At 57.1% G+C, this 57,671-nt stretch carries 47 protein-coding genes and 2 pseudogenes (1 of these 49 running past the window's edge); 46 read left to right on the top strand and 3 right to left on the bottom strand.

Going from position 1 to position 57,671, the window contains the following annotated elements; translation table 11 throughout:
* From DW943_RS02855 to DW943_RS02765, 18 genes and pseudogenes are all read left to right on the top strand, one after another.
* Positions 1–132: the 3' portion of a nucleotide sugar dehydrogenase gene (locus DW943_RS02855; protein ID WP_117862123.1), read on the top strand. The gene continues 1,128 nt to the left of window position 1, outside the view; only the last 132 of its 1,260 coding nucleotides appear in the window; its start codon lies beyond the left edge, outside the window; the stop codon is at positions 130–132.
* 9 nt (positions 133–141) lie between these two features.
* Positions 142–1,188, top strand: a complete 1,047-nt coding sequence (locus tag DW943_RS02850; protein WP_117862122.1) for an NAD-dependent epimerase/dehydratase family protein — start codon at positions 142–144, stop codon at positions 1,186–1,188.
* Between the two features lie 6 nt (positions 1,189–1,194).
* On the top strand, positions 1,195–1,662 hold the full coding sequence (gene pssD / locus DW943_RS02845; protein ID WP_199572747.1) for a PssD/Cps14F family polysaccharide biosynthesis glycosyltransferase: 468 nt from the start codon (positions 1,195–1,197) through the stop codon (positions 1,660–1,662).
* Positions 1,663–1,673: 11 nt separating this feature from the next.
* A complete protein-coding gene (locus DW943_RS02840; RefSeq protein ID WP_117779309.1) occupies positions 1,674–2,159 on the top strand; it encodes a glycosyltransferase in 486 nt (161 codons plus the stop codon).
* Between the two features lie 4 nt (positions 2,160–2,163).
* The gene (locus tag DW943_RS02835; protein WP_117779308.1) at positions 2,164–3,294 is read left to right on the top strand and encodes a polysaccharide pyruvyl transferase family protein; all 1,131 of its coding nucleotides are present in this window, start codon (positions 2,164–2,166) and stop codon (positions 3,292–3,294) included.
* Positions 3,279–5,039: a 2-succinyl-5-enolpyruvyl-6-hydroxy-3-cyclohexene-1-carboxylic-acid synthase gene (gene menD, locus DW943_RS02830; RefSeq protein ID WP_117862120.1), complete on the top strand. Its 1,761-nt coding sequence runs from the start codon at positions 3,279–3,281 to the stop codon at positions 5,037–5,039. Before DW943_RS02835 ends, menD begins: the two co-directional genes overlap by 16 nt.
* A gap of 4 nt (positions 5,040–5,043) precedes the next feature.
* Positions 5,044–5,910, top strand: a complete 867-nt coding sequence (locus DW943_RS02825; protein WP_117779306.1) for an SDR family NAD(P)-dependent oxidoreductase — start codon at positions 5,044–5,046, stop codon at positions 5,908–5,910.
* A 10-nt stretch (positions 5,911–5,920) separates the two neighbouring features.
* Positions 5,921–7,009, top strand: coding sequence for a glycosyltransferase family 1 protein (locus DW943_RS02820; protein WP_158566071.1), 1,089 nt, complete (start codon positions 5,921–5,923; stop codon positions 7,007–7,009).
* Between the two features lie 561 nt (positions 7,010–7,570).
* The gene (locus DW943_RS02810; protein ID WP_117779303.1) at positions 7,571–8,257 is read left to right on the top strand and encodes a DUF1919 domain-containing protein; all 687 of its coding nucleotides are present in this window, start codon (positions 7,571–7,573) and stop codon (positions 8,255–8,257) included.
* Between the two features lie 16 nt (positions 8,258–8,273).
* Positions 8,274–9,347, top strand: coding sequence for a glycosyltransferase (locus DW943_RS02805; protein ID WP_117779302.1), 1,074 nt, complete (start codon positions 8,274–8,276; stop codon positions 9,345–9,347).
* Entirely contained in the window at positions 9,334–10,584 is a 1,251-nt protein-coding gene (locus DW943_RS02800; protein ID WP_117862118.1) for a hypothetical protein, read from the top strand. The genes DW943_RS02805 and DW943_RS02800 overlap by 14 nt, the downstream gene beginning before the upstream one ends.
* Entirely contained in the window at positions 10,577–11,740 is a 1,164-nt protein-coding gene (locus DW943_RS02795; RefSeq protein WP_255413127.1) for a glycosyltransferase, read from the top strand. Before DW943_RS02800 ends, DW943_RS02795 begins: the two co-directional genes overlap by 8 nt.
* 3 nt (positions 11,741–11,743) lie before the next feature.
* Positions 11,744–12,691, top strand: coding sequence for a deacetylase (locus tag DW943_RS02790; RefSeq protein WP_117862117.1), 948 nt, complete (start codon positions 11,744–11,746; stop codon positions 12,689–12,691).
* Positions 12,688–14,019 (top strand): lipopolysaccharide biosynthesis protein, encoded by a 1,332-nt coding sequence (locus DW943_RS02785; protein WP_117779298.1) that lies wholly within the window; start codon positions 12,688–12,690, stop codon positions 14,017–14,019. The genes DW943_RS02790 and DW943_RS02785 overlap by 4 nt, the downstream gene beginning before the upstream one ends.
* A 279-nt stretch (positions 14,020–14,298) precedes the next feature.
* A pseudogene (locus DW943_RS10800) lies at positions 14,299–14,442 on the top strand (DapH/DapD/GlmU-related protein); the annotation flags it as partial.
* 113 nt (positions 14,443–14,555) lie between these two features.
* Positions 14,556–15,146 carry a serine O-acetyltransferase gene (locus tag DW943_RS10795; RefSeq protein WP_117779297.1) on the top strand — a complete coding sequence of 197 codons (591 nt, stop codon included), beginning with the start codon at positions 14,556–14,558 and terminating at the stop codon, positions 15,144–15,146.
* Positions 15,147–15,155: 9 nt separating this feature from the next.
* Positions 15,156–16,313, top strand: a complete 1,158-nt coding sequence (locus DW943_RS02770; protein ID WP_117862116.1) for an ATP-grasp domain-containing protein — start codon at positions 15,156–15,158, stop codon at positions 16,311–16,313.
* Positions 16,314–16,326: 13 nt separating this feature from the next.
* Positions 16,327–17,400: a hypothetical protein gene (locus tag DW943_RS02765; RefSeq protein WP_199413495.1), complete on the top strand. Its 1,074-nt coding sequence runs from the start codon at positions 16,327–16,329 to the stop codon at positions 17,398–17,400.
* Positions 17,401–17,698: 298 nt separating this feature from the next.
* Here DW943_RS02765 and DW943_RS02760 read toward each other — a convergent pair whose 3' ends face one another.
* Together DW943_RS02760 and DW943_RS02755 are read right to left on the bottom strand one after the other, a co-directional pair.
* On the bottom strand, positions 17,699–18,982 hold the full coding sequence (locus DW943_RS02760; RefSeq protein ID WP_117862115.1) for a transglutaminase domain-containing protein: 1,284 nt from the start codon (positions 18,980–18,982) through the stop codon (positions 17,699–17,701).
* Between the two features lie 191 nt (positions 18,983–19,173).
* Positions 19,174–19,389 (bottom strand): annotated as a pseudogene (locus DW943_RS02755) (transposase); the annotation flags it as partial.
* A gap of 551 nt (positions 19,390–19,940) precedes the next feature.
* On the opposite strand from DW943_RS02755, the gene DW943_RS02750 reads away from it, so the two are divergent.
* The 17 genes from DW943_RS02750 to DW943_RS02670 all read left to right on the top strand — a co-directional run bounded on the left by DW943_RS02750 (position 19,941) and on the right by DW943_RS02670 (position 40,349).
* The gene (locus DW943_RS02750) at positions 19,941–20,921 is read left to right on the top strand and encodes a hypothetical protein (protein WP_117862114.1); all 981 of its coding nucleotides are present in this window, start codon (positions 19,941–19,943) and stop codon (positions 20,919–20,921) included.
* Between the two features lie 330 nt (positions 20,922–21,251).
* The gene (locus tag DW943_RS10790) at positions 21,252–21,677 is read left to right on the top strand and encodes an ASCH domain-containing protein (RefSeq protein WP_117862113.1); all 426 of its coding nucleotides are present in this window, start codon (positions 21,252–21,254) and stop codon (positions 21,675–21,677) included.
* Positions 21,678–21,680: 3 nt separating this feature from the next.
* A complete protein-coding gene (locus DW943_RS02740) occupies positions 21,681–22,754 on the top strand; it encodes a hypothetical protein (RefSeq protein WP_117862112.1) in 1,074 nt (357 codons plus the stop codon).
* Between the two features lie 13 nt (positions 22,755–22,767).
* A complete protein-coding gene (locus tag DW943_RS02735; RefSeq protein WP_117862111.1) occupies positions 22,768–23,244 on the top strand; it encodes an N-acetyltransferase in 477 nt (158 codons plus the stop codon).
* A 133-nt stretch (positions 23,245–23,377) separates the two neighbouring features.
* A complete protein-coding gene (locus DW943_RS02730) occupies positions 23,378–23,989 on the top strand; it encodes a 3'-5' exonuclease (RefSeq protein ID WP_117862110.1) in 612 nt (203 codons plus the stop codon).
* Between the two features lie 303 nt (positions 23,990–24,292).
* A complete protein-coding gene (locus DW943_RS02725; RefSeq protein WP_158566069.1) occupies positions 24,293–25,840 on the top strand; it encodes an AAA family ATPase in 1,548 nt (515 codons plus the stop codon).
* 153 nt (positions 25,841–25,993) lie between these two features.
* Positions 25,994–27,211 carry an ATP/GTP-binding protein gene (locus DW943_RS02720; RefSeq protein WP_158548969.1) on the top strand — a complete coding sequence of 406 codons (1,218 nt, stop codon included), beginning with the start codon at positions 25,994–25,996 and terminating at the stop codon, positions 27,209–27,211.
* Position 27,212: 1 nt separating this feature from the next.
* Positions 27,213–27,881: an RloB family protein gene (locus DW943_RS02715; RefSeq protein ID WP_117818377.1), complete on the top strand. Its 669-nt coding sequence runs from the start codon at positions 27,213–27,215 to the stop codon at positions 27,879–27,881.
* A 346-nt stretch (positions 27,882–28,227) separates the two neighbouring features.
* Positions 28,228–30,366 (top strand): DUF4118 domain-containing protein, encoded by a 2,139-nt coding sequence (locus DW943_RS02710; RefSeq protein WP_117862107.1) that lies wholly within the window; start codon positions 28,228–28,230, stop codon positions 30,364–30,366.
* Positions 30,363–31,268, top strand: a complete 906-nt coding sequence (locus DW943_RS02705) for a hypothetical protein (protein ID WP_117862106.1) — start codon at positions 30,363–30,365, stop codon at positions 31,266–31,268. The genes DW943_RS02710 and DW943_RS02705 overlap by 4 nt, the downstream gene beginning before the upstream one ends.
* The gene (locus DW943_RS02700) at positions 31,265–33,145 is read left to right on the top strand and encodes a DUF2194 domain-containing protein (RefSeq protein ID WP_117862105.1); all 1,881 of its coding nucleotides are present in this window, start codon (positions 31,265–31,267) and stop codon (positions 33,143–33,145) included. The genes DW943_RS02705 and DW943_RS02700 overlap by 4 nt, the downstream gene beginning before the upstream one ends.
* Positions 33,142–34,569, top strand: a complete 1,428-nt coding sequence (gene pelF / locus DW943_RS02695; RefSeq protein ID WP_117774276.1) for a GT4 family glycosyltransferase PelF — start codon at positions 33,142–33,144, stop codon at positions 34,567–34,569. Before DW943_RS02700 ends, pelF begins: the two co-directional genes overlap by 4 nt.
* 3 nt (positions 34,570–34,572) lie before the next feature.
* Positions 34,573–36,117, top strand: coding sequence for an exopolysaccharide Pel transporter PelG (pelG, locus tag DW943_RS02690; RefSeq protein WP_117862104.1), 1,545 nt, complete (start codon positions 34,573–34,575; stop codon positions 36,115–36,117).
* Entirely contained in the window at positions 36,107–37,876 is a 1,770-nt protein-coding gene (locus tag DW943_RS02685) for a CotH kinase family protein (protein WP_117862103.1), read from the top strand. Before pelG ends, DW943_RS02685 begins: the two co-directional genes overlap by 11 nt.
* Positions 37,863–38,654: a polyphosphate polymerase domain-containing protein gene (locus tag DW943_RS02680; RefSeq protein WP_117862102.1), complete on the top strand. Its 792-nt coding sequence runs from the start codon at positions 37,863–37,865 to the stop codon at positions 38,652–38,654. Before DW943_RS02685 ends, DW943_RS02680 begins: the two co-directional genes overlap by 14 nt.
* 3 nt (positions 38,655–38,657) lie before the next feature.
* On the top strand, positions 38,658–39,323 hold the full coding sequence (locus DW943_RS02675) for a DUF4956 domain-containing protein (RefSeq protein WP_089571688.1): 666 nt from the start codon (positions 38,658–38,660) through the stop codon (positions 39,321–39,323).
* Between the two features lie 39 nt (positions 39,324–39,362).
* A complete protein-coding gene (locus DW943_RS02670) occupies positions 39,363–40,349 on the top strand; it encodes a PLP-dependent transferase (RefSeq protein WP_233543589.1) in 987 nt (328 codons plus the stop codon).
* Positions 40,350–40,638: 289 nt separating this feature from the next.
* Here the strand turns inward: DW943_RS02670 and DW943_RS02665 are convergent, their stop codons facing one another.
* The gene (locus DW943_RS02665) at positions 40,639–40,986 is read right to left on the bottom strand and encodes a winged helix-turn-helix domain-containing protein (protein WP_117862100.1); all 348 of its coding nucleotides are present in this window, start codon (positions 40,984–40,986) and stop codon (positions 40,639–40,641) included.
* A gap of 193 nt (positions 40,987–41,179) precedes the next feature.
* Here DW943_RS02665 and DW943_RS02660 point away from each other — a divergent pair, with 193 nt between their 5' ends.
* From DW943_RS02660 to rpoD, 11 genes are all read left to right on the top strand, one after another.
* Complete coding sequence (locus DW943_RS02660; protein WP_117862099.1) at positions 41,180–42,691, top strand: IMP dehydrogenase; 1,512 nt, start codon at positions 41,180–41,182, stop codon at positions 42,689–42,691.
* A 370-nt stretch (positions 42,692–43,061) separates the two neighbouring features.
* Positions 43,062–45,638: a leucine--tRNA ligase gene (gene leuS, locus DW943_RS02655; RefSeq protein WP_117862098.1), complete on the top strand. Its 2,577-nt coding sequence runs from the start codon at positions 43,062–43,064 to the stop codon at positions 45,636–45,638.
* A 257-nt stretch (positions 45,639–45,895) separates the two neighbouring features.
* A complete protein-coding gene (gene rimP / locus DW943_RS02650; RefSeq protein WP_117564814.1) occupies positions 45,896–46,390 on the top strand; it encodes a ribosome maturation factor RimP in 495 nt (164 codons plus the stop codon).
* A gap of 1 nt (position 46,391) precedes the next feature.
* Positions 46,392–47,639: a transcription termination factor NusA gene (gene nusA, locus DW943_RS02645; RefSeq protein ID WP_006234042.1), complete on the top strand. Its 1,248-nt coding sequence runs from the start codon at positions 46,392–46,394 to the stop codon at positions 47,637–47,639.
* 91 nt (positions 47,640–47,730) lie between these two features.
* Complete coding sequence (gene infB / locus DW943_RS02640) at positions 47,731–50,445, top strand: translation initiation factor IF-2 (protein WP_089571695.1); 2,715 nt, start codon at positions 47,731–47,733, stop codon at positions 50,443–50,445.
* Positions 50,446–50,456: 11 nt separating this feature from the next.
* Positions 50,457–50,867 (top strand): 30S ribosome-binding factor RbfA, encoded by a 411-nt coding sequence (gene rbfA / locus DW943_RS02635; RefSeq protein ID WP_006234038.1) that lies wholly within the window; start codon positions 50,457–50,459, stop codon positions 50,865–50,867.
* Complete coding sequence (locus tag DW943_RS02630) at positions 50,860–51,903, top strand: bifunctional oligoribonuclease/PAP phosphatase NrnA (RefSeq protein WP_117862097.1); 1,044 nt, start codon at positions 50,860–50,862, stop codon at positions 51,901–51,903. Before rbfA ends, DW943_RS02630 begins: the two co-directional genes overlap by 8 nt.
* Positions 51,904–51,918: 15 nt before the next feature.
* On the top strand, positions 51,919–52,851 hold the full coding sequence (truB, locus tag DW943_RS02625; RefSeq protein WP_089571697.1) for a tRNA pseudouridine(55) synthase TruB: 933 nt from the start codon (positions 51,919–51,921) through the stop codon (positions 52,849–52,851).
* Positions 52,851–53,855, top strand: a complete 1,005-nt coding sequence (ribF, locus tag DW943_RS02620) for a riboflavin biosynthesis protein RibF (protein ID WP_117757607.1) — start codon at positions 52,851–52,853, stop codon at positions 53,853–53,855. The genes truB and ribF overlap by 1 nt, the downstream gene beginning before the upstream one ends.
* On the top strand, positions 53,848–55,956 hold the full coding sequence (dnaG, locus tag DW943_RS02615; RefSeq protein WP_117862096.1) for a DNA primase: 2,109 nt from the start codon (positions 53,848–53,850) through the stop codon (positions 55,954–55,956). The genes ribF and dnaG overlap by 8 nt, the downstream gene beginning before the upstream one ends.
* Positions 55,957–56,066: 110 nt before the next feature.
* Positions 56,067–57,416, top strand: coding sequence for an RNA polymerase sigma factor RpoD (rpoD, locus tag DW943_RS02610; RefSeq protein WP_055286388.1), 1,350 nt, complete (start codon positions 56,067–56,069; stop codon positions 57,414–57,416).
* Positions 57,417–57,671: the final 255 nt, after the last annotated feature.

The raw sequence follows: 57,671 nt of genomic DNA, 5'->3' as shown, positions 1-57,671 counted from the left end.
GGCTCCGAGGTGACCCACGACCTGGAGGCCTTCAAGGCCGGCTGCGACGTGATCGTCGCCAACCGCTGGAGCGACGAGCTCGCGGACGTGGCGGACAAGGTCTATACACGCGACCTGTTTAAACGAGACTAGGTGGTATGAATGGCAAATAGAAAAGTCCTCGTCACCGGAGCCGCCGGCTTTATTGGTGCGTTCCTCGTCAAGAAGCTGCTCGAGGAAACCGATGACGTGATCGTCGGCCTCGACAACCTCAACAGCTACTACGACCCCGGCATCAAGGAAGCGCGCCTGCGCATGCTGGCCGAGGTAGACACCGACGGCCACTTCGCCTTCGTTCGCGGCGACCTGTGCGACGCCGCCCTCATCGAGCGCCTGTTCGCGGAGAACGGCTTCGACGTCGTGGTGAACCTCGCCGCCCAGGCGGGCGTCCGCTACTCCATCGAGAACCCGCGCGCCTACCTTGAGAGCAACCTCGTGGGCTTCTTCAACGTGCTCGAGGCCTGCCGCCACCACCCGGTGAAGCACCTGGTCTACGCCAGCTCCAGTTCGGTCTACGGCGGCAACAAGAAGGTTCCGTTCTCCGAGGAGGACCGCGTCGACTCGCCGGTCTCGCTCTACGCCGCCACCAAGAAGTCCAACGAGCTCATGGCGGCCGCCTACTCAAAGCTCTATTCCATCCCGGCCACCGGCCTGCGCTTCTTCACGGTGTACGGCCCCATGGGCAGGCCCGACATGGCCTACTTCGGCTTCACCGAGAAGCTGCGCCGAGGCGACACCATCAAGATCTTCAACATGGGCGACTGCCGCCGCGACTTTACCTACGTCGACGACATCGTCGAGGGCGTCAGGCGCGTCATGGACGCCGCCCCCGAGATGAAGATGGGCGAGGACGGGCTGCCGCTCGCCGCGCACCGCGTCTACAACATTGGCAACTCGCACCCCGAGAACCTTCTCGACTTCGTCGACACGCTGCAGCGCGTGCTGGTGGAGGAGGGTGTGCTCCCGGCCGACTACGACTTCGAGTCGCATAAGCAACTCGTGCCGATGCAGCCCGGCGACGTGCCCGTCACCTACGCCGACACCACAGCACTCCAGCGGGACCTGGGCTACAAGCCCGCGACCCCGCTCGAGGACGGCCTGAGGGTTTTCGCCAAGTGGTATCGCGAGTACTACGGAATCGGAGAGTAGCTCATCGTGGACCTTTCTAAGGCAAAGATCTGCATTCCCAGCTCAAGTGGTGGGCATCTTACGCATATGTGGCTCCTGAGACCTGTATGGGAACGTGCGGCTGATCGATTCTGGGTGACCTTCGACAAGGAGGACGCGAACTCTCTTCTGGAAGGGGAGCGTGTCTACCATTGCCACTATCCGACGAACCGCAACATACCGAACCTGCTGAAGAACACGGTTCTCGCCTGGAAGGTGCTCCGCAAGGAGCGTCCCGATCTGATCATCAGCTCCGGTGCCGCGGTTGCTGTGCCGTTCTTCCTGATCGGAAAGATTCTCGGGTCCAAATGCGTCTACGTGGAGGTCTTCGACCGCGTGGACAAGTCCACGATGACCGGTCGCATACTCAACGGAGTGGCCGACCTCTTTGTGGTTCAGTGGCCCGAGCAACTCGGGGTCTACAAGAACGCCGTTGACCTCGGCTCTATCTTCTAGGAGGGACGCGCATGGTATTCGTGACCGTGGGCACCCACGAGCAGCAGTTCGACCGCCTGGTTAAGGCGGTTGACGATCTCAAGGAGGACGGCACGCTCGATGAGCCCGTCTATATCCAGACGGGTTACTCGACGTACGAGCCCGTCCACTGCGACCACTCGCAGTTCGTGCCGTTCCAACAGATGAAGAGCTACATGGAGGGTGCCGATGTGGTGATCACGCACGGCGGCCCCTCAAGCTTCATCGAGGCCATGGCTGCAGGCAAGGTACCCGTCGTTGTGCCTCGCAGGGGCGACCTTGACGAGCACGTGAACAACCATCAGGCCGACTTCGTGCGCATCGTCGCCGAGCGCCAAGGCGGGATCGTGCCCGTCTACGACGTGATGGACCTTTCCGCCGCCATCGAGCGCGCCCGCGAGCTCTCGCGCGGCGTCACTTTTAAGAGCCACAACGCCGAGTTCTGCCGAGAGCTCGAGAGACTAATAGAAGGAATTTAATCGCATGACTAAACCCCGCGCCGGCATACTCAGTATGCAGAGGATCTACAACTACGGGTCCTTCCTGCAGGCTTTCGGCCTGAAGTCCATCCTGGAGTCCCTTGGCTGCGATGTGCAGTTCGTTGACTACGAGCCTGGCAAGTGCCTGGTCACGTCCCCGTCATCGAAGAAGGGCGTCGCCCGCAAGGCGGAGAAGGTCCTTGAGGTATTCCGCTACGACGCTCCGCTCAGGGACAAGCTCGCCTTCATCCGCTACAAGCGCACATACGCTCAGCGCTTCTACCCGATACTCGGCCTCACCGAGGAGCCCAATCTTGACCCCGACATCGACCTCCTGGTCATCGGCAGCGACGAGGTGTTCAACTGCGTTCAGGATAACGCTAATGTCGGCTTCACGCCCGCGCTTTTCGGTACCGGGTTGCGCGCCGGACGCAAGGTGACCTACGCCGCTTCCTTCGGTAACACCACGCTCGACAAGCTTGACCGTTACGGCAAGCGCGAAGAGGTCGCGGGCTACTTAAAGCGTCTCGACGCCGTCTCGGCTCGCGATGCCAACACGGGCGCCATTGTCGAGTCACTTACGGGGGAAGTACCGACCTTCAGCTTGGACCCGGTGCTCGCCTACGACTATTTTGGCGAGTGCGGGCTGATTCCCACCGAGGTCGACGAGGACCGCTACATGATCGCATACGGATACTCGGGTCGCCTCACGGCCGAGGAGTGCGTCGCCGTGCGCGCCTACGCCGATCAGCGCGGTCTCAAGGTGCTCAACATCGGCGGGGTTCAGGGCGTCTGTGATCGCTTCGTGGATTGCTCGCCCTTTGAGGTGCTTTCCTATTTCAAGCATGCTGAGGCCGTGGTGACCGACACCTTCCACGGCACCATCTTCTCGACCATCGCACACACGCCCTTCGTCTCCTTCGTGAGGAGCTCGGGCTACGGTAACTCCGAGAAGCTCACCGATCTGTTGAGCCGTCTGGGCCTGACTTCCCGTGCTGCAGCTGGGTCGGGCGAGCTCGCCGCCGCCCTTGATGCGCCCGTAGACTGGGCCGCCACCGACGCCGTCATTCACACGAGCCGCGAGGCTGCACGCGCCTATCTTAAGAAGGAGGTCTCCGCATGTATACGGAGCTAAAGTCCTACCAGATCATCATCGCCCTGCTCAAGGAGTACGGTATCCGCCATCTAGTGCTCTCTGCCGGCAGCCGCAACGTCCCCTTCGTGCACTCCGTCGAGGAGGACCCGTATTTCACCTGCTATTCCGTCGTCGATGAACGTAGTGCCGGCTACTTCGCGCTTGGGCTTGCTCAGGAGCTCGGCGAGCCCGTCGTGATTTCATGCACCTCCTCCACGGCGACCTGCAACTACTGGCCGCCCGTCGCGGAGGCCTTCTACCAGGACGTGCCCCTCGTCGTGCTCACGTCCGACCGCAATCCCGCGATGCTCGGGCAGTGGGAGGACCAGATGATCGACCAGGTGGGCATGTACGACCGTCACGTGCGCAAGTCCGTCAACCTGCCCATCATCAACGACGCCGAAGACGCGCACTTCTGCGAGCGTCTCGTCAACGAGGCCCTGCTCGAGCTCGATCACCACGGCACGGGCCCCGTCCACATCAACGTGCCGATGAAGGCGTACAACAACTCGTTCAACGTCAAGGAGCTACCGAAGGTCACTAGGATCCGCAGGGTCGAAGCCGACCAGGCCGTTGAGTGGGCCGCATGCGCGGATCGACTCTCTCGAGCCAAGCGCGTGCTCGTGGTCGCCGGCCAGCAGTCTTCCTGCGCCGCCGAGCTCGCGTGCGCCCTTGAGAGCTTTGCAGCCAGCTACGAGGTGGCCATTGCGGCCGAGTACATGGCGAACATCCCTCGCGAACACGCCTTCAACCCGACGCTGTGCATGGAGTACCGCTACATCACGCCCAAGAAGTTCTCCGAGTTCATGCCCGACGTGGTCATCACCTTCGGTGGCAACATGACTGCGGGCCTCAAGGATATGCTGCGTAAATTCGCAGGGTCCTATGAGCACTGGTCTATCAGCGAGGACGGTTCTGTCTGCGATATGTTCAGGAGCCTAACGAGGGTGTTCGAGTGCACACCTGCTGAGTTCTTCTCGCGCATGGCCGATGCCTCCTCGTGCAAGCCCGGCGGGAGCTACCTCGCCGCCCTTAAGGCCTATGAGGCCTCCGCGACGGTGCCGGAGCTTCCCTACTCGAACATGGCCGCCATCCGCAAGGTTGTCGAGCGCGTGCCAACGGGCTCCATCCTGCACCTCGCGATCAACAACGCAATCCGTCTCACAAATTTCTTCAAGCTTCAGTCGGGTGTCAAGGTCTACGCGAACATCGGCACGCACGGCATCGACGGCTGTCTCTCGTCCCTCCTGGGCCAGGCCGCGGCGAGCGGCAGGCCCAGCTATCTCGTGATCGGCGACCTTGCTTTCTTCTATGACATGAACGCGCTTCGCATTCGCCACGTCACCGACAAGGTGCGCATCCTCCTCCTCAACAACGAGGGGGGCGAGGAGTTCTACTTCAACCAGATGTGGAAGGACGAGGCCTCGGACCTCCACACCTGCGCTCGTCACCACACCAAGGCTGAGGGCTGGGTGCGCGAATGCGGATTCCGTTACCTGAGCGCGCATAACCCCGAGGAGCTCGACGCGGCAGTCGAGGAGTTCTTCGATGACGACGCTGAGGGCCCCGTCCTGCTCGAGGTTTTTTCCGAGATGAGCGCGGATTCCAAGCTTGTCTACGACGTTTTCGACATGACCCGTCCCCGCGACGCGCAGTCGGAAGCGATCCGCAAGTCCAAGGAGCTCATCAAGGCGACCATCGGGCAGGAGAAGGCCCAGAAAATCGCCGGGATTTTCAAGAGGTAGTCGCATGGGATTCAAAAGAGTTATTCGTAAAGCTGCAAAGCTTGTCCTGGCGTCGTCTCCAGAGAAGTTCGTGAATGTCGAAGTCGCGCAGGTGAGCGCGGGCAACGTGCTTAAGGGAAAGACTGTCGTCATCACTGGCGGCGGGCGCGGGCTCGGGCTCGCCATGGCAGAAAAGTTCATTTCGGAGGGTGCCAAGGTCGTCATCTCTGGCCGCAAGGAAGCCACTCTCAAAGCTGCCTGCGAGAAACTTGGCTCCTGTGTTACCTATGTGGTCGCCGATGTCTCCGAGGCGGAGCGCGCCGGCGAGTTTCTGGACGCATGCGAGGCCAAACTCGGCGGGCGCATCGACTGCCTGGTGAGCAACGCCGGCGTGAGTCTTCACGAGAATCGTTTCGACAACGTGACCATCGAAGGTTTCGATAAGCAGTTCGCCATTAACATGCGCGGGGCGTATTTCCTTTGTCGCGAGTTTCTTTGCCGTAAAGGGCGTGAGAAGGAGCCCTCGGGTGAGCTCCTCGTTATCACGAGCGAGACGGGCGAGCAGGCCTATGATATCCCCTACGGCATGACCAAGGCCGCCATGGACAGCTTCGTGCGTGCTGCTTCTAGGCGTATGTATCCGCTTGGGGTTCGCGTGAACGCCGTGGCACCTGGCGTTACACTTTCGGACATGACGCGCGACTACGCTGAGGCTTCCGACGGCAATATGTACCGCGAGTGTGCCTCGGGCCGTATATTCAGGCCCGAGGAGGTCGCCGAGGTCGCGTGCTTCCTTTTAAGTGATGCCTCTAAGTGTGTGTCCGGCGAGGTCATCCATACCAATGGGGGAAACCACATCAAAGCTTTTTGGGACGTGAGCTGCGATGGATAGGAGGGTTCTCGTGGTCCCGACTGGCGGGCTGCGCCGCGAGGGAATTACGTCCTCCATACTGAGCTTCATGCGCTCCATGGATCGCGACGGACTTGATGTCCGCGTGGCGGCCGTATATAACAATGAGTCAGACGTTCTTGACGAGTTGAGATTGCTCGGATGCGATGTCGTGGAGACGCCCGACAGACGCTCCGACACTTTTGGGTATGTGCGCTTTCTCATCTCGTATATGAGGCGAGAGCGTATCGACGTGGTGCACGTTCACGGGAGCAGCTCGGTTATGGCCATCGAGCTTCGGTGTGCGCAGCTCGCGGGAGTGCGCGAGCGGATTGCGCACTCGCACAACACCAGGAGCGATGATCCTCGACGGGACAAGATGCTTCGCCCCTTCTTCCGTGGTAGTTGGACGCGGGCACTCGCGTGCGGCGAGGACGCTGGCAGGTGGCTCTTTGAAGATAGCCCCTTCGAGGTCCTCCACAACGGATTTGCCCTTGAGAAGTATGCCTTCGATGCCGTGCGGCGCGACGAGGTGCGCTTACGCCTCGGATTTGGGGATGAACCTGCCGTCGCTTTCGTCGGCAACATCAACTACGTGAAGAATCAATCGTTCCTCATCGATGTGTTCGAGCTACTGTCTCGCGATGTTCCGGGTGCTAGGCTCTTCATCGTTGGCGAGGGCCCCGACCGCTCGAAGATTGAGGGATTAATTGCCGAGAAGGGACTCGCGGACTGCGTGACGATTACCGGGCGCGTTTCAAATGTTGATGAGTTCCTCCAGGCATTCGATCTTATGGTGCTCCCCTCGCTCTTCGAGGGGTTGCCCAGCGTTGTACTCGAATGGCAGGCGGCTGGACTTCCCTGTCTGGTCTCCGATGTCGTGACGGGGGAGTGCGCCGTTACCCCTCTCGTTCGATTCCTCTCACTTAGGGATGGTGCCGCCGCGTGGGCCGCTTGCGCGCGGGATGCCCTTGCGGCGGCTGGCGGCGCCGACGCGCGCCTCGATGCGAGCCGGCGCGCGCTTCCCGCGCTGCGCGAGCACGGTTTTGATATAGGCGAGGCCTCCAAGAGACTGAAGACGATTTATCTAGGCGGTGAATGATGGGGAAGTGCCTCAAATGGTGCGCGAGCGCGGCCCGCGTCGCGTGCGCGAAGATTCGGCTCGGGTCTAGGCTTTTCCTGCCCCGCGGCGGCAAGCCTGTATATCTTGGCCGCGCGGCGAGGCTCGATGTCGCGCCCGATGGTGTCATGGTGCTCGGGAGCGGCGTTTATATCGACGATCTCTGCCGTCTTCAGGTATTGCCCGGAGCGCGCATGGAGCTCTCCGGGGGCTGCTACTTCAATACCAACTGTCGCGTTGTCGCCGCCGATTCCGTATGCGTGGGTGGGCATACCATGTTCGGACCCAACGCCTGTGTGTTCGACCATGATCACGTCTTTGACTCTAAGGGCGTTCACGGGGGACTCGTGAGCTCGCCTATCGAGATTGGCGATTGCTGCTGGCTTGGTGCCAACGTTCTCGTGACCAAGGGCGTCCATATTGCCGATCGAATCTGCATCGGGGGGGGGTCTGCCGTCACGAGGGACCTGGAGGAGCCTGGCATCTATGTCGGGGCTCCAGCCTGTCTGGTGCGGCGGACCTTCCCAGAGGGCGGTGGCGTAGATGGCGCTCCCGGGACCCCTCAAGAAGCTCAAGCGCGAGACGGTTCGGCTCAAGCTGCGCAACGGGCTGTGGCTGCCCCTCACCTGCAAGGCCAGGGCGAAGGGGCTTGACGTGGACGGCTTCACCATCATTTCCAACAACTGCTGGGGCGGCACGATCTACGAGAGCTACGGCATGCGCAAGGCCTCGCCGACCGTGGGCATGTTCATCATGCCGAGTGACTTCGTGCGCTTCTGTGCTGACCTTGACCGTCATCTCTCCGAGCCGCTCGAGTTCATATCGCCCGAGGAGTCGAAATGGAGGGAAGTCCTCAGCTCCAACGGGAACTGGGGGACGTACCTCATCGGGCGGCTGGGGGACGTCGAGCTCCAAATGCTCCACCACCACGACGAGGCGACCGCCCGCCGCAAGTGGGAGAGCCGCGTGGGCCGCGTCGACCGCAACCGTCTGATTTTCAAGCTGAACGACCAGAACGGTGCCACCGAGGAAGACCTGCTTGCTTTTGACGCCCTGCCGCTCGAGCACAAGCTCGTCTTTGCGGCGAAGGATCATCCGGACATTAAGTGCTGCAGACGTATTCATTGTCCGCGGAGCTGCGGGTTCATACCCGCTTCGTGGGAGCCCTTCGGGGCGAACCGTTCGTTCAACGTTACTGAGTACATTAACGGCTGCTTTGGCAGCTGTTAGGACCTCAAGGGGAATCGTGATATTAGAGAATCGAGACATTATCTTCGTGAGCAACGCCCTCGCAAACGGGGGCGCTGCTCGTGTCATCTGCGTCCTAGCGGCAGAGTTCACCCGTCGCGGTAAGCGTGTTGGCATCGCCGTGTACAACAATTATGAGGGTGAATATCCGGTCGTAGATGGGGTCCAAAAGGAGTATGGGCCTCAGGGTTCCGGCGGGCATTCCAAGGTGAATCGCATCTCCTGGCTGCGTGGTATTGCCAAACATAACCCCTATGCATGTTTCGTGGCGTTCGAGTACTTCGTGAACATGCAGACCATCATTGCACTCGCTGGGCTGCCCAATCGCTTAGTAATCTCAGAGCGCAACGATCCGGCGCGTGTAGGCAGTGGTAAAAAGACCAATTGGCTTCGCGAGAGGCTCTACCGCTATGCGGATATGTTGGTCTGCCAAACCGACGATGCGGCGGCGTATTTCTCGGATAAGGTTGCGAAGACCGTGATCCTCAATCCAGTAAAGGACAATTTGCCTGAACCTTTTTGCGGAGAGCGCCGGCATTTGGTCGCCTGCTTCTGCCGTTTGGAGAAGCAGAAGAATCTAGGTATGCTGCTTCGCGCCTTCGCGGAGTTCTTTGCTTCTCATGATGATTGGACACTCGAGGTCTATGGCGACGGCACGGAGCGCGATTCGCTCGTCGCACTCGCGGAAGAACTGGACATTGCGAATGTCGTCTCCATCAACCCCGGGCGTCAGGACGTGCACGATGTGGTGCGCGATGCCGGGTTGTTTGTCCTGCCCAGCGATTATGAGGGACTCTCCAACTCCATGCTTGAGGCCATGGCAATTGGCCTTCCGTGTATTTGTACCGACTGCCCCTGCGGCGGTGCGCGCATGGTGATTCATGACGGCGAAAACGGAATACTGGTTCCTGTTGGCGACGAACATGAGCTTGCTGTAACGATGACACGCGTAGCGGATGATAATGACCTCGCTTATCGCCTAGGGGCAAACGCTGCTGGTGTGAGGGAGTTACTTTCTGCTAATGCTATTGCCGATATGTGGAGTGAGGTGATTGTGGGTGAATGTAGATAACCTCGTTTTTTCAAGAAATAATCGACGCCCTATTGAACAGGACGAGGCGGTCGGCAGAAGGGCTGGCATATTCATTGCTCTTGGTTTGTTTGCCACTCCTTATGTTTTGAGGCATAGAATTATCCCTGGTAGCGAGGCGGTCTGGGCCCTTAATCCTCTTGTGTTGCTGTCTGTCGCTTGGCTTCTTCTATACATGCTTGGTCATAAGTACTCAATGTCTCGAAGCGTTAGCGTGGTCCGTTTCGTATTGTTTGCTGGTCTGGTCTTTCTTGCTTTCTCAACTGGGATGTCTATCTCTTATCTCATCTCTTGTCTCTTTCCTCTGGTTCTTCTATTGATTGTTATTCCGGAGACCATCTTCCCGTCTTTTTTTGAGGGGTTTATGAGGGTCTTAAATGTCGTTATGGTTATTATCGTCGCATGCGCTGCGTGCGATGTTGTGAGCGGTTCTGCTGTATCGAAAACCTTCACTGCATTTTATGGCTCAGCCAGTCTTGTTAGCATGAGTTCTTCAGGTCGCCTTGTCTCAATCATGGGTCACAGTCTCCTAACTGCTGAAGTCGCACTGTTATATTTTGCCTTGAGCCATATTGCTAACAGAGCAATGGGAATCAGGGTCAATCAGGTTCTCGTTACTCTTATCACGGCAGCCGTTGTCCTTCTTACCGGAAGTCGCTCGGCGATGGTTTGTCTGCTTTGCATGTTTATCCTTGCGTATTCAAATGCGGACAACATTAAATACTGCATTGTTATTATTTTTGGTTTGTTTGCGTTTTACTTAGCCGGCTTATTCGACACTATGATTGATCGAATAATGATCGGTATCAAAACAGGAGACATGACTTCATCGCGCAATATTCAACTTGACCAGTTGATTGCTGCGGGCATTATTCGTTATGAATGGTTTGCTGGTCATGAGTTTGACTATTCTAATGGCTTATTAGTTATTGCACTGGAATACCCTCTTCTCAGATTTGCTTTCAGTTATGGGATTGCTTTTGCCGTTTTGCTGGGGATCTACTTATTTTTGTTGCCACTTATGCAGACGTTTAGAAGCCTCGGTGCCGTTCCTTGTGGTCTTCTTGCTTTGTATTTTGTTCATGTCAATACCTATTCATCAATTTGTTCGACCCAGGACGGAATGTTGCAATGTGTAATTGTCGCTTGGCTTTTTATCGGGGCAGCTCGATATTTGGCATATCTTCAGGTTTCGCGAAGCACTGAACCGGGTGAGTAATTTGCGCATTTGCTTTGTCTGCCAATCGCTCGCCGGTCTTGGTGGGCTTCAGAGGGCTGTCGCGCTGTTGGCCAACGAGCTCGTTTCGCGCGGTGTGGATGTCTCTGTTCTCATGGATACCCCCGAGCTGGGCGAGAATCCCTATGGCTTGAGCTCTGATGTTTCGATCCTGCCCGTCGGCATCAAAGGGGCTTCCAAGCCGCTTGGCAAGCTCGTTTCTAAGGTCAGGCGACATTCCGGTTTATTGAAGCCAATTTGTCACGAGCACAGTCTCGGTGGCTCAGTAATTGATAAAAAGTCCCTTGCGGCTGTGCACGAGGCTCTAAAAGAGGGCCGTTTCGACGTGGTTGTCGGTTGTGATCCGCTTCATACTATCGTTGCGGTGTATGCCTGCGACGGCTTGAGCATCGATGTCTGCGGCTGGCAGCACAGCACCTATGACGGCTATTTCAATCAGAGCGGCAGGGGCTTTTACGGTCAAGACTGCCTCTATGCATTTGCGCTCAGGCGCTGCAAGGTGAATTTCGTACTTACCGAGCAGAGCAAGGAAGTCTATGAGCTACACACCGGGCATTCGGCGATTGTCCTCCCCAATTCCATCGTGAATATGGGCACGAGAGGCTACGCGGAGAACTGCGTGCTTTACTGCGGTCGTCTTGATCCCGGCTCCAAAGGCGCCGACTACATCCCGCGCATCGCGGAGGCGCTCGCGGTGAGAGGTTTTGCCGGAGAATTCCTCGTTGTGGGAGACGGCCCTTACCTCCCGAGCCTTGAGGAATGGTTAGAGGACGCTAGGCTACCGTTCAAAATGGAGCTCAAGGGCTTCGTCACCGACGCTGAGCGTTATTACGAACAGGCGACCGTCCTCATCTCCCCGTCTCGCTGGGAGGGGTTTGGGCTGTCCATCCTGGAGGCGATGTCGCACGGCGTTCCCTGCGTTGCCTTTGAGAACGACGGCCCCTGCTCGCTCATTGATGACCCGGTGGACGGCCTCATCGTTCCCAACGGGGACGTGGAGTCCCTTGCCGAGCGCACTATGGAGATTCTCGGCGACGAGAGGCTTAGAAGGTCGATGGGGGACGCCGCCGTCGAGGCTGCACGGGGATACCTGGTCGGCGCGCAGGCGGACCGGTTCCTCGAGTCGTTGAAAGGATAGGAAATGGCTAAGAAGCTGCTCATAACCATAGACACTGAGGCGGACAACCAGTGGGATGTCTCGAACGGCATCTCGACCGAGAACACTCTGTTCCTACCGAGATTCCAAGAGCTTGCCGAGAATTACGGTTTTGTGCCCACCTGGCTTACCAACTGGGAGATGTGCCAAGACGATCGCTTCGTGAGGTACATGAAGCCTAAGAACGACTCAGGTAAATGCGAGATCGGCATGCATTTGCATGCCTGGAACAACCCGCCGGAGTTTCCACTCGAGGAAAAGACCGATCAGCGCGCCTACCTCATCGAGTATCCCGAGGAGCAGATGGAGGCCAAGTTCGACACTCTGCTCGAGTCGCTCCGCAATCGTTTCGAAGCTCCCGTGACCTCCCATAGGAGCGGGCGCTGGGCGCTCGATGAAAGGTACGCGGCCCTCCTCGCGAAGAAGGGTTTCATTGTCGACTGTTCCGTGACCCCGCATATGGACTGGACTATGGCGCCGGGGCAGACGGGCCTCCCTGGTAGCGATTACTCGCAGTCACCCGAGCATCCTTTCGAGCTGTATTCCGGGCTTCTTGAGGTGCCAATGACGATCAGGAGGACTCACCGGTTCGCCTTCGATGCCCTTCATGAGCCGAAGGATGTGCTTCGCCAAGGTAAACGGCTTGTTAAGGGTCAGTGGCAGTGGTTGAGACCACCCAAGAATCCTTCGGCGAGCGCTCTGCGCGGTCTTCTAGACGATGTCGACTCGTCAGCCGACACGTATGCGATGTTCATGATCCACTCCTCGGAGCTCATGCCCGGGGGGAGCCCAAATTTCCCGGACGAGAATTCTGTCGACGACCTGTTTGGTGTCATCGAGAAGGCTTTCTCTCATGCCGCAGAGCTAGGCTTCAAGGGTCAGGGATTGACTGCGTTTGCTAAGGATTACTACATATGTAGGAGAACGGATTGAAGAAGTTGGACCTTAGAGGGATCAAGCGAAAGGTGCGGGGCGAGGGCTTCTGGGCTCGCCTGTTCAGGAACGCTGCAACAGCGCTACTAGGAACTAGTGGGGCACAAGCGATAGGGATTATTACCCTTTCGATTCTCGTGCAATCGCTTGGCGTCACTCAATATGCGTTTTTCGTTCTTGGACAACAGTATATGACCGTCGTTGATGCACTCGTGAACTTCCAGTCATGGCAAGCAATAATTAAGTTTGGTGCCGACGCAAAGTCAAAGAAGGAGGACGAGCGACTGTTCGCTGACCTGAAGCTTGGCATTTTGATGGACGTTGCTACTGCAGTGGCTGGAACGGTTCTTGGTCTTCTTGTCCTTACATTCGTCTGCGACCTGATGGGCTGGGGCTCCGAGGTCAGACTGGCTGCCTATATATTCTCCCTTGAGATCGTTTTTCATATTGAGGGCTCTTCGATTGGCATTCTTCGCCTATTTGACAAGTTCCAATGGACGGCAATTAACAGCATTGCTCTTGCTGTGTTAAAGCTTCTAGTGGTTGGCGGTTACTGCTTTTTGCCAATAGAGCACACGATGATTGGGTATGTGGTTGTTTACGTTGCGACGGATATTGCCAACCATGTTTCTTTGCTTTTCTTGGCATTATTTTTCTTGCACCGTAGGTTTGGGCTTAGAAGAATTTTGCTTGCACCACTCTCCTGTCGCGATCGCGAATTTGTTTCATTTTGCCTCTGGTCAAACCTGGGTACAACTGTCGATGTTCCTGTAAAGTACCTCGATGTATTCATTATTTCTGCGGTTTCTGTTGAGATGGTCGCAGTCTATAAGGTTTTTAAGCAGGCGTTACAAGTTTTTTCGCTGTTAACTAACCCCATCTCGACCGCTATCATGCCTCAAATGTCTGAACTTGTCTCGGAGGGAGAACAAAGGAAGGCGTTTGATGTTGTCCTCAAGATTAGAAATGCCATTTGCATGGTTATGGTTGCTTGCTTGATCGGAGCATCATTGCTAGGCTACCCGCTATTCAATGTTCTCTTTGGGCACGTTTATGCTGCAAATCTTCCGCTGTTTCTTATATTGCTCGCGGTACATTTCTATGCGCTGATGTATGTTGCCCTTCATCCGTATTTCTTCTCTCTTGGACTTGCCAAAGAGGACAGCATGGTCAGTCTTGTCTCCAATGCTGTCTATCTTGGTGTTGCTTTTGCGCTGGTTCGCTATCTCGGTGTTTATGCAATTGTTCTCGCTTCAGCGCTCCAGTATTTGTCCACCAATTTAACCAAGGTACGGATCGTGAAGATGAGGCTGGCAGACCTCGGATAGGGTGAATTTATGTCTATCGTGTCGAATATTGCTTGGAAGTTAATGCCCAGCAAGAAGAAACTTGAAAAACTAAAAAAGCGTGGCCTTGTTATCGGTGAAGGATGTGAAATTCTCAACGGATATGAATTTGGGTCAGAGCCTTATCTGGTCGAGATCGGTAACAACGTTCGTATTACGCGCGGCGTGAATATCACGACGCATGATGGTGGTGTATGGGTTCTTCGCCACCTATATCCGGAGTTATCCGACATCGATTGCTTTTCTAGGGTGAAGATTGGCGATAACTGCCATATAGGTCTCAATGCGACAATCATGCCGGGCGTCACTATCGGTAAAAACTGCATTGTCGGTGCTGGTGCAGTTGTTACCCATGACATCCCTGACAATTCTGTGGCGGTGGGTGTGCCTGCGAGAGTTATTGAGAGCGTGGAGGAGTATCGAAGAAAGAGTGAAGGGTCTTTTTTGCATACCAAGATGATGGCCTGGTCGGAGAAACGCGCTGCCGTTGAACGAGAGATTCGCGAGTCTGGTGAAAAATGATTACATCTAAACAAGAACTCAATGAGTTTCTCGAGTGCGATAGGCTTGCTTTACATCAGACGAGGTCTCGCCCAAGATTCTTCGGTGACGATGTGTGGAAATATCAGATTCGTTTGCGAAAGACTGAATGGTATTGGTACTCGGGGAAGTGTCTGAGAAATCCTTTTAACGCTGTGAAATTTCTGATCAGTAGGCACCTTCTTGCTAAGCGCGCTATAAGGCTTGGATTCTCTATTCCAATTAATGTTTTCGATAAAGGACTATCGATTGCTCATTACGGAACAATTGTCGTTAACGCTCATTCAAAGGTTGGTCGAAACTGTCGTATACAGGAGTGTGTGAATCTTGGGGCGACCGGGGGCAACAGTCTTTCGCCAATGGTTGGCAATAACGTGTTCATTGGAACTGGAGCAAAGCTAATTGGCGGTATTACCGTTGCCGACGGTGTTTCAATTGCTGCGAATGCTGTCGTAGTGAAGGATATTTTGGAGCCAAATACAACTTGGGGTGGAGTTCCCGCAAAGAAACTCTCTAATAACGGATCGAGGGAGTTTATCGATTCGCGTGTTTACAGTACTGTCAGTTAGGACTTCTATATGAATATTGAAAAGCTACGCCAGCATCCCTTTGTTGTGTTCGGCCAAGAACACTATAACCCTTTGGGGATTGTGAGAACGCTCGGTGAAAATGGCATCCATCCGACTGCCTTTGTATATGGAGGCGGGTTGAGGCTGACTTCAAAAAGTAAGTATTTGAAGAAGGTCTATGAGTTCGAGTCGCTCGATGAAGCCTACTATAAGCTACTTAAGTTTATAGAAAATTGTGAGGGTCCCAGGCCGTTTATCTTGACTTCTGACGATACGACTGAGAGCTACCTTGATCAGCGCTATGACGAGCTTGTTGATAAGGCTTATTTTTTTAACGCTGGAAAAGCGGGCCGTGTAACAGCATTTATGGATAAGAAAGCGATTCTCGCTGCAGCTCAGAAGCACGGTCTTAATGTTTTGGATGCGGTTGTTACCGAACGCGGCGTTGTGCCAGAGGGTCTAGATTACCCTGTGATTACCAAAGCGATAACTCCGACTATGGGCGCTTGGAAAAACGATATGCACATTTGTAATAACGAAGATGAGCTTCGCGCGGCTTTCGATTCCATTCGAAGCTATGAAGTGCTTGTTCAGAAATATATCGTTAAAAAGAATGAGCTATGCATGGAAGGCATTTCCTCTCCCGAGGGGTGCGACATGTTGATTACCATTGCGTCTACATACAATTATTATCTTCCGATGAGCTATAGCCCTTATATGACGGTGGGCAATCTCAAAAATCCTGAGCTTGAGGCGAAGCTGAGCGAGCTCATGGCCGACATTGGTTTCACTGGAGTTTTTGAAATAGAGTTTTTGGAGGACCAAGAGGGCAACCTTTGGTTTGGCGAGATCAACTTTAGGAACTCCACCTGGAGTTATGCTTCCACATGTGCTGGCATGCCGCTTGCACTGATATGGGCTGATTCTCAACTCACGGGCATAGTTGATCGGTCACTTCTGCGTAAAGTGCCTGATGGTTTTACTGCAATGGTGGAGATTACTGACTACCGCGAGCGCGTAAAGAAAGGCAAAGTTTCCTTGGGGGCATGGCTTTCTGATTTTAAGAATGCAGATTGCAGGTATTATCTAGGCCGTCATGGCGATATTGCACCTGTGGTTTCTTTGCTCGGGACGAGTGTTCGTCGCAAGCTGCATTTGGATCGCTAAGCTGGTGTGCGATTTGAGTAATTTCAAAAAAGTACTTGCAGTTTGTGGCGCTTGTATAGGGTTGTACATCGGTTCGGGTTTCGCTAGCATGCAGGAAGTCTTGCAATACGAGGCCTCCTACGGCAGTATGTTTTGGGTTGTTATTGCTGTTACTGCTATTGTTTATCTTTATACCAATTTGTCCTTTTCTATTAATGGTGCAAAGAATGAGATTAAGCGCGGCGGCGATATTTATGGTGTATATTGCGGCAAAATCATCGGTGGTTTCTATGACTGGTTTGCGGCGCTGTTTTGCTACATGAGCTTTGTAGTAATGCTCGGCGGTGCGAATTCGACCGCTATGCAACAGTGGGGTTTGCCCAATGGGGTCGGTGCTGTGATTCTTGCTTTTGCGGCCGTTGTAACGGTGGTTTACGGACTAGAGAATATCGTTAAAGTTTTAAGCTTTCTCGGTCCGCTAATTATTGTTTTTTTACTTGCCATAGTTGGGTACTCGTCGATCTTTGGCTCAATGGGATTCGTCGACGGCTCATCTGCCATCGACTCTAATGTATTTGATGTCGTTCAGATTGGCGGCGGTAATCCTCTGGCGTCAGGCGCATCATATGCTGGCTTTGTAATTCTGTGGTTTGCTGCTTTTCTTGGCGAGCTTGGCGCAAGGGAACAATTAAAAGATGTCAAGCGCGGAATGTTGCTTTCGAGTTTGTTTATATTTGGCACGGCGGCACTGTGCTGCGTTGCTTTGATTTCAAATATCGATTTAGTGTGGGATGCGCCAATCCCAACACTTGTGCTCGCTAACAGAATGAGCCCTTTTCTTGGACTTATATTTGCTGTTGTCATATTTGTCGGTATCTATACGAGTGCTGTGCCGTTGCTATGGACCGGAGTTAAGCGTATGGCCGTTGAGGGGACTTCACGTTATAAGTGTGTCGTCATTCTCGGAGGAGTTATTGGATGCATTATCGCTTGTCTGGTTCCTTACGCTCCGCTTCTGAATGTTCTTTACGGGCTTAATGGGTACCTTGGCTTTGCTCTCATGGCATTTATGGTTATCCATGATGTTAGGTCTTTGGTTCAAAAGTGATGTATTGATCTAACTTACCAATATTGAAATAAGGGGTGTCAGCTTAAGTTGACACCCCTTATTAATATGTTATGACCTTCGTTCGTTTTATATGTTCCAATAGATGGATGGCAGATTGCATTGAATGCCATATTGTTAGGGTGGCGCCCAGTATCCGTTTTACGATAAACAATAAAGCACCGGGGTTCATATCATCTCTGCTATATCTAAGTACAATAACGGCAATTTAGCACTTGGGCAACGGGATTAGCTTGGGTTTCGGTGCCCATTTATGGCAACCGCCTGCTTCGCGTCGCAGTCAAATATTGGCATTGGCTGCGGCGCACTTCTCTGTCCATTCATCTGCTTTGCCGTTTCGCACAAAGTAATTGTTGGACAGATCAGTTGAACGGTAGGCGTAGTCGTCCTTTTGATAGTTAGCCGTGTGGTCGGAGTGGGCGATAGCCATGAGTTCGTCGGTCAGGCCAAAGTACAGATGTCGCTGGTCCAGGCCCCCGTACCAGTTGTCGCTGGTGTCGTCCCAAGTTAGGTCCATCTGGCACCATTTGTCGTCGATCTTTACGGCGTTCCAGGTGTGGCCGTTGCCGGTGATGCGCCCGTTGGCGATGCCCGCAGCGTCAAGGAGCTTGGAGTAGATGCGCTGGTAGCTCTCGCAGGTGCCCTGGTGGCGCGTGAGGCCGCTTTCGGCCGAGCACCAGTTGAGGCTGTGGTCGTACTCCAGCTGGTCGAGCGTCCAGTCGTGGAGCCACAGCGCCATGTCGTATTCCGAGCCGTTTGTCTGTTGCCTGCACAGGTCCACGGCGTTGTTGACGATCTGCGTGACGCTCGGACGGGCGGCGTCGTTTACGGTCACCTCCGCCGTGGTGCGCAGGTAGTAGATCCCCTTGTCGTTTTGGGGGTCGTTTCTGTCGTTGTCCATAAAGTAGAAGCAGATGCGGTACGTGCCCGATGCCGTGAAGTCAAAGGTAAAGTCGTGGCCCGCCGTGCCCAGGCTGCAGTAGCTGGACCATGCCGGGCGCGACGGGTCGCAGACGCTTTCCTGGCTGCCGCCGTCCCAATAGGTGGGCACGTCCATGCGCGCCTTGGCCTGGGACGAGCCATTGGTCTGGGTTACATGGAAGGTCGTCGCGGTGCCCGCGGGGGCGTCGTTCCACGAGACGGTGAAGGTGACGCCGTTTTGGGTTGCAGCGACGGAGTGGGCGTAGATGGTTTGTGCCGTGGTGGAGATTGCGGCGGGCGTGGGGTTGGTCTGGGTGCGGAGGGATGGAGTGGGGGTTGTGGTGGCCGCGTCGGTTGCGGCGGCGGTGCCGGGGGTGGCGGGGATGCCGTCGGCGCTTTCCGTGTTGACTGCGCTGGTGCCGGTGGATGTTGCGGTGCCGTCCTCTACGGTATCTGCTGTCGCGTTTGTGCTGGTGCCATCTTCGGCCTTGCCTGTGTCGCTGCTCGTGGCGTCGGCTTGCGCCTGCTGCTCGGCGGTTTCTTGAGGCTGCATGACTTCCGCGATGGCTGCCATGGGCATCGTCGAGCTGACCATGGACGTGCACGCGATCGCGCAGAGCAGGTAGTAAAGGGGTCGTTTCATAGCGGAGCCTCTCGGTGAGCAGCCAATAGGGTCCGAAGGCAGCTCCAGGCCAGCACTCCGCACATATTTTGTTGCGGTTTATTTTACGGGAACCCCAGTCAACATCAGCGAACTTTCTGGGGAATGTTGGGGAAGGGTACCGTCAAGATTCTTTTGCAAATTGATTTTGCTGTCCTCGGCCCCGTCCTCTTCTAGTCCTCCGCCTTTCCCTTCAGTTCGTCCATCTCCTCCAGCTTCGACATATTCAGGCACCTCCTCTTGCCCCACTCGCGCTCCGCCACGTACTTCAGCCTCGCCGTCACCAGCATGAGGGCCGAGCTGCCGTCCGGGAAGGTCCCGACGACCCTCGTCCTCCTCCTGATCTCGCGGTTGATACGCTCGATCCCGTTGTTCGTCCTGATCCGGCTCAGCACACTCGCTCCCTGAGCTTGAGATTGTCACAATATCAGGTTTTGGGGGAGGGCGAAGTTCGTCGTGAGAATCATATCAGGCCCGAGTCTGGTCTACGCCATGACGTATTACGACAGCTCGATTTCAGGCTGCCGTTTGACGAAAATTATTAGACCAACGTGCCCCGTTAAAGCGTTAGGGAGTACCATTGCCTCAGGCGTTCACTGTCTGGTGCATGACGTTAACATCTGCTTGTCGGCTTTTCAATTTGGTCGATTGATTGCCGGATTTGCCATGTCGCCAAACGGAAGGGTTTCCATGTTGTTCCTTTTACATTTGCAAATCGCTGTTTAGGCTTTTGTTTACGGCAGATCGGTGGTCCTTTTTTTCAATAGAAGTGATGGTGCATTCTGGTGCTATGGCACCCTGCCCCAACAGTTCTTGATTCTGTATTGCTATTTGATTTCAATTATTCGTGGCAAGGATTGCTTTAGCACTTTCGACTGCGATAAACAGGTAGATTGATCGGTTTCCATTTATCAAATTTCTGTCGAAGTTAGGACGATTTATGACCCCTGAGTTCAAGCCTCACTACATTGCTTATTTTGATGTGCTGGGATACAAAGCATATTTTGAGGGCGGTGGAGACGTTGAGCGCTTGTTTGATTCGATTATGGATTTGACAGAGCAGGTTACCGAAGCGCGTTCAAGCGATGCGCTCGGGCCCCTTGGAATTACAGCGGTCAGCTTTTCTGATAACGTAGCCATCTCGTGCGATGTCGGCGCATCCGGCCAAAGTGAATCTTATCTTCTGGGCACTCTCATATCTCTCGTAGCAACTATTCAGCTTTTCTGCCTAAGTCGGTATGGCGTATTGATAAGGGGAGGAATCAGTTATGGCATGCTATTTGCTGACGACAAGGTCGTGTTCGGAGATGCTTTAATTAAAGCCGTTCAAATAGAAAATCGCACTTTTTACCTGCGAATTGAAGTTGATCAAGAGGTAGTCGAACGCATAAATCAAATGGCTGATGTTCCTGCGAGTGAGTTATTTATTGCCACCGATTTCGATGGGACAAGTTTTGTTAATTCGTTCGCCCTGCTTTCCGAGAAGGCTAAGGATAGTTGGATTGTCGAAACGGTCCAAAATTTAAGTGGGCTTCTTGTGCCAGCGAATATTTCGGTCATTGCATCAAATGTATTCCATTTAGCAAAGAAATACGGTCATTTTCCTTATAACGTATCGTCTGAATCAAAAATAATTAGTTATGAGAGGGTGATTCGCAAACATTTATGGCTCCTTATGCATTTTGAAAAGTTTAGCCTTAATGCGTATGGCGGTATTCCAATTATTAAGGAAGGTGCCGATAGAATTGTTTACCGGTGGACTCCCTTTTTAAATAGTCGTCTCTGTAGATTTGAATTGAGGGTATTCTCGTGTAGATACAGCCTCGACGAGCAGGAAAAAATGAATTCCGATAATGAGGTTGAGTTGACTCGTCCGTCGTATAGAAGCTCCAGATTTAGGACGCTTCGTGACATGCGTTAAAGGCATTGATTTCTTTGGTGGTGTCACTATTTCTCGGACACTTGCATCCCGGCGGTGGCGTACTTGGAATAGCCGCATAGCTCAAAAGGACTATTTTGAGCTATGCGACAAATAGTGTTATTCGCAATGTCGGACATGCTTGCTATGTTGAGTGTGTTTTCCGTTAAAGGCGATATTGATCATTTGGAAGATTGGTGCGCTGACGAACTTGAATAGTTTCAGATTATTGAGTTCATTAAATTTGCTAGAGAAGATCTCTACTTTTATTATCTAGCCCCAGCTATCCTTAATTCATCTGTCTCTATTCGTAAGGTCTCTTATGAGGTTCTCATGGGCGCTGCGCTATATTCAATAAAAAAGAAGTACGCCGATCTGATTCTGTCCGGCCTTAAAACCGTTGAATTTCGGAAATGCCGCCCTGGTAAGAGACTCGAGAAGATTGTTATCTATGAATCGCGGGGTAGTGGCAGAATTGTTGGGGAAGCCCTCGTCGACGATGTGGTTAATTGCTCCATTTCTCATGCTTGGCAGATTGCTGGTGAACGAGGCTGCATAAGCAAAGAGGAATTCGATTCATATTATTCTGGGCATACTTCGGTGACATTGATTGTTCTGCGTTCGCCTTTACGGTTTGCCCGTCCAATTTCTCTCTCTGAAATCGGATTGGCAAGAGCGCCGCAGTCTTTTTGTTATCTCTCGGACTTACAATGTTTGCGTATAGACGATTTGTCGCGTTGCTCCGAATTGATGGGTTGATATATGAAAAGTTTTGGCTTTTGGCTTGAATCAGAAGATAAGCCAGACATAGAGTCTCTGAGTATCGATGTGCTTCTGAACTTTAACCTTTGGTGCGAGCCTTCCTCCGGAGCTGGAAGGGATCTCGACTTCGGGTTTAAGCTTTCAAGAGCAGTCGATTCAGAAGGCGCTGACGAGCGTGGCTTATACTCCATTGCAAAGCATGTAAACGCATTTGTCCTTTATTGCCCCTTCAGTTTAGATAAAAAACAAGTTTTTGACCTTTACGATGTTCTGATTTCATCTCAGAGCAGGGTGCTCGGCGCGGTGTTTAACGAAAAGTGCAAAGTCACTTCTACCGATAGCAAACCGTATGCCTCTGTTGAATTTCTGGGTGGGAGCAACGATAGCTTTACGCTATGCAAGATTGCTAATTCCATATCAATCGAAGATACACCCGACGACGTGCCTGGTTGCTTTGTTCGCATTGCTTTGCCAGGCAATCTTCCTGATGGAGCTTTATATTTTAGATTTCGCATTAAAGGCCCTGGAGTTTCATCGCTTGTCCAGAAGCATGATTCAAAGGATTCGCCTCTCAACTCGGCTTTTTCCCGAGTTGAGATTGTTGACTTTAGATTCAATGACTACCGGACTCTTCCTGATTGCGCAAACAACCATGTTGAAGCTAAGTACTCCTCTTTTAGGCTCAATACGCTGCAGGCTCACTTTCTTCTCATGGCCGATTCTGGGGTAGATGTTGATTCCGGCGTGACTCTTAAGGAGAAGAGGCTTCTTGAGGGTGGACTTTGGGATGACTATCTCAAAGTTGGTCAGTCTGCCAGCGAGTCTAAGAGATTCGGCAGGCTTGGTGCCGACTCGGATTTTTCGAATCTTGTTGCCTGGCACTGGAAGAAGGGAGATTTGGCACCGGTTGATGGTTACCGCATGTATTTGAAATTAAGAATTCATGTGTGTAATTTCAAAACCATAGTAAAATACTTAATCTATTTATTTGGAATTACAGTTTTGTTCGATGTGCTTGAGAGACCAGTGATTGACTTTCTTTTGTCTATGCTTCGTATCGTGTTTCGGTTTTAGGTGGTGACTGTAGATGATTTCCGTTTTGGATAGTTTTGATACCGCTATAGTCCGCAAGGTGGCTATGACTGAATGTGATCAGCAGCTTTTTCGATTTATTTCCGACTCGATTATCCCTTATTATCCAAATGGTGCTGAATGGTTATCCACAAAGGTGTTTAGCGATGACTCCAGCCGTCTCTTGCTCATTTCTCAATTGCCAGATGGGCTAGTTAACGGGTTCTCAATTCTAAAGAATGAGGATTTCGAAAAGAAGATTTGCACCCTATTCGTTTCTCCTGATTTTAGGGGGAAGGGAATTGGCACTGCCTTGCTGAATCGCTCATTAGATTTATTGGGTTGCGACAAGCCTCTGATCACTGTTTCCGATGACCTGCTGCTTAGTTTTATTCCGTTATTCTCTCGGTATGGTTTTGAAAACATTGAGTCTTATGTCGATCGATATAGAGATGGACATATTGAGTACAGCTTTAATGGCGTTTTGAAGTGACGCTTTAAGCAGCTGAGTTGTTAAATCTGAAGGGGTGTCAAGTCGTTGCTTGACACCCCTTCTTGCGCAGCTCGTTACATGGCGCGAGGCCTGAAAAGTAGTCTGCCCTACGTGCCGGCACAAGGAGAGTGCGATGCATCCTGGTTTCGTTTTCGCCCTATCCTGGGGCTACTCACTCTGTTCAGTATGCTCGCTGTTGGGTTTTCATCGTTTTGGCTCCATGAGATTCGATTACGAGCGGTCCTATGCCATGCTTCTTGGAGCGCTGCGGAAACACCTTAAAAATGACTGCTTCGCGCTGGATCCGTCGAAGCACTTCGACTATATCGTGAGCATCTTTTCCGAGGGCTCCCTGCGGCGTTTCTTCGATTATCTTGATGCAGACATCTCGATGATGACCGTTCACTCCGCCAAAGGGCTCGAGTGGGGCACTGTATTCTTTCCGGGCGTTACGCGTTTCGATTGGCTTGGAAGGATTTGTTCGCGGTGCGAAAGTGCTGGTATGTGCTCGCGTTCTGCGTATGGATGCCGGATCGTGGGTGCGAAGAAAATGCCAGACGGGCTTATTGAGGAAATGGGCCTGTTGTACGTCGGTGTCACTCGCGCCCGCAAAGCGGTATATGTCTCCGCTTCTATGCAGCGCAGGACAAATAACGGGAACTACCAGGTTGCCCGCCCCTCTTGTCTTGCATCTTTTCCGGGCATTGAACCCGTAAGCTGGACGGCCAAGGACGGGGAGGGGTGATTTGTGGCGGTATGGAGTGTGTCCGCTATTGGCGCGAGGTCTGGTCGCGGCTCTCGCTGTGGTCTCATGGAGTGTGCCCAAGCTGTTCTTTGACTATAACGGCTTGGGCACTAGCGTCTTGGTGGGATGCGGTGTTTGTTTAATTGGCCACTGTTGAATATTGCGAAACGGCACCGCGGCATTGCCGATCATTTGGCACCGTGGGTTTAGTAAACTGCTATAAAAGCAGTTTGAAGTGGGGTTCTCATGATCCGAGTTCGAAAGTTGAAGTTATCGAATCATCCGGTATTAGGTAATCTGGAGTTGGACTTTACCGACTCCTCAAATAAAGCCGTTGATACTGTCATCATCGCTGGAAATAATGGCATTGGTAAAAGCAGCTTAGTCGAGCTGCTCTATCAAATCATGGCACATAAGTATCACGACATGCCATGTTATGTTGATTCAATCGAAGTCGACTTTGACTCCGAAATTCGAACATACGAGTTTTATGCCAAGGATATTAAGGGGCACGACTATCTCTATGTTAAAGATGGCTTAGGCCTCGATAATTGGGTGGGTTCGGATGAATTTGCCGAGATTTTTCCCACTTCCGCTATCTTTTCTGATGTCGATATTAATTTTAAGTCTGATCAAATAACTAATGTAACAAGTCGAAATATTGATGAATCTGTTGGGAGTATTCGCTCATCAAGTGATCTGCCCACTGAAATTAATCAGCTTATTATTGATATTCAGGCGCTTGATGATGCTGATGTCGCTAGGGTTGCTAGGAACAATATGGAAACTGGGCTCTCGCAACTTCAAGTCCCTCAAAGGATGCCTAGGTTCACCAAAGCCTTTGATTTGATGTTTGACGACCTGAAATACTATCGTGTTGATAATCGTGACGGTCATAAAGAAATTCTCTTTAAAAAGAATGGACATGACGTGCGAGTCGATCAACTGAGTTCTGGTGAAAAGCAGATTGTCTATCGTGGGTGCTTTATGTTGAAGGACTCGCATGCGCTCAGAGGTTCGTTTGTATTTATTGACGAGCCTGAAATTAGCCTCCATCCTTCATGGCAGGAGAAGATTCTTCACTTTTATAAATCGTTGTTTCAGGACGAAGACGGGAACCAAACTTCTCAAATCTTCTGCGTAACCCACTCTCCCTTTATTATTCATGATGAAAATCGATATAACGACAAAGTAATCGTTCTAGCTAAGAATGAGTTCGGTGAGGTAGTCGCTCAGACAAATCCGGAGTTTTACGGTCCTGGTACGGTCCAAGCGGTGAAGGATGCTTTTTCGGTTTCATGGTTTGTGAACGAAGCCCCCACTGTTTTTCTCGAGGGGCCTACCGATGAGCAGTATTTCAACAAAGCACTTTCTTTTGCCCATACTACTAATCACCTGCGTTTTAAATGGATAGGAAAGAAGAGTCCCGATGGATCGTGTGCATTCACGGGTGCACCATCGCTTAATAAGGCTGCCTCTTATTTGGATGCAAATCCTCCATCGGTCTTCACTGCTTTCCTGTTCGATTGCGATCAAAAGATTAATGAGTGTTTAAGCAACAATGTGTTGCGAACGAAAATGAAAACTTACAAATCCAGAAAGCATTTTAAGAAGGGAATCGAAAATGCCCTAGTGCTGGATGACGATTTCGATACGTCGTCTTTTTATCAGGAAAAGCAAACCTTTGGAGATTATGGCGATAAAAAGGTGATTTCTGAGTTTCAAAAGCAGGCCTTTTGTGATCACATCTGTTCTCTGCCCGAGGAAGAACTCAGGCAGATTTTGACGCACCTAATTGAGACCATTGAGCATATTGATGGGATGATCACAAGGGCTAAAGAGCGGAAGTAATTTAACTGATATTAAGACTGTTCGATGCCTTCGGATTACCTGTATTCCTCTATTCTAAGTTCAGTAAACTCTTGATTGACTAAACTTAAAGTCTATAATCAAAGAAAAACTCTGAAATATCTTTTCAAAATAATGAAAGGAATGTTGAGGACGATGCTTTGTCAGTTCACCTTCAGGAACTATAGATCCTATCGCGACGAGACCGAGCTTTCTATGCAGGCAACATCGATGAGGGAGTTCGAGTGCTCCCTCATAGAGTTCCCTGACGGGCAGAGTTTTCTTCCGGTGGCTGCGGTGTACGGGCCTAACGCTGGCGGCAAGTCTAACCTGCTCGAGGCGCTTGATTACGTTCGCTCGGCGGTGGCCAGGCCGATCAGATTGCTGTCTGCCAGCACTGATGCGCCAGAGGGTAACCGTCCTTCGATACCACGTTGCTCTGCGTTTGAGTTCGATGAAGTGTCGGCTGCTGAGCCCACCGAATTCGAGCTCTACTATCGCGCGGGTGAGCACGAGTACCGCTATGCCCTGTCCGTGCATGCGGACGAGATCGTGTCCGAAGGCCTATGGCGGCGAAAATTGGGAGCGTCACGCACGGCGATGCTGTTCGAGCGTGAGGGCGCAGAGGTTGAGCTCGGTCCCACGCTGCGTAAGCTCGTGACGGCTGCGAGATTCAACCCGAGGCTGCCGTACCTGTCGTTTCTCTGCATCAACTTTGACGCGCCGGTGGTCAAGGAGGCTGCCAGCTGGTTTCTTGACGGGGTGTTCCTGAACTATAACAGCTCCTATCTGGAGCAGATGCTCGAACAATTGCTCGATGAGGATGACTCACCCGAGGTCACGCGTTTTTTGCGCGCCGTTGATGTACGTATTGATGGCTTCAGAGTGGAGAGGGCGCCGGAGTGGCGCGGCCAGCGCGTCTTCGTGAGGCACGAGGTGGGCGGCAAGGCGTACGAGCTGCGTTTATCCGAGGAATCTGCCGGAACCCAGAAGCTCATGGGGTTGGCTGCGTATCTGATGACAGCGCTTGAGCGTGGTGGCACCGTTGTGGTAGACGAGCTCGACGCCAAACTGCACCCGAAGCTTCTTCGCTATGTGATTCTGCTGTTTAAGGATCCTGGGGTCAACAAGAGTGGCGCGCAGCTCATCTTCTCGTCCCAGGATGTGTCAACCATGCGAAACGATGTGTTCCGCCGTGACGAGATATGGTTCGCTGCGCGCGGCGAGGGGGAGGCGAGCCAACTGTGGTCTCTCGCCGACATCCACGAGGCAAACGGTAATCTGGTAAGCAAGAACGCGGCTTTCGACAAGCAATACCTGTCCGGTCGCTACGGCGCCGATCCGTATCTCACCCGCATCGAGGAGTGGGATTAGCATGGTGGCGAAGAAGTCGAAGGGCTGGCGTAGCGGCAAACGAGAGGGCCGCTCGCGCATGGTTCAGATGACGCGTCATCTTGTAGTGAGCGAGGGCAAGGAGACCGAGCCTCGCTACTTTGAGGGTGTGCGTGCGGCGTTGGGTGCGGCGAACGAGCGTAAGGTTGCCATTGTCGTTAAGGGGACCGGCAAACATACACTTGACCTACTTGACTTTGCCGTCGAACACTGCCGCTATGCGCCCGAGACATTCGACCATGTGTGGCTCGTGTATGACAAGGATGACTTTCCTGCGTCCGACTTTGACGCGATGGAGCGCAAATGCGACGAGCTCTCCGATGGTTCGAGGACCTTCCATGCGTTGTGGTCGAACCCCTGCTTCGAGCTGTGGCCTCTTCTGCACTTTCGCTACACGACCGCGCATATGTCCGCGTCCGACTGCCAGCATGCCCTCGCGCAGGAGATGTCGAGAGACCTGGGCATCGAGTACCGCAAGAACTTGGACGGGCTGTTCGAGGTGGTGGACGGCAAACGAGGCGAGGCATTGCAGCGTGTTGGGCGCCTCGTCACATACCATAGGGGGCTGGGTAACGTTAAGCCATCTGCGCAAAACCCTGCAACTAAGGTGGGCGAAATTTTCGATGTAATCGGGCCGTATCTGGCTGGCTAGTCGAGTCTGTGGATTGGCTTTCCGGTTAGGGCGATTGGCGGATTGTGATGCGCGATTGCAAATCCGGTGCGTAGGAGAAGTGCGGAGAAAAATCGAAACTCGCCGAGCATAGCCCGATTTCAGGCAACAAAACCGCAGGTCGCGGGTGCCCAAAACTAGGGTCTGGTCGACAGGTCTCGGTTTTTCACCCCACTTCCGAATTGGTCGCTCATTTAGCACTCTTGATGTCCCCACATCCTCTAAAAAAGTTCTTAAAACAGCCTTAAAGGCGTTCCAACTCGCGTTGACAGCGTAAAATACGCATGTTTGACTATGACAGAAGTGGATTTTAGGGGAGGAGTACGCCATGGAGGTGCTGGTTGTTGGCAACACCGCATATGTTGACGATGACTTTTGCGCCAAGGCATTCCCCGGGGACCACGTTAAGGTTGTAGCCGCGCAGGAAGCGCGCCGCGATGAGTCGTCGCCTCATGCCTCGTGGAAAGAGCTGCTTCAGCACTTGGAGCAGGCCTACGAGTTCGACCGCGTGGTCTACCTGTCTAATTACCTTACCCCGCATACCGATACCGTGGGCGATATCGAGCTGCTGCGCTCGGTCTTTCGTGCGTGCATGGGGCGCCGGGTTCAGCTGCTGTTTGTAGCCGGGCCCGCGGGCGCTGAGGATGCCACCGATGCCGCAGAACAAACGGGCAAAGGCATTATCGCGCGCGCAGCCAACGACCTGTGCCGCTACTACGCTGCTCGCGAAGGCGTTCAAACCAAGATCCTGCGCGTGCCGTTCCTGTATACCGCGTCTGCCGCACTGGAGGAACCGTTTTTGGTTCCGCTGTTCGACGCGTGCTCAACCGGATCGGTCGCTCTGCAGGGCGCGCAGGATGCGGCGTTTCCCCTGCTGTGTGCCGAGGAGCTTGCGGTGCTGATTCGCCGCATCTTTGACAGCTGGGATGCCAGCTTTGAGATGCTCGACGTTGCAGACGCTTTTGGCCATACGGTAGGCGATCTGGGCGAGGCACTTCAGGGACTCTTTCCTGAACTCACGGTTGCCTATGGCGATTCTGCCGGCTGCGCCCTGCCCGCCAGCGACGTCGCTCGCGTGCGCTATGGCTGGTTTCAGCGTTACGACTTGCTGCGCGATCTTTCGACCATTCAAGCGCGTTGGGATGCTGGTCGCGCAAAGAAGGTCAACCCCTTGTGTGCCGCCATCGACCGCATCCAGATGCGCACGTTGCCTATTAAATGCCTGGAGACGGGCGTTGCCTGGGTTCTGTTCGAGGTGCTTGCGCATCTGTTCTCGCAATCGGCCCAGCTCAACGTGCTCGATTATCGCCTGCTCTACGTGGTACTGATCGGCACACTGTATGGCCTGGACTTTGGTCTGGTTGCGGCGCTGCTGGCGTCGGTGGGTTTGGCCGCGAGCTACTTTACTCAGTACGGCTATACCTTCCAGGGCCTGTTCTACGAGCCGTCCAACTGGCTGCCGTTTATCGCGTACTTTGTGGTGGGTGCCGTGTGCGGCTATGTGCAGCTGCGTAACAGCGAGGCCATTAGGGTGGAGCGCGACCAAAACGAGCTCGTACGTAATCGCAATACGTTCCTCACGCAGCTCTACCACGATGCCATCGAGGACAAGCGCACATACAAGCGCCAGATTGTGGGGCGTCAGGATAGCTTTGGCAAGATCTTTGCCGTGACGCAAGAGCTCGACGTGCTCAATCCGCGCGACATCTATCGCAAGTGCTGCGAGCTTCTGGGTGAGATTCTCGAAAACGATTCGGTGGCGATCTATCACGTTTCGGGCGGGGCGTTTGCACGTCTGGTGGCGGCGAGTCCCGTGATTGCCGAAGACGCCACGCGCTCGTTTTCGCTTGAGCAGCTTGCGCCCCTTTTGGGCGGCGGGGGTCGTTCGAACCTGTGGGTGAATCGCGAGTTGACGCCGGGGCTGCCCATGTTTGGATACTCGATCGAGCGCGACGGGGCACCCGCCGTGTTGATCTCTGTGCGTCGTGCGGCTCAGAATCAAATGACGCTCTATTACCAAAACCTGTTCCGCATCTTGTGCGGCTTGGTCGAAAGCGCGCTGGGGCGCGCCTTTGACTATGAGGCGGTAGCTCAGGATAAGCGCTGCGTTGACGGCACTTGCGTGCTCAAGCAGGCGGCCTTTGGCCAAGAGCTTGCGGCCGAGCAGGCGCTGGCAGATGGCAAGATGGGCAGCTTTTTGCTCCTGCGCGTGGTACCGGGCATGGAGCCTGTCGGCGAGCTGGTGGGCGCAATTGGGTCGGCAATCCGCGAGAGCGACGCGGCGGGCTTGGTCGACGGCGACGTGCTCTACCTGCTTATGCGCCAGGCAAAGGCGTGCGACCTACCCATTATCCGCGAGCGTCTGAGCGCGAAGCAGATTGCGGTGGAGCCCGTCGACGGTGAGGACATCGTGGCGCTGCTGCAGCACATCGCTTACACCGGTGACGGTGAGGGGGATGCCGCTTGATCTCGCTTATCGTTGCTGCCGTCTTGCTGCTGATTCATGCGCTGGTTTGCCTGGTGCTGTGGACGCTCATGAAGCTGGGCCTGCTGCCGGTGCACGGGCACATGCTGCCTGTAATAGTGCTGGTGCCGCTGTGGGGCCCGTTGCTGGTGGTTCTGCTATCGGTCCGCAGCGCGGTGTTTGGCGAGGGACTGAAAGAGTCTGCGCTGGAGTCGCTGCGCTTCAACGACGACCTGCATCGCAGTATGCCGGTACCGAGTGGTGAGGGCGATGCAGGCGTGATTCCGCTCGAGGAAGCGCTCATCGTCAATGACCCGGCAGACCGGCGCCGCCTAATGCTCTCCATGCTCACCGAGGAGCCCGACGCGTACCTGGCGCAGCTGCAGGCGGCTAAGCTTAACGACGACGTTGAAGTGGCGCACTATGCCGCGACGGCGGTGGCGCAGATCTCCAAGGAGTCCGACCTTAAGCTACAGCAGCTGGAGCACGCGTTTAAGACCGATCCCAGCTCGCATAACCTGGATGCGTATTGCGACTTTTTGGGCGCCTATCTGGACTCGGGTTTGGCGGAGGGCCGCGTGGCACAGATTCAGCGTCAGCAGTATGCACGCTTGCTCGCGCGTCGTTGCGAACGCGAGGACGGGCCGGCGTTGCGCATCCGCTATGCCACGGCGCTGGCCGATGCCGGCGAGATCGATAAGGCAGAGGACGTCGCGAGCCAGTTGGTGATCGATGCGCCAGACGAACAGGGCGTTTGGATGCTCTGCCTGCGCTTGGCTGTGATTCGTCGTGATGGGCAGGCGGTACAGCGCGTAATCGACGCGATCGACAAGCAGCATGTGTATTTGAATGCTGAAAATCGTGAGAGGTTGGCTTTTTGGCGCGACGGGGAGGAGGCCAGATGAGCGTGGTACAGCATATCCGCGACCGTGCGGGCCATTTTCGCTGGATGGGGCTGCTTGTGGTATGGGCGGTCTTTATTGTCATGGCGGCCGTGCTGCTGGTGGAGCGCGCCGGCGTACAGTACAGTGCGGGCCAGCATAAGCTGGGCATGCTCGCTGCCAACGACGCGGTGCCGGCAAGCTCGGCGATGTTTGGCCAAAAGCCCACGTGCTTGGTTATTACCGACTCGGACCAAGATGGCGTCGAGGACGTCAAAGAGCAGTTCGACCAGATCTTGCTCGACATGAAGATCGCGCACCGCGACGTGGACCTTGCCCTGGACGGCGCGGATGCCATTCCCTCGCTGACCTCTTACGATCGCGTGATTTTGCTCATGCCGTCGCTCGATGGGCTCGGTACGCATCTGACCGACATTATGAGTTGGGTGAGTGCCGGCGGTTCGCTTATGCTGGGCATGACTCCAGATAACTCGAACTACCTGCAGGCTATTGCTTCCAAGCTTGGTATCGAATCGGCCGGATATGACTATGCGACAGCCGAAAGTATCGTTCCGAGCGAGAACTTTATGTTGGGCGGAGGAGAGCGCTACGAGTTCTCGGATCCCTTCGATTCTTCGCTCTCGGTTTCATTGCGCGAAACGGCGCACGTATGGGCAAAGACCGGTGACGCGGGCACGCCGCTCATTTGGTCTAACGATTGCGGCAGTGGTCACACCGTGGTGTGCAACATTGGCATCTACGACAAGGTCATGCGTGGGTTCTATGCTTCGGCCATAAGCTTGCTGGGTGATGCCACGGCCTATCCGGTCATCAACAGCGCCGTGTTCTATTTGGACGACTTTCCTAGCCCCGCGCCCTCGGGCGACGGCACCTACATCAAGCGCGACTACGGGCTTTCCATCGCCGACTTTTACACCAAGGTCTGGTGGCCCGATCTGCAAAAGCTCGCGCAAAAATACGGCATTCGCTATACCGGCGTGATGATCGAAAACTACGAGAACGCGGTTGACCAGACCGAGCCTGCGCGCCAGGCCGATACCACGCAGTTCCGCTACTTTGGCCGCATGCTGCTGCAGATGGGCGGAGAGCTGGGCTTTCACGGCTACAACCATCAGCCTCTGGCGCTCTGGGATACCGATTACGGCACGCTGTATGACTACAAGACCTGGAAGAACAAGGAAACGCTCGTCGCATCGCTCAACGAGCTTATCGCCTTTCAGGACGAGGTGTTGCCCAACGCGCACGGCTCGGTCTACGTGCCGCCGTCGAATATCCTTTCGGCCCGTGCGCGCAAGCTTATCGGCACCGACGTTCCGCGCATTAAGACCATCGCCAGTACGTATTTTGAGGATGGCACCGACCTGCCGTACGTGCAGGAGTTTGGCGTGGCGAGCGATGGCATTGTGGAGCAGCCGCGTATTGTCTCGGGCGGCATGGTCGACGATTCCTACATGCGCCTGGCTGCCGTGTCCGAGCTCAACATGCACTACGTGAGCACGCACTTTATGCATCCGGATGACCTTTTGGATCCCGATCGCGGCGCCAAGGAGGGCTGGGAAGTCTACAAGGGCGGCCTGATTGACTACCTGGACTGGCTTACCAAGTCTGCGCCCGACCTGCGGCGTCAGACCGGTTCGGAATGCTCGGGCGCTATCCAGCGTTTTTCGTCCATGACGGTGAGCGTGGATACAAGTGCGGATGCCTGGACGCTCAGCCTGGGCAATTTCCACGACGAGGCGTGGCTCATGTTCCGCGCCAACAACGGCGAGCCGGGGACGGTCACGGGTGGCGAGATTACGCATTTGACGGGCGACCTGTACCTGGTCAAAGCCACGGACAAGACGGTGACCATTGCACGCAAGGAGGGTGGCGACAAATGAGAATCTGCTTGGTACTCGAGGGTTGCTACCCCTATGTGCACGGCGGCGTATCTACCTGGATGCATGGCTATATCCAGGCCATGCCCGAGCACGAGTTTGTGCTGTGGGTGATCGGCGCGCATGCTGCCGACCGCGGCAAGTTTGTCTACGAGCTGCCCGGCAACGTGGTCGAGGTGCACGAGGTGTTCCTGGACGATGCTCTGCGGCTTTCGGGCGAGCAACATGAAGCCAGTTTTAACGACCGCGAGCGCGAGGCGCTACGCCGCCTGGTGTCGCTCTCCAATCCGGACTGGGACGTGCTGTTCGATATCTTTCAGCGCCGTCGCGTGCATCCGCTCTCGTTTTTGCAGAGCCGAACGTTTATGGACATCTTCCGCGACGTGTGCCTGGCCGAGTACCCCTACACGCCCTTTGCCGATGCATTCCACACCATGCGCTCCATGTTGCTTCCCGTGCTCTACCTGTTGGGCAGCGAGGTGCCGGTGGCCGATGTGTACCATGCCATCTCGACCGGCTACGGTGGCCTGCTCGCCTGCCTGGGCTCAAGCGTTCACCATGCGCCGGTGCTGCTGACCGAGCATGGCATCTATACCCGCGAGCGCGAGGAAGAGATCATTCGCGCTGACTGGGTGGTGCCGTCGTTTAAGGATCGCTGGATTCGCTTTTTCTACCTGCTTTCGGAGGAGATCTACCGCCGCGCCTTCCGCGTGACGAGTTTGTTCCATAACGCCCGCAAGACGCAGATCGATATGGGCTGCGATGCGGGTAAATGCCTGGTCATTCCCAACGGCATCCAGTTCGACCGCTTTAAGGACATTCCCTTAAAGCCCGATGACGGCTGGGTGGACATTGGCGCGGTGGTGCGCCTGGCGCCCATCAAGGACGTCAAGACCATGATCTATGCGTTCTTTGAGCTGCACGAGCGCCTGCCCAAGGTGCGCCTGCACATTATGGGCGGCGTGGACGACGAGGAGTACGGCGCTGAGTGCCACGCGCTGGTCGATACCCTGGGCGTGCGCGACCTGATCTTTACCGGCCGCGTCAACGTGGTCGAGTACATGGAAAAGCTCGACTTTACCATTTTGACGAGCATCTCCGAGGGCCAGCCGCTCAGCGTGCTGGAGTCGCTTGCAGCGCGCCGTCCCTGCGTGACGACAGAGGTGGGCTGCTGTCGCGAGCTGCTCGAAGGCGCCCCGGGCGACGACTTTGGCGTGGCGGGTTTTGTGACGCCGCCCATGTATCGCAAGGGCTTGGCCGATGCCATGGAGCGCATGTGCGTGAGCCGCGCCCGTCGCATTGAGATGGGGGAGCGCGGGCAGCGTCGCGTTGCCACGTACTTTTTGCACGAGCAGATGCTCGCCAACTATCGCGCGCTGTACGACGAGACGGCGTGTGCGTTTAACCTGCCCAGAGAGGGGGAGTAGCCGGTGGCCGGAATTGGTTTTGAGCTCAAGCGCCTGTTTAGGCGCAAGGGCCTGTTTGCCACGATGCGCGCTTACGGCTACGCCGGCATCGTATGCACGGGCCCCATGCTGCTGGGTGTGCTGCTGCAGGTGGGTATTTTGGTGCTGTGCGGTCTGTGGGGTGTGGGCCGTGCCAACCAGGATCTGCTGGTGTGCATGGTGACCTACACACTGCTGGCCTCGCTTACGCTCACGAGCTTTTTCTCCATGCCGGTCACGCGCTTTTTGGCTGATATGTTGTTTGCCGAGCGCGAGGATGAGATACTGCCGTCGTTTTGGGGCTCCAATGCTGTCATGCTCGTTGCGGGCACGGTGCTCTACGGCGTTTTTTTGCTGTTCTCGGGCGCCACGCTGCTGCAGGGGCTGCTATGCCTGTGGCTGTTCAACATTATGATCGTCAACTGGAACGGCATGAGCTATCTCACGGCCATCAAAGACTACCGCGGCATCCTGTGCAGCTTTGCGGCCGCCATTGGCGTGGCGTGCCTGTGCGCCCTGGCCGCGCTGGCACTGGGGCTGCCGCCGGTCGAGGGCCTGTTGGCATCAGTTGCTTTGGGCTACGGCGTCATGCTCGTCTGGGACGTGGTGCTGCTTTACCGGTATTTTCCGCAGAGTGACCGCAGCCCCTGGCTCTTTTTGCAATGGCTCGATCAGTTTATGCCGCTGGCGCTCACGGGCCTGTTTACCAACCTAGGGCTCTTTGCGCACCTGGTGATTATTTGGGCCGGTCCCATTGGCGTGCAGGTCAAGGGCTTGTTTTATGGCGCGCCCTACCACGATGTGCCGGCGCTCATCGCGTTTTTGACCATCCTTGCCACGACCGTTAACTTCGTGGTCTCGGTCGAGGTCAACTTTTATCCGCGCTACCGCGACTACTACAGTCTGTTCAATGACGGCGGCGTGGTAGGCGACATTGTGGTGGCCGAGGAGGAGATGCTCTCTACGCTTAATAGCGAACTACGCTTTTGCGCGCTCAAGCAGCTGTTTGTGACTGCGGCTGTCATTTCGCTCGAGACCACGGTACTCTCGGCCCTGCCGCTGGGCTTTAACAACCTTATGCACGGGTATTTTCGCACGTTATGCGTAGGCTATGGCCTGTATGCCGTGGGCAACACGATCCTGCTTATCTTGCTGTACTTTACCGACTACAAGGGAGCCGTTCTGGCCTCGGGCCTGTTTGCCGGTGTGGCCGGGCTGGCGACCGCCGTGTCGTTGCTTTTGCCGCAGCAGTTTTACGGCTTTGGCTTTTTGTTGGGTGCGGGCGTGTTTTTTATCGTGGCCCTGCTGCGGCTCGATACCTATACTGCCAACTTACCGTATCGTATCCTGAGTCAGCAGCCCATGGTGGCGACCGACAAAACGGGTCGCTTTACGGAGTTGGGCCGCTTGCTCGACCGTGCCGAGCAGCGCTATGAGGAGTGCCGCCATAAGGGTGAGCCGCACGGCGCGTTTGAGCGCACGGTGGTCCGTGTGTATCGCAACCATTGGGGAGGTTCTGATGGCCGATAGGATGATGTCTCGCCGTCGCCTGTTTGAGGCGGCTGCCGGTGCGCTGTTGCTTTCGGGCTGCTCGGTGCAGGAAGACTCCTCGACCAAAAAGGTCAAAAAGCAGGACAAGATTAAAAAGGCCGAGTCCTCGGACGGTACCAAGCACCTACGCGATAAAGACGAGCTGTACGAGGTCTACGACGACTCGGGCATTGTGACCATGTACCTGACGGTCTCGCGCGGCAACAGTTCCGAGAACACCGACCACAGCTGGGCCGAGATCAATACGTACTCGGTGTATGACTATGCCGACATGGGCGTGACGCGCTATCAGGTTATGGGCCTGCTGCAGGCGGGCGACGAAGACGGCCCGGTGGCCGGCGAGGTTGGCTATGGCGAGGAAGCGCCCAATGCTACCGTGCAGGTGCGCGGTCAGACATCGAGCATGAACTCGCAAAAGAATTACAAGGTGGAGCTCAAAAAGGGCAAGGGTACCTGGCGCCAACAGCGCGCGATTGCGCTCAACAAGCACATGGGCGAGGGCATGCGTTTTCGCAACAAGATGGCCTACGACCTTATCCGCGGAATCCCCCAGATGATGGGCCTGCGCACGCAGTTTGTGCATCTGTGGGTGTGCGACCAGACCGAAAAGTCCAACGACACCTTTGAGGACTACGGCCTGTTTACGCAGGTGGAGCAGCTCAACAAGACGGCGCTTAAGGCGCATGGCCTGGATAAGAGCGGGCACCTGTACAAGGTGAACAGCTTTGATTTCCATCGCTACGAGGACACCATTAAGCTTGCCGATGATCCTGACTACAACCAGGCAAGCTTTGAGGGCATGCTTGAGATTAAGGGCGATTCGGACCACACCAAGCTCATCGAGATGCTCGATGCGCTCAACGACGAATCGCAAAAGATCGATGACGTGCTCGACACCTACTTTGATACCGAGAATCTGGTCTATTGGCTGGCGTTTCAGATCCTGACGGGCAACTGCGATACTCAGAACCGTAACTGCTATCTGTACAGCCCGCTCAACTCCAATACGTGGTACATCCTCGATTGGGACAACGATGGCATGCTGCGTAAGATGGAGCTTTCTCTTACCGGGTTTTCGGACTATGCGAGCTGGGAGCGCGGCGTAAGCAACTACTGGGGCAACGTGCTATTCAATCGCGCGTTGCGCAGCAAATCGTTCCGCAGTGAGCTCGACCGCGCCGTCAAGGACTTGCGCTCGTATATGACCGAGGCACGCTTGGCCAAGATGATCAAACATTATCGCGAGGTTACCGAATCGCTGATTTTTGCTTCGCCCGATATCGACAATCTGCCTGTCACCAAGGACCAATACGAGCAGATTGCCGCGGCGATTCCCTCCGAGATCGAGGAGAACTACAAGAGCTTTCGCGAGAGTTTTAAAAAGCCTATGCCGTTCTACATTGGCGTGCCGCAGATCGATAACGGTAAGCTGCGCATTAACTGGGATGCGTCCTACGACTTTAAGGCGCGTGACATTCGCTATGCCGTGGAGCTGGCGCGCGACTATGCCATAAGCGACGTGCTTTTTAAGGCTGAGGACGTGCTGCTTCCCGAGGTGACCTGTGATGCGCCCGATGCCGGCCAGTATTTTGTGCGCGTGCGCGCCACCAACTCAGACGGCTATGCCCAAGATGCGTTTGACTACTATGTGACCGACGACGGCAAGCACTACGGCATGAAGTGTTTTTACGTGCAAGACGGCGGTAAGGTCGTGGAGGACACGTATGAGGAGGGCTAGCGCGCTGCTTGAGCGCTTGGCGGCCCCGCCCGCACGCGCCACGCAGGAGCGTTACCGCCACGAGCTCAAATATCTCATTAACGAGGGCGAGCACGCCGCGCTTGCCTGCCGCATGGCGCCGGTTTTTAAACTGGATAAGCATGCGCGGGCGGGTGGTTACACCATTCGCAGCCTGTACTTTGACGACTACTGCAACTCGGCCTACGAGGAAAAAGACGCCGGCATTCTCATGCGCAAAAAGTATCGCGTACGCATCTATAACGGCAGCGACAAGGTGATTAAGCTCGAGCGCAAAAAGAAGTACGGCAGCTGGATCTACAAGGAGGACGTGCCACTCACGCGTGGCGAGTTTGAGCAGATTCTGGCCGGCGACTACGACTTTTTGCTGAGGAGCCCTTATCCGCTCTGTCGCGAGTTCTACATCGAGTGCATCTGCAACATGATGCGCCCGCGGACCATCGTGGACTACGAGCGTGAGCCGTGGGTGATGGACGAGGGCACCGTGCGCATTACCTTTGATAGCAACGTGCGTGCGGCGGTGGGAAGCTTTGACATCTTTGACGCGACGTTGCCCGCGTTGCCCGTGCTGGAGCCCGGCAAGCTGGTGATGGAGGTCAAGTTTACCGAGTTTTGCCCACAGCTGGTGCGCGATATGGTGCCGCCAGGTGCGGCCGAACTCACGGCGGTCTCTAAGTACTGCCTGTGTTATGACAAGACCGCCTACCTGCGCGGTTTTAACTACTGGGAATCGGATTTTGGGAACCGAGGGGATATTTAGACCATGAGCACCAGGGACTTTTTTAAGAACTCCGTCTTGGAGGCGTTTGGCCAGGTCGACCCTGCCAAGATCGGCCTTTCGCTGCTTGTGGCGCTTGCCATGGGCATCCTGATCTATTACGTGTACAAGCGCTTTTTTACCGGCGTGGTCTATTCGCGCAGTTTTGCTGTAACGCTCGTGGGCATGTGCGTGCTCACCTGCATGGTCACGCTCGCGATCTCGACGAATGTGGTCATCTCGCTCGGTATGGTCGGTGCTCTGTCTATCGTCCGCTACCGTACGGCGGTCAAGGACCCGCTCGACCTGCTGTATCTGTTTTGGGCCATTACCACGGGCATTACGGCGGGCGCCGGCATGTATGCGCTCGTAGGACTCACGGCAGTGGTGATCGTGGTGATGATCGCTGGCTTTGCGAGCCACCAGGACAAGGCGCGCGTGTACATGATGGTCATCCACTACACGGGGCAGACCACCGGCGATGATATCGTTCGCGCGTTTGGACGCACCAAGTTCACCGTCAAATCCAAGACGATGCGCGGTGACAAGGTCGAGATGGCCGTCGAGGTCTTCTCGGACGGTGTGGACATGCCCTACGCCGACGCCATCCGCGCGCTCGATGGCGTTGAGGACCTGACGCTCATCCAGTACAACGGCGAATATCACGGCTAGTTTGGTTCAGTTTTATTTAAGGGGCGGTGTCGCTTGGACGTGCAGCAGCTTGAAGAGACCTGGGCCGTAAGGGCCGGCGCACGTGAAACGTGTCTTGTTGCGGCCTCGCATGTGCCGGCGGCGCTGTCGATGCTGGGGATTGTGCAGCCCGGCGATCGCTTGGTGGCCTTTGCGGACGACTTTGCCGATGCGTTTGCGCGCGGCTTTGATGCCTGCGACGTTGTGCTCGTGGGGGAGCCGTCGGTTGCGGCGTTTGCTGTTGCATCCGAGGGCTTTGATGTTTCGTTTGAGGTCGAGGGGCCTCACCTGTGGTGGTTCGTCAACTCTATTGGCGGGTTTGGTCTGCGTGTGCCCGACCTTCGCGCTCTGGGCCGCGCGGCTCGTGAGTCGCATGCGTTGCTCGTGGTTGATAACACTGTGTCGGGCGTCTTTGGGTGCAACCCGTTGCGTCTGGGCGCCGTGCTTTCGCTCGAGGCGCTCGACCGCGTGTGTGCCGGCGTTGCGCCGCGCAAGCTCGTCGCCGCTTCGGTGGCGCGCTCGCAGCTTAAGCGCCATCGCGTGGATGCCGCTGCAGAGTGCGCGCACGCGTTGTTTGCGGGCTGCGGTGCGCCCGCGCTTGACCTGTCTGCCGAGGAGACCGACGTGCTAGAACGCGGGCTGGACTCGCTCGATACCCGCATGCAGGCGCACTTCGATCGCGCCCGTGCTCTGGCCGAGTATCTGGCTGCTAACGAGATGGTGTGTAACGTTCGCTATCCTGGGCTGGGTTCGCATCCCGATCATGCGGTTGCAACGGGAATCCTCGAGCACGGCTTTGGCCCGGCAGTTGAGTTTGACCTTATCGTGCGAAGTGCGGGTGAGCTGTTCGACACATTGCCGGGGGAGTTCCGCACGTCGCCCGCCGGCGGCGCAACGACACGCCTTTCGGCCCCACGCGGCAAGCAGGGGGGAACCATCCGCCTCTTCGCCGGCACCGACGACCCCCTAACCGTAGCCGCCGCCCTAGACAACGCCCTCCGCAACTAGCTATTTTGGGGCTTGTCTCGGGGTAGTCTTTTTGGGATGGGCTTTTTTAGCTACTTTGGGACTGGGCCGTGGGGGACTGCGCCACGAAAACGGCCTATCTACTACGTTTAACCCTTAGGGGTCGACCATACCTGCCTTTTTTGAAAACTGGCAAGCTGTCTACCAGCGGTTTTGTTTTCACGAAATCTGGTGTGGTAGAGGGTGTTCAACTAAACGTAGTAGATAGGCCCATTTTATGGCGCGCGTCTTAATTCGTTCGTGCGGCGAATCAATAATCAGACCAAATAGACTACTTTGCGTTGATGCTGGCGATGAGGGCGTCGGCTTTGGTGGCGATGACGTTGTTGATGTCGGTCTGCAGCTCCTCGTAGACCGCTATGGCTCGCTCGCCGGCGGGGGTAAGCGTGGATCCGCGGGCGCCGTCGCGCTCGATGAGCTTGCAGCCCAGCTGTCCTTCGGCCTCGTTCACAATGCGCCAGGCCTTGGAATACGCCATACCCATGCTCTTGGCGGCACGGTTGAGCGAGTGTTCGTGGGCAATACCCTGCAGCAGCAAGACGCAGCCGTGACCGAACACGCCCGGCAGGTCTTTGTCGCACGCTTGAATGACCAACTTTGCCGTCGTCTTGTACTTCATACGCTCCACGTCTCCCCGCTAAAGTGTTTGCTGGGCAAACGCAAAGCCTGCGTCAAACCCTCGTGTGCTCTTCTTAAATCATGCATTGTAGCAGTCAAAGTGCGTTAAGATACTTCCCCAGTATTGGGCGCCCAAGGTTGGGCTGGGTCCTACGAGGCCTGCAGCCGACCGGTCGCATGGAAAAAGGAGAAACATGGCTACGTTCTTTCCCGGTGAGTCCCACACGTTTTCGGAGTATCTGCTGGTCCCTGGCTATTCGTCCTCGCAGTGCATCCCCAACAACGTCTCTCTTAAGACGCCGCTAACCCGCTTTAAGCGCGGTGAGAAGCCGGCAATCACCCTGAACATCCCCATGGTTTCCGCCATCATGCAGTCCGTCTCGGGCGTCGACATGGGTGTCGCGCTCGCTACCGAGGGCGGCCTGTCCTTCATCTACGGTTCTCAGACCCCCGAGTCCGAGGCCGCCATGGTCAAGGCCGTCAAGGATCACAAGGCCGGCTTTGTTCAGTCCGATTCCACGCTGACCCCCGACATGACCATGGAACAGGTCATCGAGCTCAAGGAGAAGACCGGTCACTCCACCATGCCGGTCACCGACGATGGCACCCCCAAGGGCAAGCTCCTGGGCATCGTCACCAGCCGTGACTATCGCCCCAGCCGCGATGACCACCAGAAGAAGGTCTCCGAGTTCATGACCCCGCGTGAGCAGCTTATCGTGGGCGACAAGAACATCAGCCTCAAGGTTGCCAACGACGCCATCTGGGACAACAAGCTCAACGCTCTGCCCATCGTTGACGACAACGATCACCTCATGGGCATCGTCTTCCGCAAGGATTACGACAGCCACAAGACCAACCCCAACGAGCTGCTCGACGGCGATAAGCGCTACATGGTCGGCGCCGGTATCAACACCCGCGACTATGCCGAGCGCGTGCCGCTGCTCATCGAGGCCGGCGCCGATGTCTTGTGCATCGACTCTTCCGAGGGCTTCAGCGAGTGGCAGAAGCGCACCATCGAGTGGATCCGCGCCAACTACGGCGAGGACGTCAAGGTCGGTGCCGGTAACGTCGTCGACGCCGAGGGCTTCCGCTTCCTGGCCGACTGCGGTGCCGACTTCATCAAGGTCGGTATCGGCGGCGGTTCCATCTGCATTACCCGCGAGACTAAGGGCATTGGCCGTGGCCAGGCCACCGCGCTGATCGACGTCTGCCGCGCTCGCGACGAGTACTACGAGGAGACCGGCGTCTACGTGCCCGTGTGCTCCGACGGCGGTATCGTCTACGACTACCACATGACGCTCGCCCTTGCCATGGGTGCCGACTTTATGATGCTGGGTCGCTACTTCGCCCGCTTTGACGAGAGCCCGACCGAGCGCGTCAACGTCAACGGCCAGTACATGAAGGAGTACTGGGGCGAGGGCTCTGCGCGTGCCCGCAACTGGCAGCGCTACGACCTGGGCGGCGCCGCGAAGCTCAGCTTCGTCGAGGGCGTTGACTCCTACGTTCCCTACGCCGGTTCCCTCAAGGACGGCGTGGGCGGCACGCTCTACAAGGTCAAGTCCACGATGTGCAACTGCGGTGCCCTCTCGATCCCCGAGCTCCAGGAAAAGGCACGCCTGACACTGGTAAGCTCGACCTCGATCGTCGAAGGCGGCGCCCACGACGTTGTCGTAAAGGACTCCCAGCAGTCTGTGTCTTATCGATAAGCGGCTTTCCCAGGCACCGCATCTTGCCGTTCAAACCGTCGCTTGCGTACCTAAGTACGCGGCGCTCCTCTTTCACGGCAACCTGCGGCACCTGGAAAACCCGTTGTTTCTAGAACGGGTTGCACATAAAGGTTGAGTATCAACCACGTTATTTAGATAAAGCGAGATGCCTGCAAGTCGCAGGCATCTCGCTTGTTGTATTTGCTATCATCAGTCAAGTTAACCTTAGGGTCGGGCGGCTTAGCTTTGTTCGCTACAAGTTCCGCACGCAAAGAAGAGCACTTAATGTGCTCTTCGTCTTGCGCAGGACTGTCCGCAGTAGCGAATAAAGCTAAGCCGACCGACCCCATTAAAGATTAAAGGAGCTGATATGTGCGATTGCACAGATCATAAGGATGAGATCCCTGCCTACGACGCGCAGGCCATTGAGTCCAAGTGGATGAAGGCCTGGGAGGACTCCAACCTCTTTGCCGTCGACACCGACGCCAGCAAGCCCAAGAAGTACGTGCTCGAGATGTTCCCGTATCCGTCGGGCGACCTGCACATGGGCCACGCGCGCAACTATACCATCGGCGATGCCATGGCCCGTCAGGCCCGCATGCGCGGCTACGATGTGCTGCACCCCATCGGCTTTGACGCCTTTGGCCTGCCTGCCGAGAACGCCGCCATCAAGCACAACACGCAGGCTGCCGCCTGGACGTATAAGAACATGGACCAGGCTCTCGCCACGATGAAGCGCATGGGCTTCTCCTACGATCTGGATCGCATGGTCAAGACCTGCAGCCCCGATTATTACCGTTGGGGTCAGTGGATCTTTGAGAAGTTGTGGGAAAAGGGCCTGGTTTACCGCAAGAAGAACCCGGTCAACTGGTGCCCCACCTGCAAGACCGTTCTGGCCAACGAACAGGTCACCGAGGGCAAGTGCTGGCGCTGCGGCACCGAGCCCGAGAAGCGCGACCTGGAGCAGTGGTACTTCAAGATTACCGAGTACTCTCAGGAGCTGCTCGATGACCTGGAGAAGCTCCCCGGCTGGCCCGAGCGCGTCAAGCAGATGCAGGCCAACTGGATCGGTCGTTCCGAGGGCGCCGAGGTCGACTTTACCCTGTGTGACCAGGATGGCGAGCCCATCGAGGGCGACGAGGGTAAGATCACCGTCTTCACCACGCGAGCCGACACGCTCTTCGGTGTCTCCTTCTTTGTCCTGGCTCCCGAGTACGCGCGTCTGCACGAGCTCGTCGAGGGTACGGAGTACGAGGAGGCCGTGACCAAGATCGTCGAGGACTCCAAGCATATCTCCGCCGTCGAACGTGCCCAGGGCACCCTCGAGAAGCACGGTGCCTTTACCGGCCGCTACGTGGTGAACCCGGTCAACGGCGAGAAGGTCCCCGTGTGGGTTGCCGACTACGTTGTTGCCGACTACGGCACCGGCGCCGTCATGGCCGTTCCCTGCGGCGACCAGCGCGACTTTGAGTTCGCACGCAAGTATGATTTGCCGATCGTGCCGATCATCCTGGACGATGACGACCGCGCAGCCGTCGAGGCCAGCGGCGAGACCATCGATACCTTCCATGCCGAGACCGTCGACTGGGATTGCGCCCATGCTGCCGAGGGCACGCTCGTCCAGTCCGGCAAGTACACCGGTATGCGCGGCGGCAAGCACTCCGAGGGCGAGGCTGCAATCGTTGCTGACCTCGAGGCCATGGGCTGCGGTCGTCGTAAGGTCGAGTTCCGTCTGCGCGACTGGCTCATTTCCCGCCAGCGCTATTGGGGCAACCCCATCCCGGCCATCCACTGCGAGCACTGCGGCATCGTGCCCGTGCCCGAGGACCAGCTGCCGGTAACGCTGCCTGAGAACCTGGACCTGGGCGCCGGCGAGACCCTCGCCGAGTGCAAGGAGTTCTACGAGACCACCTGCCCGGTCTGCGGCCGCCCGGCCAAGCGCGAGACCGATACCATGGACACCTTCACTTGCTCCAGCTGGTATTACCTGCGCTATACCGACCCGCACAACACCGAGCTGCCCTTCTCCCGCGAGGCTGCCGATCGTTGGATGCCCGTCGATAACTACATCGGCGGCATCGAGCACGCCATTCTGCACCTGCTCTACAGCCGCTTCTTTACCAAGGCGCTGCGCGACCTGGGTCTGCTGAGCGTGGACGAGCCCTTCACCAACCTGCTGTGCCAGGGCATGGTCAAGGACGAGAACGGCGACACCATGTCCAAGTCAAAGGGCAATGTCGTGCCCCCGAGCTCGGTCATCGAGCCCTACGGCGCCGACACCATGCGTTTGGCGATCCTGTTTATCGCCCCGCCCGAGAAGGACTTCGACTGGGATCCCAAGGCTGTTGAGGGCGCCAACCGCTTCATCAAGCGCGCCTGGCGTATCGTGTGGCAGCTCGTCCAGTCCGGCGACGCCAGCGTGGCCTTCGACAAGTCCACGCTCGACGAGGTTGCGATGAAGCTCTATCGCGAGCGTCACCGCACCATCGCCAAGTGCACCGAGGACTTCGACCGCGGCCAGTTCAACACCGCCATCTCGGCCGTCATGGAGCTCGTTAACGCGGCGAGCGCCTACCTCAACGCCACTGAGGGCACTGACCGCGACAAGGCGCTGTGCTACGGCGTGGCCAAGGATATCGTGAGCGTCCTTGCCCCCATCTGCCCGTTCTGGGCCGACGAGCTGTGGCACGAGGCTCTCGGCTGCGAGGGCAACGCCTACACCGCCGCCTGGCCCGAGTTCGACCTGGCCGAGTCCATCGAGGACACGGTGCAGATCGTCGTCCAGGTGCTCGGCAAGGTCCGCGGCCGCATTGACGTGGCCCGCGATGCCTCCAACGAGGAGATGCAGGCTGCCGCCGAGACCGCCGTCGCCAAGTGGCTCGAGGGCAAGACGATCGTCAAGGCCATCTGCGTGCCCGGCAAGCTGGTCAACCTGGTGGTCAAGTAAGCGCTGCGCGCTTAACTGACGCATAAAAGACGAGGGACGATCCGGTTGGGTCGTCCCTCGTTTTGTTTTGCCTGCCCAAAGCGCCCGCGGTCAATTGTTCTATTCTTGTGGAGAACCTGTGCGCACGCTGACCTGCAGATTCGTACTGTGCTTGCGCGTTTCCGCAGCTATTGGTATAGTTTGCTTGCAAATGAAGTTGTATTGAAAGAAGTGGGGTTTCGGCCCCGCTTCTTTTTTGTATGGATGGAGGTGCCGCAATGGTCAAGACCAAGACCGAGCAGGCGATCATCGACGCGCTCGAGGCCGTCGCTCCCCAGCACGATGTCGACATCGTCGACGTCGAGCTCGTGGGCGCCACCAAGGCCCCCTGCGTGCGCGTGCGTATCGAGGGTGCTGAGGGTCAGAGCCTGTCGCTCAACGACGTCACGGCCAACACCAAATGGGTCGGCGATGTAATCGAGGAGCTCGACCCCATCTCTTCGAGCTATACGCTCGAGGTGTCGAGCCCGGGCATGGCGCGCCCGCTGCGCCGTCCGCGCGACTTTGCCCGCTTTGTGGGCGAGAATTGTGAGCTCACCTCCACCGCCACCGAGGGCCGTCGCAAGTACGCCGGCAAGATTGCCGCTGCGACCGAGACCGACGTGACCCTCGAGCTCGAGGACGGCGAGTCCGTCACCCTCGATTTCTCTGATGTTAAAAAGTGCAAGTTGAAGCCCACCTACGACTTCAAGCCCGCGAAGGAAGGAAAGTAAGATGGCAGCATCCGACATGATGTCCGCCCTGATGGAGCTTTGCCAGGAGAAGCACATCGACCAGCTCTACCTGATCGACCGCCTGGAGCAGTCGCTCGCCAAGAGCTATGCCGAGATCCTGCATCTTGAGTGGGGCGCCAAGGTGACCATCGACCGCACCACCGGCAAGATCTACGTCTACCGCCTGGAGCCGATCGACGATTCCATGGACGAGGAGGGCAACTTCACCGAGTTCGAGGAGATCGACGTCACCCCCAAGAACACGAGCCGCATCGCTGCCCAGCACGCCAAGGCCGAGATCAACGCCATCGTGCGCAACTCCGCCCGCGAGCAGATCTACGAGGAGTTCTCCGGCCGCATCGGTGACCTCATCAGCGGTACCGTGCTGCAATCCACGCCCGACTTCACGATCGTCAAGATTCGCGAGGGCGTCGAGGCCGAGCTTCCGCACTTCGATCAGCGCCGTTACGAGAACGAGCGCAACGAGCGTCCGATGGGCGAGCGCTACCTGCACAACCAGCACATCAAGGCCGTGATCATCGACGTTCGCGACCCCAACTCCAACCTGCAGCCGGTTCGTGGCGAGCACAGCCGTCCGCCGATTGTCATCTCCCGTACCCACCCCGAGCTCATGCGTCGTCTGTTTGAGCAGGAGGTGCCCGAGATCTATGAGGGCACCGTCCAGATCAAGTCGATCGCCCGCGAGCCTGGCCAGCGTTCCAAGGTCGCCGTCCACTCCCTCGACGACCGTCTGGATCCCGTGGGCGCCTGCGTCGGCCCCAAGGGCAGCCGTGTTCGCGCTGTCGTGGGCGAGCTCCGTGGCGAGCGCGTCGACGTCATCCTGTGGGATGCCGATCCTGCCGTCTACGTCGCCAACGCCCTGTCGCCCGCTAAGGTCACCCGCGTCCTCATCGACGAGGAGAAGGCCTACGCCGGCGTCATCGTGCCCGACGACCAGCTGTCCCTCGCCATCGGCAAGGAGGGCCAGAACGCCCGCCTCGCCGCGCGCCTGACCGGCTGGCACATTGACATCAAGTCCGAGACGCTTGCCGCCGACATCCTCAAGAACGTTCCCGTTCACGAGGAGCCCGCCGCCGACCTGATCGGTGACGAGGAGGACGAGGACGTCCGCCGCTGCGAGTACGTGTCCGAGGACGGCATCCAGTGCCGCAACCAGGCCCGTCCCGGCTCCCGTTTCTGCGGTGTCCACGACACCGACGCCTTCGATGATGCGGAGGACCTGATCTAGCGCGCGGTCGCGCCGGGTGGGTCCCGGCGCGTCTCCCACGCTCGTTCAGTCTCTAGGCACCCAAGGTGCCAGAAAGGGTAGGTGAAGTCATATGGCAAAAGTCCGTGTGTCCACCCTGGCCAAAGAGTTCGGCATGACCTCCAAGGAACTGATGGGTCATCTCGCCGATATGAAGATTCCTGCTAAGTCCGCTTCCTCCACCTTGGAGGACGCCTATGTCGCCATGGTCCGCAAGCAGCTCGCCTCGGTGATCGAGGCCCGCGCTCAGGAAGTCGAGGCCGCCAAGCAGGCCGAGGAGCAGGCAGCTGCCGCCGAGGAAGCCGCCCGCGCCGCCGAGGCCGAGCGCGAGCGCATCGCCGCCGAGAAGGCACGCGAGGAGGAGCGCCGCCAGTTTGCCGCAGCCCAGGCTGCCGAGGAGGCTGCCCGCGCCGAGGCCGAGGCCAAGAAGAAGGCCGAGCAGGAGCGCCTTGCTCGCGAGAAGGAGGAAGCTGCCCGCGAGGCCCAGCGCCGCGCCGTTCCCGCTTCCGACTCCGGTTCGCGCTTCCGTTCGCTGCTCGACCAGATCGCCGCACAGGAGACCGTGCTCAAGGAGAAGAAGGACGCCGAGGACAAGGCCAAAGCTGAGCGCGCCGCCGAGCGCGGTAACCGTCGTGGCGGCAACAACGACCGCCGCGGTGGCCGTCGTAACGATCGCAACGCCTCTGACAACAACTCCGAGCGCAACGCCTCCGAGAGCCGTCCGCACAGCCATCGCACCAACGCCAGCAACAACGTCGCTGCCGGCATGGACTTCCCCAACCCCGATAAGCAGGGCAAGGGCAAGAAGCGCAAGGGCGGTCACAACAACGAAGAGGACCACTATAGCCGCATGGCTCGCGAGGCCGAGGAGTATAGCCGCGAGAAGGTACTCGAGGAGGCTCGTGCTGCCGTCGAGGAGGCCTCTCGCGAGTCCACCGGTCGCCGCAAGAAGCGCAAGGAGAAGCGCGAGCGCGAGGCTGCCAAGGCTCAGGAGGAGCGCAAGATAGAGGAGGCGCTGGCCCAGGGCGTGAACCCCGAGGAGCTCGACGCCATCAAGGTCTCCCAGGGCGTTACCGTCCAGGAGCTCGCCGAGGCGCTCGACGTTCCGGCCAACGACATCATCAAGCGCCTGTTCCTACTGGGTACGCCGCTCACCATGACGCAGTCCATGTCCGATGACCTTGTCGAGCTCGTTGCCGACGACCTGGGTCGTCAGATCAAGATCATCACCCCCGAGGAGGAGAACACCTTCTCGTTCTACGACGATCCCGCCGACCTTAAGCCGCGCGCCCCGGTCGTCACCGTCATGGGCCACGTCGACCACGGCAAGACGAGCCTCCTCGACGCCATCCGTCACACCGGCGTCGCTGCCGGCGAGGCGGGCGGCATTACCCAGGCAATCGGCGCTTCGCAGGTTATGATCAACGACCGCAAGATCACCTTCATCGATACCCCGGGCCATGCCACCTTTACGGCCATGCGTGCCCGTGGTGCCAAGGTGACCGATATCGTCATTCTGATCGTGGCTGCCGACGACGGCGTCATGCCCCAGACCGTCGAGTCGATCAACCACGCCAAGGCCGCCGGCGTACCCATCGTCGTCGCCGTCAACAAGATCGATAAGCCGGGCGCCAACCCCGACCGCGTGCGCCAGGAGCTCACCGAGTACGGTGTCATCCCCGAGGAGTGGGGCGGACAGAACATGTTCGTCAACATTTCGGCCAAGCAGAAGATCGGTATCGACGATCTGCTCGAGACCGTGCTGCTTCAGGCCGACGTGCTCGAGCTCAAGGCCAACCCGGACACCTTTGCCTCCGGCAACGTCCTCGAGGCCAAGCTCGACAAGGGCCGCGGCTCGGTCGCTACCGTGCTCGTGACCCGCGGTACCCTGCACGTGGGCGATACGCTGGTCGCCGGCCTCACCTACGGCCGCGTCCGCGCCATGCTCGACCCCAAGGGCCGCGCCGTCACCGAGGCCGGTCCCTCCGACGCCGTCGAGATCCTGGGCCTGCAGTCCGTGCCCAACGCCGGTGACGAGTTCCGCGTGTTCGAGGACGAGCGCGAGGCTCGTGCCCTTGCCGACGAGCGTTCGCTCAAGGCCCGTATCGAGGAGCAGAGCCGCGTCAAGCACGTCACGCTCGAGAACCTCTTCGAGACCATTGCCGACGCCGAGGTCAAGGAGCTCAACCTGATCATCAAGGCCGACGTCCAGGGTTCCATCGAGGCCCTTCAGGATTCGCTCGACAAGATGGATCAGTCCGAGGTTCGCATCAACACGATCCACTCCGCCGTTGGTGCCATCAACGAGACCGACGTCGTCCTGGCCGACGCCTCCAACGCCATCATCATCGGCTTTGGCGTCCGTCCCGACGGTAAGGCCCGCTCCGCCGCCGAGCGTGAGGGCGTCGAGATCCGTTGCTACGACGTCATCTACAAGTGCCTCGAGGAACTCGACGCTGCCCGTATCGGCATGCTTAAGCCCACCGAGGTCGAGGTCTCCACGGGTACTGCGACCGTCCTTGACACCTTTAAGGTGCCCAAAGTCGGTATCGCCGCCGGTGTCCGCGTCGAAGAGGGCGAGATCGCCGCGACCGATTCCGTGCGTCTGGTGCGCGACGGCATCGTGGTCTTCAACGGCAAGATCGCCTCGATGCGTCACTACAAGGACGAGGCCAAGAGCCTCAAGAGCGGTTCCGAGGGCGGCATTGGCCTGGAGAACTTCCAGGACATCAAGCCCGGCGACCAGATCGAGGGTTACCGTATCGACCAGGTTGCCCGTACCGAGTAGGGGGTAGCGCTATGAAGCAAACGCAGGCAACCCGCCGTCTGGGCGAGCAGCTTCGCGAGAAGCTCGGTTATATCCTGCTCTTTGAGGTTTCCGATCCGCGTCTCGACCTGGTTACTTTGACCGCGGTCGAGGTCGCGGTGGACCGTTCGTTCGCGCGCGTGTACGTGTCGTGCGATGCGAGCCGCTACGATGAGGTCATGGAGGCGCTCGCAAGCGCCAAGGGCCGTATTCGCAGCCTGTTGGCTCGCTCGCTCGATTGGCGTGTTACGCCCGAGCTCGATTTTCGCATCGATCGTTCGACCGATGAGGCCGAGCGCATCACGCGTGCGCTGGAAAACGTTCCCGCCACGCTTGCGATCGAAAAGGACGAGGACGGCTATCCGATAGCGGATGCCGCCCAGGAGGCAGCTTTAGATGACTAATTCCGCCGACCTCGCCTCGTGCGAGTCTGCAGATATTCAGCGACGCATCCTCGAGCTCATCGAGGGTGCGTCCTCCATTGCGATTTCGGGACACACTTCTCCCGATGGCGATGCCTTGGGCTCCGTTTTGGGTCTGGGCCTTTCGCTCATGAAGTTTTTCCCCAACAAGGACATTGCGCTGCTGCTGGCAGATGATGACCCAGTTCCGCGCATTTACCGCTTTATGGAAGGCTCCGATCGCCTGACGCCGGCATCTGCGTACACCGACAATCCGGACCTGTTCATCTCGGTGGACGTGCCGGTCGTCGAGCGTCTCAATAATTCCGCCGAGGTGCTTCGTCGCTCCAAGCATGTGGTGTGCTTCGATCACCATCCGGCGCGCGAGGAGTTTGCCGAGCTCAGCCTGAGGCGCGTCGAAGCTGCAGCCTGCGCCATGATCATCGACCGCTTCTTGGACAATTGCGGCATTGTCGCACGTGATGGCGTTGCGACCTGCCTGCTGTGTGGCTTGGTTACCGATACCGGCCGTTTTCAGTACCAAAACGCCGATGCAGCCGCGTTCCATGCAGCCTCGCGTCTGGTTGCCCACGGTGCCGATCCGGCGCGTGTGGCACTCGAGGTTTACCAGAGCATGCGCGTTGAGTTTTTGCACCTCAAGTCCATCGTTATGGGCCGCATTAAGACGGTGGCCCACGGGCGCGTCGCGTATAGCTACGCGTACCAGAGTGACCTTGAGGCCTGCGGTGTCACCTCGGACGAGTGCGACGGTCTGGTTGACGTGGTGCGCTCGGTGATGGGCGTCGAGGTCTGTCTGTTCCTGAAGGGCATTGAGGGCGATACCAAGGTGCGCGGCAACCTGCGCTCCAAGGGCGACCTCAACGTGTCCGAGATCGCTGCTGCCTTTGGCGGAGGCGGACATCCCGCTGCCGCCGGTTTCTCCAACAACGGAACGATTCTCGAGACGCTTACCGTGGCACTTCCCATGCTGGCCGAGCTGGTGGGGGAGGATCCCGCTTCGGTGACCGTCGAGCTTTAACTTTTTGGATGGTACATGGCTCGTCGTACGCCTTCTCAACTGAATATGCTGCTCGCCGTCGATAAGCCGGTGGGCTGCACGTCCCACGATGTGGTTTCGAAATGCCGACGCGCCCTCCATGAGCGGCGCGTCGGCCATGCCGGCACGCTCGACCCCATGGCATCGGGTGTCATGGTGGTGGGTGTGGGCCAGGCCACCCGTCTGCTGGGCATGCTAACCCTCGATACCAAAAGCTATGTCGCCGACATTTCGTTTGGCGCCGAGACCAATACCGATGATGCGGAGGGCGAGGCGGTCCGCACGGTGGCTGTTGCCAACGAGCTCCGCGATCCTGCCTATGCCCGTGAGCGCTTGGCCGCTATGCTGGGTCCGCAGATGCAGGTGCCGCCGGCGTTTTCGGCTATCTCGGTCAATGGCGTTCGCGCCTACAAGTCTGCTCGCGAGGGCAATGCGGTGGACCTACCTCCGCGCCCCGTCGAGGTCTATGCCGCCGACCTGATCGCCGTGGGAGGCGAAGGTGATACGTGTGTGTGGACCGTGGCGTTCTCAGTGAGCAAGGGTACCTATATCCGTGCGCTCGCTCGCGATTTGGGCCGCGCCTGCGAGAGCGCCGCGCACATTTCCGCGCTGCGCCGCACGGCCTCCGGTGTTGTTTCCATTGGCGCTTGTCATGCGGTCGAGGAGCTTTCTCCCGAGTCCGCGGCTGGCTTTGCCCTGGATCCCATTGCGGCCTTGGGCGCCACGCGTGTTGACTTGCCGGGCAATCTTGCCGACGACCTGCTCTGCGGCCGACGCATTCCCGTTGAGCGTGCGCTTGCCGATTTCGATTCCGCGAAGGCGCCTTTTGCGTTGGTGCTCGATGGGGGACTCAAGGCGCTTGCCCGCATTGAGAGTGGCCGCTTTGTCATGGAGCACGTGTTTCCGCAGGCAATCGGCGGTGTTCGATAATGTTGTCCGCTCGTGAGCTCGCGCGTATCTTTTTCGAGGGCGAGTCGGACGAGGCCCGCATCGTCACTGCCGATGCGTTTGATGAGTGCGAGCACTTGGGTGCTGCATCGATTGCCATCGGCGTGTTCGATGGTGTGCACCGTGGACACCAGGAACTCATCGAAGCGCTTGTCCGTGATGCCCGTGCCCATGGCTGCAAGGCGGTCGTGGTCACTTTCGATCCCGATCCGGACGTTGTGGTGAGTCCTTCGCCCGCTCAAAAACTGATGACGACGGCCGACCGTCTACATGCCTTGGCTCAGACCGGGGTCGATGCAGTGGTGGCCGTTCCCTTTACGCCTGAGGTTGCGGCACTCGACCATGTTGGTTTTCTCACACTGTTGTCACGCGTGGTCGACATTCGTTCGATTCGCGTTGGCAGCGATTTTAGGCTGGGTCGTGGCGGTGCTTCTGGTGTTGCCGAGATGCGCGTCTGGGGTTCCGAGCACGGCGTTGACGTGTATGGTCACGATCTGCTTTGCGAGGGCGGTGAGGCCATTTGCGCCACCCGCATCCGTCATGAGCTGGGACAGGGCCATGTGGAGCTGGCTGCTGAGTTGCTCGGCCGCCCGTATATGCTGCGCGGCGGTGTTGTTCGCGGCCGTCACGAGGGCTCTGGCATGGGCTTTCCCACGGCAAACCTGCAGGTTTCCGACGGCATTCAGGTGCCTGCCGATGGCGTGTATGAGGGCCTGGTGCTCGTCGATGACACCGTATGGCCTGCTGCCGTTAACGTCGGCCTGCCGCCGACGTATGCCGACGATGCCGCTTCATCGCATCTCGAGGCTAACTTAATTGGTTATACGGGCGACCTGTACGGCGCTTCCGTTTCGCTGGCGTTTACGCGCTGGCTGCGTCCCTCGCGTGTGTTCGAATCGCTGGATGAGTTGATCTCGACCGTCGAGGGTAATATCGAGGATATTCGTCACAACTTGGGCGAGCAGGGGGTGAGTATCCGTGATTAGCGATGATGAAAAAGACCAGGTACGCGCTGCGTCCGACCTAGTTGCCATCGTGCAGGAAACGGTTGAGCTCAAGCCCCGCGGCCATGAGTTTTGGGGTTGCTGCCCCTTTCATGGCGAAAAGACGCCGTCCTTCCACATTATCCCCGCCACACAGGTGTGGCATTGCTTTGGCTGCGGCGAGGGTGGCGACGTCTTCACCTATATCATGAAGCGCGAGAACCTGAGCTTTCCCGAGTCAATCCGTTATTTGGCCGATCGTGCAGGTATTGAGCTGCACGACACCGGAGATCGCCGCGAGCGCGGTACCAAGCGTGCCCGCATCTACGATCTGTGTGCCGAGACCGCCCAGTTCTACCACACCATGCTTATGCGCGGTAAGGATGGCCGTCCACGTGAGTACTTTGCCAGCCGCGGCATGGGCGGCGACGTCTGCCGCCGCTACTGCCTGGGCTTTGCGCCGGGTCGTAATATGCTGGTGGCTCATCTGTCGCAGGCGGGCTTTACTCCGCAGGAGATGATCGACGCCAACGTTGCCGTGAGTCGAGGGCGCGGGCAGCTTGCCGACCGCTTCTACGACCGCGTGATGTTCCCCATCTTTGACGAGCAGGGTCACAACATCGCCTTTGGCGGTCGCATCATGGGTGACGGCCAACCCAAGTACCTCAACACCGCCGAGACGAGCGTGTTTCATAAAAAGCGAAACCTCTACGGCTTTAATTGGGCCAAGGAGTTTATCGTCGCGCAGGATACCGCCATCGTGGTAGAGGGCTATACCGACTGCATCGCCTGCTGGGAGGCGGGGATTAAAAACGTTGTCGCTACGCTGGGCACCGCGCTCACGGAGCATCACGTCAAGACGCTCACCCGCTTTGCTAAGCGCATCGTGTATATGTTTGACGGCGATGCCGCCGGTCAAAAGGCCGCTCGCCGTGCGATTCAGTTTATCGAGCAGGATTCTATGGACCTGCGCTGCGTGGTGCTGCCCGACGGTAACGATCCCATGGAGTTCATCACGGCGCACGGCGGAGGGGAGCTGCAGAAACGCATCGACGCCGCCGTGCCGCTCATGGACTTCGTGTACCGTTCGCTTCAGGAGTCGAGCGACATCTCCACGCCGGGCGGTCGCGCCAAGGCGCTGGAAGATGCGCTGACGCTTATCTATCCGCTGCGCGACAGCTATATGATCGACACGTACTTTATCCAGATTGCCGATCTGCTTGGTTTGGATCTGGAGACAGTGCGTGCGAGTTCGGGTCGCGTGTTTCGCGATGTCGCCAAGCGCGAGGATGCGGAACGACGTCGTGAGCAGAACTATGAACGCCAGCGGGCGCAAGCCGAGCGCTCTGGTGGCGCGTGCGGTCGGATGTCTGGTTCGCAGGGGGCATCTCGCGGTGCTTGGGCATCGGGCGCGACGCCGCCGGTGTCCGCGCCGGTCGAAGAAGAGCCGTATGACTACGTCCCGCTCGATGCCTATGGCGCCGCGCCCGTGGAGGTCGTCGACGACCTGCCGCCGATCGACGCGCCTGATGGTATGGGTGCTGTACCTGTGACTGATGGTTCGGGTGCTCCGGCTGCGGCGGCGCCGATGGTTCTTACTGATCTTGAGCGTAAGTCCTTGGCAGGGGAGCGTGAGCTGCTGACCATGCTCACGAGCTACCCCGACCTGTTCCGCACGTATGCCGACCGCATCTGCTCTATCGAGTGGGTTGACCCACGTCACGAGTCCATCGCATGGGCCGTTCTGGCAACTCCGCCGGGAACCGATCCTGCAGCCTGCATGGATGCGGCGCGCTCGGTGTGTCCCGAGGCGGCAACGCTTGTGAGTGCCGGGCGCATCTCGGCGACGAGCAAGCACCCCACCGAGACGAACATCGTGTTTATGCTCGATACGCTCGAGCTCTACACCATCAAGCGCCGCATGCGTGCCGCACAGGCCAAGCTGCGCCAGGACCGTTCGCTCGACGATGAGGCCCGTCGCGCGCTGACCGTGCAGGCCGCGCAGGATTCGCAGCGTCAACGCGAACTGCAAAAGTCGATCGGCGGCGTGGCGGACCCGTTCCGTTTGATCGGTCTGGAGGCCGCAGGCACCGAACAGGCCTAGATGTTGTGGTCAACCAGCGTATTCTTGCCTATATCCTGTCCTCTTTTTGGGTATAGACGTCGATGTGTGTGCTAAAGTATTGAGTCCTGTGGACTATGAAGGGAGAATCTGTGCCAAAAAAGACTGAGAGCACGGGTACTGGGCTGGAATCCTACGTTGCAAAGCTCATGGGCAACGGCTCAAACAGGACTTCGGTAACCGAGGACGAGATTCAGGTCGCCCTGAAGGATATCGATGTTTCTGACGAGCAGCTCACCGCGGTGTATTCCGCGCTGCGCAACAGCGGCATCCAGATTATCTCCGCGAGCGGTAACGACGACGCCCCCATGGACGTCGACGATGACGATAACGATACCGATACCGACGATTTCGATGACGACGACGAGCACGATTCCGGCTCGCTCGACGATCACGAGCTCAAGATGGCCCGTCAGGCCGATGCCGAGATGGGTTCTTCCAAGAGCAAGAAGAAGCGCACCGTGCGCACGTCCCGTTCACGCTCCCGCGTGCGTGGCATCGATGCCTCCACGGTGATGCTGACCGGCGATCCGGTTCGTATGTACCTCAAGGAGATCGGCAAGGTCGACCTGCTGACCGCCTCCGAAGAGGTCGATCTGGCCATGAAGATCGAGGCCGGTCTTGAGGCCACCGAGAAGCTCGAGGCTGCCGATGCCGGTGAGCTCGAGCTCACGCGTGCCGAGATGCGTCGTCTTACGCGCATTGAGAACGTTGGCCTCGAAGCCAAGCAGGCACTCATCAGCGCAAACCTGCGTCTGGTCGTTTCCATCGCCAAACGCTATGTCGGCCGCGGCATGCTGTTCCTTGACCTGATCCAGGAGGGCAACCTCGGTCTGATCCGCGCTGTTGAGAAGTTCGACTACCAGAAGGGCTTTAAGTTCTCCACGTACGCCACGTGGTGGATCCGTCAGGCCATTACGCGCGCCATTGCCGATCAGGCCCGTACCATCCGTATTCCCGTGCATATGGTCGAGACCATCAACAAGCTCGTCCGCGTGCAGCGCCAGCTCCTTCAGGACCTGGGTCGCGACCCGACCCCTGAGGAGATCGGTGCCGAGATGGACATGAGCGCCGACCGCGTCCGCGAGATCCAGAAGATTTCGCAGGAGCCCGTGTCGCTCGAGACCCCCATCGGCGAGGAAGAGGATTCCCAGCTGGGCGACTTCATCGAGGACTCCCAGGCTATCGTTCCGCCCGATGCCGCCAGCTTCTCCATGCTGCAGGAGCAGCTCACCCAGGTGCTCGACTCGCTTGCCGATCGTGAGCGCAAGGTTATCGAGCTGCGCTTTGGCCTTGTCGACGGGCATCCCCGCACGCTCGAGGAGGTCGGTCGCGAGTTTGGTGTCACGCGCGAGCGTATCCGCCAGATCGAGTCCAAGACCCTGGCCAAGCTTCGTCACCCGAGCCGCAGCAGCAAGCTCAAAGACTATATCGAGTCTTAGGGTTACGGCGTTTTACCAAACGCCGTAACTGGCCGACGCTGCGCGGACACCAGAGCGACAACTTGTCATTCAAAGAGGACGGCATGACCAGAAGGTCTATGCCGTCCTCTTTTCATGCCAATTTGTTCGCTCTGGTGCCCGCTCGCTGGCATTGTCAAAACATCGGCGTTTCCGTTGCCGGTGCCGGCAGTTAGGCCGTCCCCAAGGGATCAAGGGGTTGATTTCCGATCTCAGCCGAACACATTGAGCAAATAG

The sequence above is a fragment of the Collinsella sp. AM44-11 genome, assembly GCF_003467145.1.
Lineage (GTDB): Bacteria > Actinomycetota > Coriobacteriia > Coriobacteriales > Coriobacteriaceae > Collinsella.
The sequence above is the reverse complement of the archived record's forward strand: the minus strand, read 5'-3'. Positions and strand labels throughout refer to the sequence as shown.

Excerpts from the sequence above, each read along its gene's own strand:
- truB (WP_089571697.1), top strand. The coding sequence starts at position 51,919 with ATGGCTCGTCGTACGCCTTCTCAACTGAATATGCTGCTCGCCGTCGAT.
- DW943_RS02700 (WP_117862105.1), top strand. The coding sequence starts at position 31,265 with ATGAGCGTGGTACAGCATATCCGCGACCGTGCGGGCCATTTTCGCTGG.
- DW943_RS02760 (WP_117862115.1), bottom strand. The coding sequence starts at position 18,982 with ATGAAACGACCCCTTTACTACCTGCTCTGCGCGATCGCGTGCACGTCC.
- DW943_RS02685 (WP_117862103.1), top strand. The coding sequence starts at position 36,107 with ATGGCCGATAGGATGATGTCTCGCCGTCGCCTGTTTGAGGCGGCTGCC.
- DW943_RS02810 (WP_117779303.1), top strand. The coding sequence starts at position 7,571 with ATGGCGCTCCCGGGACCCCTCAAGAAGCTCAAGCGCGAGACGGTTCGG.
- DW943_RS02770 (WP_117862116.1), top strand. The coding sequence starts at position 15,156 with ATGAATATTGAAAAGCTACGCCAGCATCCCTTTGTTGTGTTCGGCCAA.
- DW943_RS02715 (WP_117818377.1), top strand. The coding sequence starts at position 27,213 with ATGGTGGCGAAGAAGTCGAAGGGCTGGCGTAGCGGCAAACGAGAGGGC.
- DW943_RS02660 (WP_117862099.1), top strand. The coding sequence starts at position 41,180 with ATGGCTACGTTCTTTCCCGGTGAGTCCCACACGTTTTCGGAGTATCTG.
- DW943_RS10795 (WP_117779297.1), top strand. The coding sequence starts at position 14,556 with ATGATTACATCTAAACAAGAACTCAATGAGTTTCTCGAGTGCGATAGG.
- DW943_RS02680 (WP_117862102.1), top strand. The coding sequence starts at position 37,863 with ATGAGGAGGGCTAGCGCGCTGCTTGAGCGCTTGGCGGCCCCGCCCGCA.
- DW943_RS02790 (WP_117862117.1), top strand. The coding sequence starts at position 11,744 with ATGGCTAAGAAGCTGCTCATAACCATAGACACTGAGGCGGACAACCAG.
- DW943_RS02750 (WP_117862114.1), top strand. The coding sequence starts at position 19,941 with ATGACCCCTGAGTTCAAGCCTCACTACATTGCTTATTTTGATGTGCTG.
- DW943_RS02835 (WP_117779308.1), top strand. The coding sequence starts at position 2,164 with ATGACTAAACCCCGCGCCGGCATACTCAGTATGCAGAGGATCTACAAC.
- DW943_RS02730 (WP_117862110.1), top strand. The coding sequence starts at position 23,378 with ATGCATCCTGGTTTCGTTTTCGCCCTATCCTGGGGCTACTCACTCTGT.
- DW943_RS02720 (WP_158548969.1), top strand. The coding sequence starts at position 25,994 with ATGCTTTGTCAGTTCACCTTCAGGAACTATAGATCCTATCGCGACGAG.
- DW943_RS02740 (WP_117862112.1), top strand. The coding sequence starts at position 21,681 with ATGAAAAGTTTTGGCTTTTGGCTTGAATCAGAAGATAAGCCAGACATA.
- DW943_RS10790 (WP_117862113.1), top strand. The coding sequence starts at position 21,252 with ATGGGCGCTGCGCTATATTCAATAAAAAAGAAGTACGCCGATCTGATT.
- DW943_RS02665 (WP_117862100.1), bottom strand. The coding sequence starts at position 40,986 with ATGAAGTACAAGACGACGGCAAAGTTGGTCATTCAAGCGTGCGACAAA.
- menD (WP_117862120.1), top strand. The coding sequence starts at position 3,279 with ATGTATACGGAGCTAAAGTCCTACCAGATCATCATCGCCCTGCTCAAG.
- nusA (WP_006234042.1), top strand. The coding sequence starts at position 46,392 with ATGGCAGCATCCGACATGATGTCCGCCCTGATGGAGCTTTGCCAGGAG.
- DW943_RS02630 (WP_117862097.1), top strand. The coding sequence starts at position 50,860 with ATGACTAATTCCGCCGACCTCGCCTCGTGCGAGTCTGCAGATATTCAG.
- ribF (WP_117757607.1), top strand. The coding sequence starts at position 52,851 with ATGTTGTCCGCTCGTGAGCTCGCGCGTATCTTTTTCGAGGGCGAGTCG.
- DW943_RS02840 (WP_117779309.1), top strand. The coding sequence starts at position 1,674 with ATGGTATTCGTGACCGTGGGCACCCACGAGCAGCAGTTCGACCGCCTG.
- DW943_RS02735 (WP_117862111.1), top strand. The coding sequence starts at position 22,768 with ATGATTTCCGTTTTGGATAGTTTTGATACCGCTATAGTCCGCAAGGTG.
- rimP (WP_117564814.1), top strand. The coding sequence starts at position 45,896 with ATGGTCAAGACCAAGACCGAGCAGGCGATCATCGACGCGCTCGAGGCC.
- DW943_RS02850 (WP_117862122.1), top strand. The coding sequence starts at position 142 with ATGGCAAATAGAAAAGTCCTCGTCACCGGAGCCGCCGGCTTTATTGGT.
- pelF (WP_117774276.1), top strand. The coding sequence starts at position 33,142 with ATGAGAATCTGCTTGGTACTCGAGGGTTGCTACCCCTATGTGCACGGC.
- DW943_RS02675 (WP_089571688.1), top strand. The coding sequence starts at position 38,658 with ATGAGCACCAGGGACTTTTTTAAGAACTCCGTCTTGGAGGCGTTTGGC.
- DW943_RS02825 (WP_117779306.1), top strand. The coding sequence starts at position 5,044 with ATGGGATTCAAAAGAGTTATTCGTAAAGCTGCAAAGCTTGTCCTGGCG.
- DW943_RS02710 (WP_117862107.1), top strand. The coding sequence starts at position 28,228 with ATGGAGGTGCTGGTTGTTGGCAACACCGCATATGTTGACGATGACTTT.
- leuS (WP_117862098.1), top strand. The coding sequence starts at position 43,062 with ATGTGCGATTGCACAGATCATAAGGATGAGATCCCTGCCTACGACGCG.
- rbfA (WP_006234038.1), top strand. The coding sequence starts at position 50,457 with ATGAAGCAAACGCAGGCAACCCGCCGTCTGGGCGAGCAGCTTCGCGAG.
- infB (WP_089571695.1), top strand. The coding sequence starts at position 47,731 with ATGGCAAAAGTCCGTGTGTCCACCCTGGCCAAAGAGTTCGGCATGACC.